Source organism: Pseudoalteromonas sp. Z1A2 (genome assembly GCF_011378755.1).
In the GTDB taxonomy this organism is placed as follows: Bacteria; Pseudomonadota; Gammaproteobacteria; order Enterobacterales; family Alteromonadaceae; genus Pseudoalteromonas; species Pseudoalteromonas distincta.
The window spans coordinates 173,015-230,685 of the sequence record NZ_WTKX01000001.1; the positions used below are offsets into that span (position 1 = coordinate 173,015).

Here is a 57,671-nt window from a genome sequence, read left to right on the forward strand (position 1 = left end):
CTTGGTAATGTGCTTACCGATATATTACTCACACAGCTTTTTGATGGGCATAAATCGATGGGAGTATTTGTTGTATTTAACGGCTTACTTTGGGGATCGTGTATTTACTTTACCAGTATTTTTATTGAAAATAAAAAACGCGCAACAGCCGAAAAACACGCACTTAAACAAGCTCAACTTGCTACATTACGATATCAACTAAACCCTCACTTTATGTTTAATAGCTTAAATACAATTTCGGCCTATATTCATACAAACCCTGATTTAGCCGATGAAGTACTGCATGAACTTGCTGATATTTTAAGGTACTCCCTTGATACCGCCGAGCAACAGCAAATACCTTTACAGCAAGAGCTTACAATAATAGAAAAATACTTAAATATTGAAAAAGCACGCTTTGGCGATAAACTTCAGGTTAATTACCATATTCCCAATAGGCTTAAAGACATATCGCTACCACCGCTACTGATTCAGCCAATTATTGAAAACGCCATTAAACACAACGCCAACCAAACTTCTCTAATACTTAATATAACCCTGAGTGAGCTTCCAAACGGCGTTAAAATACAAATTAGCGATAATGGTAAGGGTTTTTCGAGCGATGTAATAAAGCACGGGCATGGCAATGGTGTAGGGATGAAAAACATACTCAAGCGCGTCAAACAACTTGGTAAAAGTAAGGTACTACTGAGCAATAATAATGGTGCAGTGGTTACGTTGGAGCTAGCACTATGAACAGCAAAAACCAGCAACATACTATTACTAAAATGCGCGTATTATTTGCCGATGACGAGCTTCCCGCTCGCGAAAAATTAAGCCATCAATTAAGTTTAATGGAGCATGTTGAATTGGTGGCTATGGCTACAAATGGCAAAGAGGCTATTACATTAATCAATGAGTTGACCCCTGATGTGGTATTACTTGATATTCAAATGCCTGAAATTAACGGCCTTGAGCTTATTGATTTACTTAACTACCAGCCCATTATTATTTACACAACCGCGTATGACCAATTTGCTATTGAAGCTTTTGAGCACGCCTCAACTGACTACTTACTCAAACCTTTTCCTATTGCTAGGCTAAAAAAAGCTCTCGCCAAAGCGCAGCAGCAACTAGAGCAACAACGTGCACATACCCTAGTCAATCACGAACCCAACGAGCAAACGTTTACATTAACCAAAAACACTATAAATAAGCTCATTAGTAAAAACGGTGAGCGGATATTTTTACTCTCCCCTAGTAATATTAAATTTATTAAATCGGAGCAGGGCAATAGTTTGGCGTGGAATGGCGATACATTTCATCATTTAAGCGATACACTTGATCAGCTTGAGCATGCTTTAGCAGCACATAACTTTGTACGAATCCACCGCAGTTATTTGGTTAATATTGACCACATTAAAGAAATACAGCGCTGGTTTAATGGCAAACTTATGGTGATTGTAAATGACGATATTAAATCTGAACTAAGCACCAGCAGAGCCGGCGCAGATAAGTTAAAGCAATTGCTGCATATTTAACTTATCCAATATGCTACTGGTCGTTACTCGAATACACACTTAAAATAGGGAATTTATAATCGGCAAACGATACAGTTACCGATTGTGTTTCGTTGCCTTTAAAACCGAGTTTAAATTCCATTGGCATAAATCGGCTGCCGTCAGCAAAAAGTGCAAGTAAGTGCTCCTCGCCTAATTCTCGATTGCCCGACGATAAGTTAGTTAGCGTTATAACAGCCCAGCGTTCGCCCTCTTCATTGCTCATTAATACATAATTAACGATTTTAAAATCCCCTTTTTTAGGGGTTATGTTGCTATCGTTTGCAAACGATAAGTGCATGCTATTTGGTACTGCACGGTCAACATTTAGCGCTTTGATAGAGTCGGCTTGGCTTGCCCACGAAAGCACCAATAAAATGATCACTAAGGCTTTCTTCACTGTGAGTTCCTTTTTATTACCTAGTAAAATACCTAGTAAATTACCTAATAAATTACATAACAATAACTGTTTAAATTATATTCGCATTCCATACCTATTATGTAAACAAACAATCATCACAATTTTATCCAGCGCTTTGGCTTCGCCACTACAGACTAAGCGCTCATTCAGTGTGCTTGCGCTACTTTGAGGTAATAACGAGTGATAAGAGTAAATAATTCAAAGCTAACTTAAAGTAAAAAGCGCGATTAAACAGGAGTATAAACGTATGGCAAGCACACATAAAAACTCAACAACGGATTTATCTGATCCCAGTAACAGCATTCAAGTAAGAGGGGCGCGCGTTCACAACTTAAAAAATGTAGACGTTGATTTACCTCGTAACGCATTGGTTGTTTTTACAGGAATATCGGGCTCTGGAAAGTCGTCGCTTGCGTTTGGAACGCTGTTTGCTGAGTCGCAGCACCGTTACCTTGATTCAGTATCGCCGTACGCCCGAAGGTTGATAGATCAAGTTGATGAGCCCGATGTTGATTCTATTGAAGGGCTACCGCCTGCCGTTGCTTTGCAGCAGCAACGCGGCGCACCGTCGGTTCGCTCATCAGTTGGCAGCATAACAACTATTTCTAACGCGCTACGCATGCTTTACTCACGCGCAGGCGAATACCCCAAAGGGCAAGGCATACTTTACGCCGATGCGTTTTCGCCGAATACGCCACAAGGTGCCTGCCCAGAATGCTCAGGAATAGGCCGAGTGTTTGAAGTAACCGAAAAGCTACTTGTGCCAGATGATACAAAAACTATTCGCCAGCGCGCTATAGCCGCGTGGCCACCAGCATGGCAAGGTAAAAACCTAAGCCGTATACTTACCTCGCTTGGTTATGACATAGACACACCTTGGAACAAACTTTCTAAAAAAGCACGCGATTGGATTTTATTTACCGACGAAACACCTACTGTGCCGGTATACCCAGATTACACCTATGAGCAAACACATAATGCGATAAAAAATAATGAAGATCCAAGCTACATGGGAACTTTTTCAAGCGCTAAACGCTTTGTTTTACAGTCTTTTGCTACTACCCAAAGCCCGCGTACAAAAAAGCGCGTATCGCAGTTTATGCAAATATCGCAGTGCCCTACCTGCCAAGGTAAAAAATTAAAACAAGCGTCGCTAAGTGTTAAATTTGCAGGGCTTGATATTGGCGAGCTATCTCAACTTACATTAAACGAACTTGCTAAAAAATTAAGTAATGCCGCCAACACCAAAGTAAATAAAAATACAAAAAATCCAGAGCAAGCCATTGTTACGCAGCGCATTGCCAGCGATATTCTTACCCGTATTGAAGCACTAACCATGCTTGGTTTAGGGTACTTGTCGCTTGAGCGTACAACGCCAACGCTCTCACCCGGAGAGCTACAACGATTGCGACTTGCCACACAAATTCGCTCTAAATTATTTGGGGTAGTTTACGTGTTAGATGAACCTTCAGCGGGTTTACACCCTGCAGACACTCAAGCACTTTTAAAAGCGCTTGATGAGCTAATAGCGGCTGGCAATTCTGTATTTGTTGTTGAACACGATGTTAGCGTTGTTGAACATGCTGATTGGATTGTTGATGTAGGCCCTGATGCCGGTGTGCATGGTGGCAACATTATTTACAGCGGCCCTGTTGAAGGGTTAAGAAAAATAAAAAATTCGCACACCGGTCGTCACCTTTTTGCTAAAAACGCCAGTCAAGAGTCAACTCAAAACAGCGCGCAAAAAAAGGAGCAAAGGCAGCCAAAAGCGTGGTTAAAATTGGCAGATATTGAGCGTAACAATCTTAAAAAACTCAATGCAGAATTTCCACTAGGTGTTATGACAACCGTTACTGGTGTTTCGGGCTCTGGTAAATCAAGTTTAGTAAGCCAAGCGTTAGTAGAACTTGTTTACGAAGCACTTGGGCAAAAAATAATAACGGAAGCGCCAACCGACGAAGCCGACTTACTCGAACAAGAGCTGCAAACACACACCAGCGGAAAAATCATTGAAGGAATAAATAATATAAGCCGCCTGATTACCGTAAATCAAAAAGCGATTGGCCGTACCCCTCGTTCAAACTTAGCTACCTATACGGGTTTATTTGATCATGTGCGTAAACTATTTGCTTCTACCCAAAAAGCGAAAGAGCGCCGTTACGATGCTGGTCGCTTTTCGTTTAATGTTGCTAAAGGTCGCTGTAAAAACTGTGAAGGCGTTGGCTTTGTGAGTATAGAGCTGCTGTTTTTACCTAGCGTTTATTCACCTTGCCAAGTGTGTCATGGCAAACGTTATAACGAGCAAACACTTGAGGTTACATATCGTGATAAAAACATCAGCGATATTCTAAATTTAACGGTTGAATCGGCATATACCTTTTTTGAAAATGAGCCTGCAATACTGCGATCACTCGATGCACTTATGCAAGTAGGTCTTGGGTATTTACGTTTAGGGCAACCTGCCACTGAGCTTTCGGGCGGTGAAGCGCAGCGTATTAAATTAGCAACAGAGCTTCAACGTGCGCAGCGCGGTAACACACTTTATGTTCTTGATGAGCCAACTACAGGCCTGCACCCATCGGATGTATCAATGCTGATGTCGCAGTTAAATAAATTAGTGGATGCTGGCAACACCGTTATTATGGTTGAACACGATATGCAAGTAGCCCGTAATAGTGACTGGGTTATTGATGTAGGACCCGGTGCTGGCGAAGAAGGCGGCTTAATTGTAGCGCAAGGGAAACCTCCAGAGGTAGCCCAATCTAAAATAAGCCGAACAGCACCTTTTTTGAATCGTGCAATTTAAAGAGCAGGTAAACACTAAATAACAAAAAAGAGCCAATGGCTCTTTTTTGTTATTAGCTTTTTAAAAAGCGTTCTATTTTAGGTTTTACCGTAACCGACATTATCAGCATTATAGTTAAACCTATTGGTAATGCGGCTAATAACCCTTCAACCCATCCAGTTACAAATACACGCATATCTGCATAGCCAATATTATTAGTAGCGGTAACAAACGCCATAACCGACTCCATGATCAGCGCCATAAAAACACTAATCACTAAATTACGTTTTAGCTCGCTACTACTAGGCAATAACTTATTAACTAGCTTATGCATTAAGGTCATCATTACAAAACCAACAGGCGCCATAACCAATACTGCACTTATAAATGAGGTAAACCAATCTGCATAAAAATGCTCTGTAACACCCACATTCACATAAGTCATAATGCCAGTTAGAGTACCGCCAATTAAGGTAATAATACTTACCATAACCAGTATTTTATAAATTACAGGTGTTTTTTTAGGCTCAACCATTACTGGGTTTGCTGATACGGGTGTACTCATATTTGGGCATGCCTTAAGCGTTAAATAGATGACAAAGTCAACTATAACAAATTAATTGACAATATCAACCACTTTTTGAGCTAACCAAAAATAAGCCAAATTCCAACTAACCCCATTAAGCTACCAGCAATACGGTTCATCCATTTAATATTATCACCACGGCTTAAAAATAAACGTAAGCTTTTACCGCCTGTTGCGTAAGCTAACATACTTAAAAACTCGGTGGTCATTATAACACCAAGCAATACTAAAAGCTGAGGGGCTACAGCATGCTCAACACTTATAAAGGGTGGCAGTAGTGAAATCATAAACGCCCACCCTTTAGGGTTAGCAATTGCGGTTACAAAACCTTGCGTAAATAACGACTTCCTACTTACGTCACTTGGTTTTGAGGTATCGACCGACATTTTTCCTTTGGCTCGCCACATGTTAACGCCAATATAAATTAAGTACGCACCGCCTACCCACTTTAAAATAGCAAACGCATCTGGGTAATTTAGCATTACGCTTGCAACACCTAATACCGCAGCTATGGCAACACTTGCGACACCTAACAGCTCGCCTATCATCATCCATAATGTGCGGCGCACGCCAATGCTCATACCGAGTGTCATGGCAAGGGTCATACACATACCAGGCGTTATCGACACAAAAAAGAACGTAGGAATAAAAACCGCAAGTGCTGCTACATCAATCATTAATTTACTCTCATATTAAAAGCAAAAACGCGGCTATAAGTAGCCGCGCTGTTGCTTACTCATTTTTATTACTATTGACCAGCACTTACCACGGGGTCAGTAATAACCTCTACTGGCTCTGCTGTATCATTTAACAAATACTTATCTAACCACTGTTCTTGTTCCCACAACACATGTAATAAGCTTTTACGCGCACGGTAACCATGTGCTTCATAAGGGAGCATTACTAAGCGAGCATCTTTACCTAAACCTTTAAGGGCTGCGTACATGCGCTCACTTTGCATTGGGAAGGTTCCTGAATTAGGATCTTCTTGGCCGTGGATCATTAGCATTGGTTCGTTAATTTTTTCAGCATGGAAAAACGGCGACATATTAGCGTACACACTTTGTGCTTGCCAAAAATCACGCTCTTCTCCTTGAAAACCAAACGGCGTTAATGTGCGGTTATACGCGCCACTGCGAGCAATACCTGTTTTAAATAAATCGCTATGAGCCAATAAGTTAGCAACCATAAATGCACCATACGAGTGCCCTGCTATGGCTATTTTGTTTTTATCGGCAATACCTTTTTTAACTAATACATCAACAGCTGCTTGCGCACTTGATACTAACTGCTTTCTAAAGTTATCGTTTGGCTCGCTGCCATCAATACCCACTATTGGCATTTTAGGGTCGTCAAACACGGCAATACCTTTAGCAAGGTAAGGCATTGGGCCCCAATAACCAATGTAGGTAAACGCATAAGGCGATTCGCGTACTTGCGATGCAACCGCTTTATCTTTGTATTCAAGTGGGTAAGCCCACATAAGTACCGGTAACGGGCCTTGTGTTTTATCGTACCCTGGTGGTAAATAAAGCGTGCCCGAAAGCTCAACGCCGTCGTCGCGTTTATAACGTAATTGCTCTTTAGTTACGCCTTTAAATGCAGGGTACGGATGCTCAAATGTCGTTAGTTGCGTTAACGTGTCGTTATCTAAATCACGTATAAAAAAGTTAGGTTGCTCAGTTTTAGATTCGCGAATAGTAATAAAGCGCTCACCTTCGTCATCAAGTAGTGCACGAACACGCTCATAGTATGGCGCTTCTGATTGCCATAAACGCTTGCTGCTATTTGTTTTAACATCGTACCTATCTAAAAACGGCACATTACCTTGCTCTGAAGCACCATTACCGCGCAGGTAAATATAACGCCCGCCTACAATTTTAATTACGTTTGCGCCTAAATCGTTGCGCTCGTAAATGGCATTACCCGGGTCTTTGTACGCATCGTTGTAACTACGCTCTGAAAATAGCACGCGGTTTCTGTCGGCATTTCGTGGTTGCACTATGTAAGTACGTACTTGGCGATCGCTAAAGCGCCAGTCTGTCAGCATTGCTACGTTTTCGTTGCCCCACTCCATTCCCGCATAACGGCGCTCTACTTTGGCAAATAATTTAGGCTCGCGTTTAAATGGTGCACGTAAGCTGTAAACATAATCATGATGCTCAACGTCGGTTTTCATGTCGCCGCCATCTTGCGCCTCGGCCCAAATAACTTCAGCACCTTGATCGGCTCGCCATTCAAAATCACGGCGGCCAGTGCGTACACTGTCGTAACCTTGTGGAATATTATCGGCAAGTGGCTGTTTTGCCAGCTCTGCTAATGCATAGCCGCGCATGCCCCATATTTGCCACGTGCTTGCAAAGCGGCTGTAAGGCACTTGATACGAAAACGGCTCATTAATACCGGCAACTAAAATATTGGTAGAATCAGGTGATACTGAAAACGATTTAAATAAAGAAGGGCTACCTATTGCTTGAGTATTGCCATCAAGCGTTATGTAAGCCAATTGCCCTTGCCCGTAAAACTTAAACTGTGATTCATCAAACGGGCTGGTTAATAAATTTTGGTAAGTACGTGCTGGCGCTTTTTCGCCAGTACTTTGTTGAATAACAGGCACTACATTTTGGCTGTTATTTTCAAGCCTTGGTTTACCAAAATTAACAGCAAGATTTGCAACAATGGCGCTGCTATCTGGCAGCCATTTATATGGCGATGCAGTTAGTACCGAATTTAACGCAGCACTAGTTAACTCTTTTGCTTGTTTGGTTTCAACGCTGTAAAGCCATAAGTTGGCTTGGGTTGGTTGCTCAACAACAAAGGCTAAATATTTACTATTAGATGACCATTTAGGTGAGCGGATAATGCCATTAGGTAAGTTGTTAATGCTAATAACCGACCCGCTTTGAACATGCTTAAGCTCCACGGCACTAAATTTGGCACTCACACGAGAGCGCGAAAAATTAGCGGGGTTTAGCTTAATACCTGCAAGCTTAAGCTCTTCTTTTGCAAGTTCATCAAGGGTTACTACACGTTTGCGCTCAAAAAGCGCTAGCCACTGGCCATCGCTCGATAAGTAACTAGTGGGTGCTAACTTAGCGTCAACCAATGCTGCAAGTTCGGGTGATGGGGTTTGATAGCCCTGCTCGGCGTAACTTGTTGGGACTAATGCCGCACAACAAATAAAGACAACTAACAGCCTAAAAGCGCTCATGTTTTTATCCTTTTGTTATTTTTTACTCTTATAGGCGTATATAAACACGTTTTGCTTTGTTCATAAAGTATTAAGGTAAGTTAAACACCTCTAAAAGATGACTTAATAGTGCTGATTAAGCTAAACTACAGCGCTATTTATTCACCACTGCGGTACTTAAAATACAATGCATAACAAAGCCAAATCAGTCACCATTTTTGATGTTGCAGAGCGTGCTGGTGTATCAAAATCAACCGTATCCTTGGTACTTACCCAAAGCGATAAAGTGGGCAATAAAAGTAAACAAAAAATACTCAAAGCGATAGATGAGCTAGGGTACGTTTATAATCGTGATGCCGCTGCTATGCGCTCAAAACGCTCTAACTTAGTGGCCATAGTAATAAATGATTTAACTAACCCAGCTATGGCACACCTTGCTACCAGCTTACAACTTTTGTTAAACGACAATGGCTTACAAGCCATGATTGTAAGCAGTAATAATAGTCTTGAGCTACAAGCAAACGCAGTTAAAAACTTAAAAGAATACAACGCAGCTGCATTTATTATTTGCCCCGTTGCTAATACTTGCCCCAAATGGCTTGATGCGCTCAGCGCGCAACACAAAGTAATTACCTTAATGAGTGAAGTGCCCTTTAGCGCAGCTCCGTGTGTATTACCCGACTATAAAAAAGCCAGCCACGTAGCCAGTATGCATTTACTCGCACAAGGCGTGACAAACATAGCATTTATAAGCAGTGAACTTACTTTAAGTGATTCACAAGCACTGCAAAGTGGCTTTAATACCGCTTGCGCGCAGCACAGCATTACACCATTAGCACCCATTCACTGCGCAGTAAACGCAGCCCTTAGCGCTAAAAATGCATTTATAGAAGCATATAAACACAACCCAACATTAAACGCTGTGGTGTGTGCAAACGATATTATTGCTCAAGGTGTTATTGCTGCTATTAACTCATTAACACATCACTGTATTAAAGTGGTGAGTTGCCACCATATTCCTAATAGCGCGGTTATAAATGATCACTTAACCACTGTGGCTATAAGTACAACTGATATAGCCAAGCGGTGCCTTTTAATACTGCAAGAGCTACTACAAAATACAGCCCCGCCAGTAAAAACACTGGTAAATGTAAACTTACAAATTAGAGATTCTAGCCAATGAAAAAAGTGCTGGTAATTGGCTACGTATGGCCAGAGCCAAATTCGTCTGCTGCGGGAACGCACATGATGTCGTTATTAAATGCCTTTAGAGCGCAAAACTGGGACGTTGAATTTGCAACGCCCGCGCAGCGCACCGACCACATGGTAAATCTTGACGACTTTGGCATAACCAGCCAAAGCATTGCACTAAACTGCGATAGCTTTGACGAATACGTTAAAGCCTATAATCCAGATATAGTCATGTTTGACCGTTTTATGATGGAAGAACAATTTGGCTGGCGCGTTGATAAACATTGCCCTCATGCAATTAAAATTTTAGACACCGAAGATTTACAATGTCTGCGTAATGCTCGCCACGAAGCGTTTAAAGGTGAGCGTGATTTTACAACCAGCGATTTACACTCAGACATAGCAAAACGCGAAATTGCCGCTATTTTACGCTGCGACCTAAGCTTAATTATTTCAAGTTATGAAATGAGCCTACTAAATAGCGTATTTAAAATAGAGCCAAACTTATTACACCATTTACCGTTTATGGTCGATTTAAGCTCACTGCCTACAAGTACAAAAACGTTTGAGCAGCGCCAGCACTTTATGACCATAGGTAACTTTAGGCACGCACCAAACTGGGATGCTGTACTTTACCTACAAAAAATATGGCCTCTTATTCGCAAGCAGCTACCAAAAGCAGAACTACATATTTATGGCTCTTATCCACCACCAAAAGCCACGGCACTAAATAACCCTAAAACAGGGTTTTTAATAAAAGGCTGGGCCGATAATGCGTTTGATGTAATGCAAAGCGCACGCGTATGTTTAGCACCACTGCGCTTTGGTGCAGGGATTAAAGGTAAATTGCTTAAAGCCATGATTATGCGAACACCCAGCGTTACCACCAATATTGGCGCAGAGGGCATGCATAACGATTTACCATGGCCGGGGAAAATAGCCAACACCGCCGATGACTTTGCCAGTGCTGCCATTGAAATGTACACCAATCAAAGTGACTTTGAGCAAGCGCAGCAAGATGGCAGCACACTACTTAATACGCTGTACAACAAAGCACTATTGAGCGCTGCGTTAATTCAAAAAGTCGATTCAATAAGTAGTGATTTAAACGCTCATCGCGAAAAAAACTTCACAGGCCAAATGCTCAAACATCATACAATGCGCAGCACTCAATACATGTCGCAATGGATAGCCGAAAAAAATAAAAAATTAGATTAAAAATGACTAGACACACACCAATTAGTGTTTAAAATCGCGCCCATCAAACGTGGGCATTTTTAGCTGTATTGTCTATATTTTTAGCTTAGTTATCGCAATATTTGGTCCAAAAAGATTTGAAAACTGCAACCTTTACAGAAAAACGCAAATTTATCGTTAAATTGGGTAAGATGCTTCACAAATATGGTACGCCTGCTTACCGCCTAGAAGCTCACCTCATGGAAGTGGCTACATACTTAGGACTTAAATCGTCGTTTGTTATGTCGCCAACCTCTGTAACGTTTGTTATTTGGACCGATGGCCACGAAGACGAATATACCCATGTTGCACGTGTAGACCCTGGCGATCACGATTTAGGCTCACTTGCCGACACCGACGACCTTGTAAACCAAATGCTTGACGACAAGCTAAGTTTACAAGAAGTTGATGCGCAACTAGACGCTATTTTTGTAATGCCAAACCCATACAATAAACTTGTTACGGGCGTTGCGTTTGCAACTTCTGGTGGTGCGTTTGCAATGTTAATGGGTACTAGCTGGACTGATGTTATTTGGTCATCGCTTCTTACTTTAGTTGTTTATGTGTTTGTGCTTTGGTCTGGGCGCTCAAAACGCGTAGCACATATGCTTGAGCCATTAGTAGCAATAATATCGGCCATACTTGCCTGTGCAGTAAGCGTATACATAACACCTGAAATAAACATACGCTTGGTGGTACTTTCGGCCATTATTGTGTTTATACCCGGTTTAGCACTTGCGCTTGGCTTAGCAGAGCTTGCAGCGCGGCATTTAGTGTCGGGTACAGCAAGAGTCATGGACTCGTTTATGCTGTTATTTAAACTCTATTTTGGCGGTTTTATTGGCATAGGCATTGGCTTTGCACTCTTTGGGCAAGCTGACTTTGTACAACCTGAACCATTACCAAAGTGGACAGCATGGCTCGCCATATTTTTACTTTGTAGCAGCTTAATCGTTATTTTTAGAACCAAACTTAAGCACGCTGTTTGGTCTATTGCATCAGGCTTTATAGCGTATGGCACCAGTATTGGCTCGGCTATGTACCTTGATTACACGTTAGGTACGTTTGTGGGTGCTTTATCGGTAGGTATATTTAGTAACTTGTTTAACCGTGTTGCTAATGCGCCGGCTTCTATTGTGGCCATGCAAGGCTTAATTGTATTAGTACCAGGTAGCAAAACCTATATTGGCTTAAACTCACTCATTGAAGGCCAAGACTTTATATACGCAGAGCATATAGGCCAGCAAACGTTTTTAATATTTATGTCGCTTGTTGCAGGGCTAATATTTGCAAACGTAGCCCTACCGCCTAAAAAGAGTTTGTAACTGATACTGAGCGCTCGCTTTACTTTAATTGAGTAAAGCGAGTAAAACATTAAACTAAAAACAACTACCAAGTAGCAATTGAGGCCAATGCTAAATGTTTTAGCTCATTACATTGCACTTGAGTCAAACTCAAAAACCTCATAGTGATTCCAACGTAAAAACAGTTCAGCGCTTTCTAAATAACCTAAACTCTGGATAATAAATCTATCTCAAGCAGCTATTTTCAGCGCTAACTGCGTTGAATTTACTTGCAATAGGCTAGATATTTGCGTATTCACTGGTGCGTAAACTGCTTTGCTGAGCTTGAATAAGCCATAAAACAGCCAGCGACAGTAAAACCGATTTCCATTTCATTATTGCTCTGTTCCCTCTATGAGTAGAGGTATTTTATGCGTGCTTTTATTAATTTAATGATAAACCATATATGGTTTTCTATTTCGGTTCAATCACTTACAAACAGCAGCCTTAGCTTATTAATAATAAAAGATGATAGTGAGGATTATTACTTGGCACTTCCCTATTGAGCTAAAATACTCAATAGGGAAGTAACTAACTAGCGTGACCAGTTAGTTTTGGCAAGCTCTACAATCTCGTTTCCTTTGCCATTTATCAGCGCTTTCATCATGTAAACGCTAAAGCCTTTTGCTTGCTCTAATTTGATTTGCGGCGGCATTGAAAGCTCTTGTTTTGCTGTATCGACTTCTAAAACAACAGGTCCTGAGTGGTTCATCATCTCGTTCATTGCCGATGGTAATTTTTCAGGGTCATCCACATGAATCCCTTTTAAGCCGCAGGCCTGTGCAATGTTAGCAAAACTTGGGTTTTCTAAATCGGTATCGCTTGATAAAAACCCACTGGCTTTCATTTCCATAGCCACAAAACTAAGTGAGCGATTATTATAAACAACAATCTTTATTGGTAAATTAAGCTGCTTAAGTGAGATTAAATCCCCCATTAACATCGAAAAGCCACCATCACCACACATTGCAATGACTTGGCGGTCTCTATCAACAGATTGAACCCCCATTGCCTGCGACATCGCATTTGCCATAGAGCCATGATTAAACGAGCCAATTAAGCGACGCTTACCATTCATTGATAAATAACGCGCAGCCCACACTGTTGGCGTACCTACATCACAAGTAAAAACAGCATCGTCAGCTGCTTGCTCGTTGAGTAAACGCGTTAGGTATTGCGGGTGAATTAAGTTTTGCGAGGTTTTGCCACTGGCAAGTTCATCAAGATCTTGTCGAGACTCTTTGTAATTTTTAACACATTTTTGTAAGTGCGAACTTGTCCGTTCACCTTTAATATAATCAAGCAGTGTGGCCACTGAGTTTTTAGTATCCCCTAACACGCCACAGTCAATTTGCACGTGTCGCCCGAGTGACGCAGCCTGATTATCAATTTGCAATATGGTGGTATTTTCGGGATAAAAAGCACGATAAGGAAAACTAGTACCAATCATTAATAACGTATCGGCTTCTTGCATTGCATGATAGCCCGATGCAAAGCCAATAAATCCGGTCATACCAACATCGTAAGGATTATCGTATTCAATAAATTCTTTACCGCGCATGGCATGCACTATCGGTGCTTGTAATTTTTCGGCTAGCGCAACAATTTCGTCGTGGGCATCCTTACAACCAGCACCACACAATAAGGTTACTTTTTTACTTTTATTAAGATGAGTCGCCATTGCTTCAATATCAGATAAAGCGGGGGTATAAGTTGCTGGCTTTGGCACGTTCCATTTCGGCTTAATAGCTTTAGGCATATCTTTTAATGCAATATCGCCAGGTAGCACAAGTACACTCACGCCTTTGTTTAGTATTGCTTGTCGCATTGCTGTTTCTAGCAGGTACGGCATTTGCTCAGGGCTCGACACCATTTCACAATACACACTGCATTCTTTAAATAATTCTTGCGGATGGGTTTCTTGAAAATAACTACTGCCAATTTCAGATGAAGGAATATGTGCGGCAATTGCTAATACTGGTACATTATTGCGCTGACAATCAAATAAGCCATTAATTAAATGAAGGTTACCTGGCCCGCAAGAACCCGCACACACCGCAAGCTCGCCTGATAAATGTGCTTCGCCACCAGCTGCAAATGCGGCAACTTCTTCATGTCGCGTACCTAGCCATTCAATTGTTCCCATTTTTCGCAGACTTTCACTAATGCCGTTAAGTGAATCGCCAGTTACTCCCCAAATACGTTTTACGCCTGCTTGTTCGAGGGTTTTAGTGATAAAACTTGCGATATTTTGACTCATAATATAGAACTCCTAAATATTCAGTTATTCTGTAAATTGATTTTTCGTCTCTGATCTATCAGGTAAGTCATCGTTTCGAAATGCGCTCAATTATTGAGAATCGATAAGCTTAAATATTTTGATAATGATAAATATATTACTACTGAGACTTTACTAACAAACGCCTATGCTTGCTGCGACCCCATACTGATACATAAAACATGAATGTCCGCTTTAAAGTGTTTATGAATATGCGGGTGCGAGATTTTTAGTGGCTTAACTATGAATATGTTATTATGCGCTCAATTATTTTACTGAATGCTTTTCTCTTACTTCTATGTCAAATTCTGCTTCTTGCTTTACATTATTTTCTCAAAATATTGATGCTCTCGCGCTTCCTGAAAAGTTTACTTTCCCTTTTTATTACGAGCCGCAACCATTAGCTGTAGCAGCCACTAAACAATTACAGCAACAGCTTGAAACGTTAGCGCATTTAAAAGCAGAAAATGCAGGTAAAATGTTTGGGGTTTTAGTGGTGCAAAATGCTAAGCAACAATTAGGCTTTTTAAGTGCTTATTCGGGACAAATTGAAGGTGATAAAGGTAATATTAGCTTTGTGCCGCCTGTTTCTAGCATGCAACTTCAAGACGATAGCTATTTGGCTCAAAGTAAAATAATTAACGATATTAATGCTCAAATTGAGCAATTAGAAAATAGTGAACAACTGCTTGAAGTTAATAGCAAACTTGATGATGCAACACAGAGCTACCAGCAAGCGCTATTAGCTCAACAGGCAGTAATGCAAGCCGGTCGTCAGCAGCGAAAAATACAACGTACCGAAGGCAAATTAGAACTTAGCGAAAGTGATTTTGAGCAGTTAAAAAATAAGCTTGCAGGGCAAAGCATCGTAGAAAAAAAGCAACTGCTGGCACTTAAATCCTATTGGCAAAATATAATCGAGTCACTGCAGCAAACACACATCAATATTTCTAATGAAATTGCTCATTTAAAAAAGCGCCGTAAAACACTTTCTAAAAGCTTACAAATAAAGCTATTTGCACAGTACCAATTTTTAAATGCAAATGGTGAAACTACAGATTTAAATGCTATTTTTGCAGCATTACCTGAGCACACTCCTCCTTCGGGTGCTGGCGATTGTGCAGCGCCTAAATTATTACAATACGCCTATAAACATGACTTAAAGCCACTTGCTATGGCAGAGTTTTGGTGGGGAGCAGCACCTAAATCAGCAATTAGGCAGCATAAGAATTACTACCCTTCTTGTTACAGTAAATGCCAACCAATACTTGGGCATATGCTAAAGGGTTTAGATGTTGAAGATAACCCGCTACTTATCAACCCAGCTCAGGGTAAAGATTTAAGTATTGTTTATAAAGATGACGACTTACTTGTGGTAAATAAGCCCGCTGAGTTTTTATCAGTGCCTGGCGTTAATATTGATGACTCAGTTTATATGCGCATAAAAACGCAGTTTCCAGAGGCATCAGGGCCACTAATTGTACACAGATTAGATATGTCGACTTCTGGGTTATTGATGATTGCACTTAATAAACGCGTGCACAAAGCACTGCAAAAGCAGTTTATTGAACGCACCATAGATAAACGTTATGTAGCATTAGTTAATGGTAACGTAGCTGAGGATAGCGGAGTAATTGATTTGCCCTTAGTGCTAGACTTTGATGATAAACCGCGCCAAATGGTGTGTTACACACACGGTAAGCAATCACTTACTACCTGGCAGGTTTTAGAGCGTAACAACAATATTACCCGATTACAGTTATACCCTAAAACAGGGCGAACTCATCAATTAAGAGTGCATTGTGCGCACAGCTTAGGTTTAAACATGCCAATTATAGGCGACACACATTACGGGCAAAAAGCCGAACGATTACATTTACATGCAGAATACTTAGCATTTACTCACCCTATTACGCTTAAACGATTAGAGTTTGAAGTAGCCGCAGATTTTTAAGCTAAAGCCCATCTAAGATCATTTGTTTGATGGTCTTTGCTTTTACAAAATGATCTAATTTATGGGTGTGTATCCACCAAGTAGCAGCATCCATAAGTAGCTCTGGATCGTCGTTTTTATTGGCAAAAAATGCATAAAAAGAAAGCCCTACATTTTCTCCTTTAACTGCTATTTTTTTATCGCATACGGTAATTATTTTTGCTCTTAGTTCTTCTTTCATATGTACCTTATTAAACAAACTATGCTCTGGATTATAAATCTATCTCAAGATCTTTATGGGCATATTTACTTTTAGCCACCGTTACAAAAAATTAAAAAAGAACGTACTGATAGTATCAAAGAAAGTATCATTTTTTCATCTTTTTTATTTGCGCGCTATTTTATTAACTACCTTAACTCCTCCAACACATCAGTAAAACTAAAGCCTGAAAATATTGCATGAGCGTGCTTGTAAAACTTACAGGCCGCATACTCCCACGAGCAAACGAACAAATATAAACTAATTTAATTCAACAAGTTAAATCATGGCATTTAGCTTGCTTCAATATTTGTAAGCAATTAAAGAGCAAGTAAAGGACTAGTTATGAATATTTTTGAAGCACTACGTCATGACCATGACAAACAACGAGAATTGGTAGATGCGCTTATTCAAACACACGGCGACACAGAGCAGCGCCACACGCTAATGGATGAGCTAAAAACAGAATTAGAAAATCACGCAAAATTTGAAGAACGTTACTTTTATAACCCACTTATGTTTGATGACTTAACTCACGAAAAAGCGCGCCACAGCGTAGCTGAACATCACGAAATTGATGAATTAATTGAACAACTTGAAGATACCGAAATGAGCTCGTCTGCATGGTTAGTTGCAGCTAAAAAGCTACACCATTTGGTACATCATCATTTAAGTGAAGAAGAACACGAAGTGTTTCAATTAGCGGGTAAAGCACTTACCGAAGGGCAAAAAGAGAGCCTTGCTGAGCAATACAACGACGCAATGCATTAGTTGCATAACATGCAAACCGACTTCCACACACTCCCTGTGTACTTATTGGTTATAAGCCTTATGGCTTATAACCAATTTTTTTGCATGTACTTTATTACTTTACAGTAAATTTCACGTCTTGGTCGCGTAATAAGTAAAGTGCAAAACACGCAGCCCACATTGGCCATGCAGTAAAGAATAATAAGTTATTAAAGCCATCTATGTACTGGTTGTAAGAAGAAAGCGTAGATAAGCCATGCATTACAAAAATGATACCGTACGTTATACGCTTTTTAATACCTGCTAAAAATGCTAAAGCAAGCACTAACTGCACCGCACCAATAATGTAAGCCACTATATCTGTAGAGCCACTAATACCGTAAAAATGTTCAAAAATACGTGCGCTATGCCCAGGATTAACAAACTTATCGAATGTCCACATAACCATTACAATAAACACGCCTAAACGCAAAGATAAAAGTGACCACTGCAAACGGTTTTGCACATCAGAATTCATTGAACCTGTCATAAAATTTCCTTAAATGAATATTAATAAACGTAGAAGTAACCTAGACCGTATAAGTTGTTTTTTATTTCAAAAATTTTTAATTAAATTCATTAGTTAAGCCATGCAGTACTAAAAGTGAAGCTTATTTAAGTAATTTAAAAAATGCTGCATAAAAGTTAACTCTTTTAAAATGTTAGCAGGTTGAAAGTAGTCTATAATTAAAAATTCTATTAAAAGCATATATTTACATTCACTCTAGTACAATCGCTGTATTAATATTTTATCAACTAATAAAACAATACTACTTAATTACCATCTTTATAATGCATCTGTTTTGTTATGTTCTAAAAAACAAAAAGAATCAAAATTTTACTGAAAGTTATTTTTAATCCTTTCGGTCTTTATCGCCAACAACATTTTAACCGTAGAGAGAAAACGTTTGAAACACGCATATTTAGCACTTTCCCTAGCCACCATATTAAATACACCACTTAATGCTTTTGCAGCCGAAGAATCAAAAACAGCAAAAGAAGGCGCAATTGAGCGTATTGAGGTGGCAGGCCAAGTTATTAGATCTCAAGGTCTTTCGGTTAAAAATGCCACTGTAGACGGCCCTTTTGGCGACAACTTAGCTCTACGAGATATAGCCCGATCAGTAACACCAATTTCAAGCGAGTTAATAGAACAACTCAATATTACGACTTTACAAGACGTACTTGCAGTAAGCCCTAATACCTATTCAGCCAGTGGTTTTGGGGCACCAAGTTTACCTACTATTCGTGGGCAACTAGGTGAGCTTTTCCAAGATGGTACACGCCGCCAAGCAGGTAATAATGGCTTTGGCGTGCCGTTATCGTTCAACTCTATAGAACAAATAGATGTAGTAAAAGGCGCGCCACCGGTATTATTTGGTTCAAGCCAACGCAACGGTGGTTTTGTAAACTTACATTCTAAAAAAGCATCAACTGACGACAGTAAAGGCAAAGCAACGGTATCGGCAGGACGATGGGATCAGTACAGCGTTTTAGTTGATTACAGTGCACCTATAGTAAAAGACAAAGTAGGTTTTAGAGTAAGCGCTGAACACATTAATAACGGCAGTTACTACGACTTTTCGGGCACGAAAAGCGACAGCCTATTTGCAGCACTTAGGGTGTTACCTGATGACAAGAGCAGCTGGGATATTAACTTTGAGTTATACCAAGTTGAATTTACCGATAACGCAGGTATTAACCGCCCTACTCAAGCGCTAATAGATAATGGCCTTTATATTACCGGCCAAGGCGTGCAAGTAAATGGCAGTACAGTTCCAGCGGCAGGTTCTATTGTTTCACCTACTGGGCAAGTAAAAATAGACCGTAGTACAGTACTTACCGACCCTGACAATCAAAACGAAGCCACTACTTATTTACTACACAGTATTTATAAGCGTGAACTTTCAAACAACGCATCAATAAAAAACATTACGTATTTTCAGCACTTACAACGCGAAGAAATTGCACAAAATAGCTTTGTTGAAATTATAGATGGTGCCGATACCGCGCAGAACCGTACCGAACTGACTTACCAATGGAGCAACGAACAGCAAACAATTTTTGCTTTTGATGTGCGTTACAACCGCGTGCTAGGCTACAGCCAATTTACAACAGAAGCCGACCTACCTATTGATTTAACTGGCCCAATTTCAAATCGCCGCATTCCTTTAACTGATTCACAACAAGCGCGTTTAATTGAAATTAGTCCAGGTGTATTTGTATCCCCTGGTGGTCAGTACGATATTAATAACGATGGCAGCGGCGACTTTAACTTATCAGACACTACCGATTCACGCTCATGGCAAACGGGTTTTGCTATTCAGCAAGATTCAGATTGGACAGATAAGTTTCATACAAGTGTTGGCTACCGCATTGATTTTTATGACGTACAAGCAAACGACCCAATAGCACCTGTAGGGCAAATTGCCGCCAGCGACAGCATTAACGACACTTTGCATTCAGGGCAAGTCAGTTTTAATTACCGACTAAGCGATGATTACACCACTTATGGCGCAGCAAGTTACAACGAAGCCACATCAAATAGCATGGCTGGCGGCACTACACTTGGCGGCGACAATACCATTAGTGCGCAAAATTTTGCCACCGAAAATACCCTAGTTGAGTTTGGTTTAAAATATGCACCAAACAATAGCGATTGGTACGCCGATGGCGCAATATTTAGCCAACGCCGTAGTTTACGTAACCGCGATGGCAGTAATACCGGTATTCGCACCACAGGTTTTGAAAGCCAAGTATTTTACGATGCCTACCCGTACTGGTTAAGCGCAGGTTATAGCTACATTGACGCCCGCTACGATAATTCTGCAAGTAGTCAAGATTCTGCCCAAGTAGCCGATGCATTTGACAACTCACGCCCTGATATTATTGCAGGCACCAGTGTGGGCGCTCCTAGTTTTACCGCATTTGCGCCTTCAAACCGCCAAGTTCAGGGCATCCCTGAGCAATCTTTTAGCTTTAACGGAAATTATTCAATTAATTCGAAATGGCAAACGGGTTTTTCAGGTCTATATACAAAGAGTTACCCATTAGACTTTTTGGCAACCGTACATATTCGCGATCAGTACACATTAAACGTAAATACTAGCTATGCTTTTACGCCTAGCACCAAGTTACGCTTAGATGTAAACAACGTTACCAATCAAAAAAATTGGCGCCCTGTATTTGAAGGCGGTTATTTTGGTGCAACCTTGGCTTTTCCTGAATTACCAATAAACGCCAAGCTGACGCTTACGCATAATTTTTAAAGGCAAGTTTGAAAGAGAGAGAACATGATTAAAAAAATACTTTTGTTATTGATTGCAGCGGTCGCCATCGGCCTGTTCTTTCATTTTGATTTGCACCAACTACTTACGCTTGAGGGCTTAAAAGGGTCGATGGATCAGTTTAGCCAATATAAAGCGCAATCTCCGCTATTAATCATTGGCGGATTCTTTTTATTGTATGTGGTGGTTACTGCATTGTCTTTACCGGGCGCGGCTATTTTAACACTGGCAGCGGGTGCTTTATTTGGCTTAGTTGAAGGCTTATTGGTTGCATCGTTTGCATCAACCATAGGTGCCACACTGGCCTTTTTAGTATCACGTTACTTATTGCGCGATACCATTAAAAAGCGCTTTCCTGAGCGTTTAGCAGCCATTGATGCAGGCGTTGAAAAAGAAGGCGGCTTTTACTTATTTACGTTGCGTTTAGTGCCGGTGTTTCCGTTCTTTTTAATCAACTTGTTAATGGGCGTAACAGCCATCAAGTCATGGACTTTTTACTGGGTAAGCCAAGTGGGTATGCTAGCCGGTACATTTGTATTTGTTAATGCCGGTACGCAGCTTGCTCAAATAGAGAGTTTATCGGGCATTTTATCGTTGGACTTAATTTTATCATTCGCTTTATTGGGCGTATTCCCATTTATTACTAAAGGGATCTTAAACGTGTTTAAAAAACGTCGTGTATACAAAAACTATACTAAACCTAAAAGTTTCGACCGTAACATGATTGTTATTGGCGCGGGTGCAGGTGGCTTGGTAACAAGCTATATTGCCGCTGCTGTTAAAGCAAAAGTAACCCTTATTGAAGCGGGCGAAATGGGCGGCGACTGTTTAAACTACGGCTGTGTTCCCAGTAAAGCGATAATTAAAAGCGCTAAAATTGCAGAGCAAATTCGCCACGGTGAACACTACGGCCTAGAAAACATGACACCGCAGTTTTCGTTTAAAAAAGTAATGGCCCGTGTTCATAAAGTAATTGCCGATATAGCACCGCACGACAGCATAGAGCGCTACACTAATTTAGGCGTAGACGTAGTAAAAGGCTACGGCAAATTAATCGACCCGTGGACGGTAGAAATTAAACTTAACGATGGCGGCACGCAAACATTAACTGCGCGTACTATTGTTATTGCCACTGGCGCACGCCCATTTGTACCGCCACTACCTGGTATTGAAGAAACAGGCTATGTAACAAGCGATACCTTGTGGGATAAATTTGCAGCGCTTGACGAAGCACCTAAAAAGCTTGTAGTACTTGGCGGTGGTCCAATTGGTAGCGAATTAGCACAAAGCTTTGCACGTTTAGGTTCAAGCGTTACGCAAATTGAAATGGCGGAGCGCATCATGATCAAAGAAGACCTTGAAGTGTCTACTTTTGCTCACGAAGCGTTAACCGAAAGTGGCGTTAATATTTTAACATCGCACCAAGCACTTCGCTGTGAAGCTCGCGATGGCAAAAAATATATCGTTGTTAAACATAACGACAAAGAAATAGATATTGAATACGACGAGCTATTATGTGCCGTTGGTAGAAGTGCGCGCCTTAAAGGTTACGGTCTTGAAGAGCTAGGCATTGAAACAAACCGCACAGTAGTAACTAACGAATACCTAGAAACACTGTACCCTAATATTTTTGCAGCAGGCGATATTGTAGGTCCGTATCAGTTTACGCACGTCGCCGCTCATCAGGGTTGGTACGCAGCGGTAAATGGCTTATTTGGTCACCTTAAAAAGTTTAAAGTAGATTACCGTGTTATTCCGTGGACTACGTTTATTGACCCAGAAGTAGCACGTGTTGGCTTAAACGAGCAAGACGCAAAAGACAAAGGCATAGATTACGAAATCACTCGTTTTGAATTTGAAGAGCTAGACCGTGCAATTACCGACAGCGCTACAAAAGGCTTTATTAAAGTGATTACACCCAAAGGCAAAGACAAAATACTCGGTGTTACTGTAGTATCTGAACACGCTGGCGATTTAATTGCTGAGTTTGTACTGGCAATGAAACACGGTTTAGGCCTTAACAAAATACTCGGTACTATACACAGCTACCCTACTTGGGCTGAAGGTAACAAGTACGCAGCAGGCGAGTGGAAACGCGCTCATGCACCTGAAAAAGTACTTAACATGCTTGAAAAATACCACACATGGCGCAGAGGCTAATATGTTTAAAACACCTCTAAAAGCATTGCTACTTGGTTCGGCTTTAGTTGCAACATCATTTTCGGCCCAAGCCCAAAACATGCACGATAGCTGGAATGCATTATTAAATAAGTATGTTGTCGCTATTAATCATAATCACAGTACTGAGGTTGATTACGCTGCTATAAAACGTGAGCATGCACAGCTAAAAACGTATTTAGATTCGTTAACGGCTGTAACGCAAAGCGAATTTGACGCTTGGGAAAAGCCTAAGCAACTCGCTTTTTTAATCAATGCTTATAATGCGTGGACTGTTGAACTTATATTGACTAAGTACCCTGATATTAAGTCAATTAAAGACTTAGGGAGCTTTTTTAGCTCACCATGGAGTAAAGAGTTTGTGCCATTACTTGGCAAAACTCGCAGCCTTGATGATATAGAGCATGGTTTAATACGTGGCAGCGGTAAATACAACGACCCACGTATTCACTTTGCAGTAAATTGCGCGAGTATTGGTTGCCCAGCGCTTCGAGAAGAAGCCTATACAGCCACTGATTTAGAGAGCCAATTGCAAGAGCAAACAGTGCGCTTTTTATCAGATATGACACGCAATATGGCTCAAGAAAATACGCTAAGCGTGTCTTCAATATTTAAGTGGTACGGCGATGACTTTGAAAAAGGCTTTAGAGGTGCAAACACGCTACAGCAGTTTTTCTTGCAGTATCCTGATGCCCTTAAACTGATACCCGCTCAGCAAAAAGCACTTAAGAATGATGACATGAAAGTTAAATTTTTAGACTACAACTGGGATTTAAATGTTCTCCATTAAGTTTTGGCAAACACTGGCGCGATACAGCTTTTGCTGTGTCGCGTTTTGCGTTTGTGCAATCGCAAATTTAGCTGTTTTTTCGAGCATCGCGTTTGCTAATACCGTTATTAACTCAAATAGTAAAAGTAATTTAGTAATTAACATACAACAGGGATCTCGCTGGCAACAAGTTCAAGCACTTGGTAGCAATCAAGATGTATACTTTTATGCATGGGGCGGCGACGCGCAAATAAATGCTTATATTCAGTGGGCAGCACAGCAAGTTAAAACTAAGTACAACATTAACCTGGTTCATGTAAAATTAAGTGACACCAGCGAAGCAGTAAGCCGTGTACTTGCCGAAAAATCAGCAAACAATAACAACCAAGGCAGCGTAGATTTAATGTGGATCAACGGAGCTAACTTTGCCACCATGAGTGAGCACTCTCTGCTTTTAAAGCAATGGGCAAATAAACTCCCCTACTTTGCATTAACCGATCCGGCTAATAACCCTGCTGTAACCTTTGATTTTGGTTTACCTACCAATGGGATGGAAGCGCCATGGGGGCAAGCGTCACTTACGTTTTATTACGACAGCATTGCAATAAATGGTAAGGCAAACAATAAATTGCCTACGACATTAAACGAATTACTAAACTGGAGCGCACAAAACCCTGGTCGCTTTAGTTACCCAAAGCCGCCTGACTTTTTAGGTATGAGCTTTTTAAAATACGCCTTAGTTGTACTGCATCAGCAAAGCAGCGAAAACATTAAAGCGCAGCTAAACCAACCAGCTACAACTAAAAATACGGCGCAAGTGTTAAACCCACTGTGGGACTTTTTAGATAAACTACACCCAACTCTTTGGCGTGGTGGCACTCATTTTATGCAAAGTGGTGCTCAAATGCGCCGCCTTGTGGACGATACAGAGTTGAGTTTAGCCTTTACTTTTTCTGCACCTGAAGTACCGGCAGCTATAAAACGCTATGATTTACCAAACAGCATTCGCAGTTACGCAATGAGTGATGGCAGTTTAAGTAATACCCATTTTGTGGCAATCCCTTACAATGCAAGCCACCAGCAAAGTGCGCAATTAGTGGCTAATTTTTTACTCAGCCCTGAGGCGCAAGCTCAAAAACAAAAAGCGCATATATGGGGCGATAAAAGCGTACTTATTCAATCAACGTTAACGCCTGATCAGCAAGCCTTATTTAAAACAGCTAAACCGCATCCAAGTGCACTGCCTTTAAACAGTATTAAACGCACATTGAGCGAACCTCACCCAAGCTGGGTAAACGCCATTATGCAAGGTTGGCAAACTCGTTATGGAGTAAGCCAATGAGTGTTATTTCAAAAAGTGTACCGATTAATACCAAAGCAACAACGCAGTGCAGCACCGATATGTTTACGCGCATTGTAAAATTTAGCCCGCGATTTTTACTCGCTTTACTTATACTACCCGTACTTGGTGGCTTAATTAGCGTATTGCTGCCTGCCTTTGGTTATGCGCCCGTACTTGAGCAAACAACGTTTAGCTTGCAAGGTTTTAATGCCCTTTGGCAAACACCCGGCCTTACCCAAATGGTTACCTTAAGCGTTGCAACGGGCTTAATAAGTACTTTGCTTGCATTTATTATTACCTTAATGATTTTAGCTGCGTTTTTTAATAGCCCGTGGCTTAACCGAATTCAGCGTTTATTGAGCCCTATATTAGTGATACCTCATGCCGCAGCTGCTATTGCGGTGGGGTTTTTAATTGCCCCTTCAGGTATGATTTCACGCTTAGCGTCGCCTTGGTTAAGCGGCTGGGAACTTGCGCCAAACGGCATGTTTCCGCATGATTCATTCGGTATTAGTATTATTTTAGGCTTAACACTCAAAGAGCTTCCCTTTTTATTATTAATGGCACTGGGCGTACTTGCTCAACCTGAGCTTGGCAAAAAATTACGCCAACAACATAAGGTTGCGCTTAACTTAGGTTATTGCCCAATGACCGCCTTTTTTAAAGTAATACTGCCAAGTCTTTATCCGCTGCTGCGCTTACCCCTTTTAGCAGTGCTTGCCTATGCAAGCGCAAGTGTAGAAATGCCTCTTATATTAGGCCCAAATACACCACCCACGTTGGCCGTTGCAATAATGCATTGGTTTAACGATGTTGATTTAAACCTGCGTATTAAAGCCTCAGCGGGCGCTTTATTACAACTGGCACTCACGGGTGGGTTACTTGCGCTTTGGCTTAGCGGCGAAAAAGCGATAAAGGTATTATTTAGCGATTCACTCACTAACGGGGTGCGCGAATACGGCGGATTTTATTGGCAAAAGCTAACGGTAATACTCACTGCTTTAGTGATCGGTTTTATTTTACTGTCGCTAATTGCCCTTATTTTGTGGTCGGTTGCGGGCTTTTGGCGCTTTCCCAATGCACTCCCTGAGCAATTTACACTACTGCATTTTAACAGTGCATTAATGCAAATGAGCAACCCGCTTTTTAATACCCTAGCTATTGGTTTAGTAACAACGGTATTTGCCATTACGGTTACTTTATTGTGTTTAGAGTCGGAGCAGTTAAGCGACAAACCCATCTCTCGCTTTACCAGTTTAATTATTTACTTACCGCTATTAGTACCCAGTATTGCCTTTTTGTTTGGCCTAGTATGGATACAACAATGGGTAAATAACCAAGCCGCGTTTTTTAATGTGGTGTTTACACATTTACTGTTTGTTTTGCCTTACGTATTTTTGTCACTCGCGAGCAGTTATAGGCGCTTAGATCCTCGTTTTGCTCATGTTGCAGCAAGCCTAGGCGCAGCACCATGCAAGGTGTTTTTTAAAGTAAAACTACCTCAGTTGTTTGCCCCTATTTTAATTGCAGCCGCACTGGGCTTAGCAATTAGTTTTGGACAATACCTCCCCACGCTTTTAGCTGGCGGCGGGCGCATAGCCACAATAACAACCGAAGCCGTTACGCTTGCCAATGGCGCAAGCAGACGCACCAGTGCCGTGTACGCTATTATGCAAATGGCGTTGCCACTTATTGGATTTATACTGGCATGGGTTTTACCTAAATATTTTTTCAAAAGTGCACGTGCTTAAAAGTGCACATATTTAAAGCATCCATATTTAACACTATCAGGGTTAAGGTTTTTTAATGCAGTCATCGTTACAGATTAAAAATTGTCAGCTTTATCGCCAAAATGAGCTGCTACTTAGCTTAAACGAGCAAGTTAATGGCGGTGAAATTCTGACTATTATGGGCCCATCTGGCAGTGGTAAATCAAGCTTATTAAATTGGCTTACGGGTACTTTACCAAGTAGCTTTAAGGCCAATGGAGAGGTGTGGCTTAATGGTCAAAATATCGATAATACCCCTCCGCACTTGCGCCATATTGGAGTGCTTTATCAAGACGCTTTATTGTTTTCGCATTTAACTGTTGCTGGTAACATTGCCTTTGCAATGCCAAAAGGTAATAAAAAACAACGCCTTGAAAAAATAGCACACGCACTTGAGCAAGTAGGTCTTAAAGATATGGGCAATCGCCACCCCGATAACCTCTCGGGCGGGCAACAAGCCCGTGTTGCATTATTACGTATGCTGCTGAGCGAACCTAAAGCCATTTTACTCGACGAACCCTTTAGCAAACTCGACACCCAACTGCGTGTTGATACACGCGAACTCGTGTTTAGCCAAATACGCGATCATAAGCTACCTGCAATTATGGTAACTCATGACCATAGCGACGCCGACGCTGCAAATGGCAAACTCATTACTTTAAGTAGCGCACTTTAAATACATAGCTTTAAACGCATAAGGCAATAAACATGCTAGACAAATTTATCACCCCTGTCATTAAGCCTCTTTTAACACCTGTGGTTATGCTTATGCATAAACGCGGCATAACCGCCGATCAGCTAACCGTGGTAGGCTTTTTAGTTGGCTTATTAGCCGTGCCATTACTGGCGTTTGAAATGTGGTACGGCGCATTAGTGGCCATTGCTTTAAATCGAATTTTAGATGGACTTGATGGCGCATTAGCACGCTATGCAAACCAAAGTTCAAGCGCAGGTGGCTTTTTAGATATCACACTCGACTTTTTATTTTACGCGGCTATTCCGCTTGGCTTTATTTTGGCAAACCCTGAGCAAAACGCGATAGCGGGATCGTTATTACTTGCTACTTTTATTGGTACGGGCTCAAGCTTTTTAGCTTTTGCGATTGCCGCCGAAAAATTTAAACTCGAAAAACCGCAATTTAAATACAAAAGCTTTTACTACTTAAACGGCTTAACCGAAGGCACTGAAACAATAGCGCTATTTATTGCATTTTGTATTTGGCCGCAGCACTTTGCGGTTATGGCGAGTATTTTTGCTATTGCGTGTGGCATAACTATTTTTACCCGTATACATGGCGGTTATCACACACTTAAGCAACAAGAAGCCGATGCTAACAAAGCAGCTGAAAACGTGCCTAGCAGTTCAAATTCTGAGGTAATAGATGACTAATGAAGTATGGTGGCGCTTAGGCTTCTTTTTTAGCATTTTAGTTATAATGATGTTGCTTGAAGCGCAAAAACCAGCGCGTAAATCACCAATAAAAAGCAGTACACGTTGGTTTGCTAACTTTGGGTTAGTGTTTGCTTCATCAGTTGTTGCGCGCTTAGTGGTTCCCATTGGGCTAACCGCCGTAGCACTTTACAATCAAGAGCACGGCATTGGCTTATTTAATCAAATAGCTCTACCAAGCAGTTTAATTATTATATTGAGCATACTTTTACTCGATATATTAATTTATTGGCAACATAGGTTATTCCATAACGTGCCTATTTTATGGCGCTTACACCGTGTACATCACGCCGATGCACACGTAGATACCAGTACAGGGCTGCGCTTTCACCCTATCGAAATTGTACTGAGCATACTTATAAAACTAATTGCAGTAACTGCTCTTGGCGTACCTGCAATTGCGGTACTTATATTTGAAATAGCACTTAATGGTTTAGCATTATTTAATCATGCAAATATACGCCTACCTAATGCTATTGAAAAACCACTGCGTTTAATATTAATGACGCAAATATTGCATCGAATTCACCATAGCCAAGTGGTTAGCGAAACTAACTCAAACTATGGTTTTAGTGTAATTTGGTGGGATAAATTATTTGGTAGTTACAAAGGTAAAGCTAAAAAAACCGACGCAGATATAAATATTGGCTTAAAAGAATACCCAAGCCAAAACCAAAATGCGTCCCTTTTGAGGTTACTTACAATGCCTTTTAAAAACAAGTAAAAACAAGCATATTTTATCTCTTACAATACCAATCCACTTAAAATTGCTTTTATGTAGATTGGTATAAACAAAATACTCCTTAAATACTATAAATATACCTGTAACTAACCTTTTAATTGTTAAGTCCTTTCCTACTTTTTTGACGTAAAAAATATTCCGCTCACGCTCCCATCAAAAAACACAAACAACATAACTAATTGTATAAATTGCAATTTATATACAATCTAAAATTGGTAAACTGGTCTTACCGTAAACTAATTGTAAATAAAATAAACAAATATGTTGACCATTTGCGTACTCCACAATATCATTTGTAAGCGCTTACAAAACACATATCAAAATGTAAGCGCTTACAGCATGAAAAAACAAAGCTCAAAAAACAATTAATCTGACAATAATCTGTTGAAACCGGGGTTCAGTTATGAACATTGAAACAACGCACATTACACGTTTACTTGCCGCTATCTCTTTAGTTACGTTAGCTGGCTGTGGTGGCGACTCTGCCACTAAATCAAATTTTGAAAATGTAGATGCCTCTGAGCCAGTTTCAGATTGGCAAATGGTTTGGAGCGACGAGTTTGAAGGCTCAGCCATTGATACAAACAAATGGAACTATGAATTAAACTGCGATGGCGGTGGTAACAACGAGAAACAGTGTTACACCGACAGCGAGCAAAATGCATTTATTGCAGACGGTGTGTTAAACATTGTTGCCCTACCCGCTGAGGAAGGTGCAGAAAAACCTTATACTTCAGCACGCTTAAATACGCGTTATAACGCCGACTTTACGTATGGCCGTTTTGAAGTGCGCGCCAAACTTCCATCAGGACAAGGTAGCTGGCCAGCATTTTGGATGCTACCAACTGATGAGGTTTACGGCACTTGGCCTCGTTCTGGCGAAATAGATGTTTTAGAATCAGTAAACCTTAAAACACCGGATGAAGACGGCGGTATAGAGTCTAGTATCCACGGCACCCTTCATTACGGACGCGCATGGCCAGATAACAGCTATACAGGTAAAGAATACAAATTCCCTGAAGATACTAATCCAGCAGATGATTTCCACACGTATGCTGTTGAATGGCAAGAAGGTGAAATTCGCTGGTACGTAGACGGTTACCTTTATGCAACTCAGCGTCAATCTGAGGTTTTATATAATTCAAAAAATGAGCCTGCGGGCTTAAAACATCGTGGTTGGTTTGCAGAATACTTTGAACAAGGTTCTGGCGAACTTACAACGCATTGGGATAGCGCACCATTTGATAAAGACTTTCACTTATTGCTAAACCTAGCAGTAGGCGGTGACTGGCCTGAAAACGTAAATGATTTAGGTGTAGACGCTAGCGCATTTGAAAATGGCCAAACTTTTGCTATTGATTACGTACGTGTTTATCAATGTGCATCGAACCCTAATACTGGTAAAGGTTGTGAAACCATTCGTCCAGGTTACAACAGCTTAGACGATGCCTTACTTGAGGGTGATGCCCCAGTTCCTATAGCAGGAGGAGTTACTCCATTAACCATATTTGGTGATTCTTTTAATATTAATTGGCCTGCGTGGGATTGTTGCGGAGGTTCAACTCCTGCAATAGTTGTTGATGAACAGCAAGGTAATACAGTTGAGTTTAGTGTTGGTGAAAACCCAACAGTAAACGGCTTTATTTCAAGAGCGGAAAACATCACTGATGAGGCGGGTGTAGCCTCCCCTTTTGATGCTACGCCCCTGTTAGCACAAGGGTATTTTCAATTTAAAATGAAAGTAACTAGCGCACCTGCTGATGCAAACTCTACATGGGTCGTTAAGCTTGAAAGTGCAGGAGATGCACCAACTGCGGCCGAATTACCTATTACTCAAAGCGTTGAAGGTATTGCTCCTGTTGTAGGACAATGGCAAACATATACATTTAAATTAACCGATCTTGTTGCAGCAAACTTAGATATTAGCGCTATTGATGTAGTGATGATTTTTCCTACATGGGGCACTGGTAATGGCGCTGTATATAGAATAGACGATGTGAAAATCACGCAAGATTTTCCAGAGCTTAATGTGTTCACAGATACTCAAAATCTTGATTGGCCAATGTGGGACTGCTGTAGCGGCTCTACGCCAGTGGAAGTAATGGATGATGAAGAGCATGGTATAACAGCGGAATTTACAATAAATGATACGCCTACAGTAATGGGTTTTAACAGCCGTACATCTGTTGGCGGAAGCGGTGAGGCATTTGATGCAAGCGCTATCATAACGGTTGGTCAAATTACGTTTGATATGAAAGTTACGAGTATGCCAAGCACACCCGACGCGCCATGGTTTTTCAAAGTTGAGTCAAACGAAGGTGACTCTGCCGTAGAGCTTGCACTTACTGAAAGTGTTGAAGGCATTGCCCCTGTTTTAAACGAATGGCAAACATATACTTATACACTTTCTGACTTATCGGCTGCCGGTTTAGATGTAAGTGCGATAGATGTATTAATGATTTTTCCTAATTGGGGCCAAGGTGCTGGCGCAGTATATCGTGTTGATAATGTAAAAATTTCAAACCCATAATTTAGATTTCACTGACAAAATTCTAGGTGTTTATACCAATTGCATTAAACAAGAGATCTATTATAGCGCTAAGAAAATAGCACAATAACAAGGCGAAAATTGTGACATATAGTTGTTCTATATAAATAATTTTTAACACAGTTAGTGAGTTGTTTAATGCGATAGAATGATCATATTTTTAGTAAAATTGGTATTACACAGCACCTTCACTCTTGAACAACATTTTATAAAGCAGAGCTATTATGAACACATTCAATTTTAAAAAGAGCCAACTTGCGGCTTCTGTGTCTCTCATCATTGCTGCGAGCACATTAAACACAGCTATTGCGGCAGAAGCAGAAACAAGCGTTTCATCTGATGTAGAAGTTATTGAAGTAAAAGGTATTCGTGGTTCACTTATTCGTTCTATGGATATGAAACGCGACTCTTCTGGCATTGTAGATGCCATTTCATCTGAAGAAATGGGTAAATTCCCAGATACCAACTTAGCAGAATCATTACAACGTATTACCGGTGTATCGGTTAGTCGCGCAAACGGTGAAGGTAGCCAAATTACAGTACGTGGTTTTGGCCCTGAGTTTAACTTAATAACCTTAAATGGCCGCCAAATGCCGGGCACAGGTTATACACGTTCGTACAACCTTGAAAACATCGCCTCTGAAGGTGTAAGTGCGCTTGAAGTATTTAAAACAGCACGTGCAGACGTGCCAAGCGGTGGCTTAGGTGCAACAGTTAATATTTCTACTGCGCGCCCTTTTCAAAAGCCGGGTCAAAACTTTTCAGCAACCGTTAAAGCAAATCACGACTCGTCAAACGAAGCTGGTGATGACGTAACACCAGAGTTTTCTACTGTTTACAGCAATACTTTTGTAGATGACACTTTTGGCTTTGGTTTTTCGTTTTCGCACCAAGAGCGTGACTTTCAAAAACAAAGTGCCAATATTCAAGGCTGGCAGGCAAACGTAGACTTACCTGAATTAGATAGCAGCAACGTCGTTGATAACCGCACAGACCCTGCAGGTAACTACTACTTCCCTAAAGACATGAATTACTCTATTGAAGATGTAGAACGTGAACGTACAAACGGACAAGTTACCTTTCAATACGCACCGGTAGATGGCTTTGTAGCAACACTTGATTACACTGCAAGTAAAGCAGTTACAGGTTCTCAAAGTATTGGTTGGGGTATTTGGAACGACTTTGGTAGCAATATTAATGGCTACGAGCTTGATGAAAATGGTACGGCTGTTTATGCTGATATTAGCGGTAACGATGCCTCGTTTACAGCCAACAAAGGCACTACAGAAGTAAAAGCGCGCTCACTTGGTTTAAACCTAGATTGGGAAATTAGCGACACGTGGCACGTAGAGCTTGATTACCACGACTCTAAAAACGAAACTGATAACGGCGCCGACAATGGGCTGGGAAGTGCCGGCCAAGTAATTTTAGGTTCTGATCAGCTAGCTAATAAAATTTATGATTACCGCACGGGCGAAGTACCCAGTGCACAAGTTAATTGGTTAAATGGCACAAGTGAATTAACGCCTGGCGAAATTGATTCAAACTTTAGTCAGTTTACTCACTCACCGGGTGAGTCAAACATTGAACAATTACAGCTACATACAACATGGTATAACGAAAGTTATGACATTGGTTTAGTTAAAGTTAAATTTGGCGCATCACGTACAGAACAAAACACCGGTGGTTACACCGCGTGGAGTGGTTTAGTAGGTGGTCCAGGCTTTAACCCATCATATACAGAAATATTCCCAGACGGCATGTTTACCCGTCACGATACATCGGGCCTTTTAGATCAATTTGAAGGGGGCGGCAGTGACTTACAACCTGGTTACTACTATACCTACGATTTTGACGAAGCTGTTGCGCGCCAAATTGCTTACTTAACAGCTGATGTGACAGGCGGCGATGCATACGCCGCAAATGCATATATGGATGGTATTGACAGCGAAAGCTACGTAGAAGAAATCACTAATAGCTTTTATGTTCAATCAAGCTGGGAATTTGACGTAAGTAACTACTACGTAAAAGTAAATGCAGGCCTACGCTATGAGCAAACAGATGTAACCAGTACTGTGCGCCAACGCGTTGAAGATCAAGTTAATTGGATCAGCGCTTCTGAGTGGATCATGCAATACGCTGCTGGCGGCGATGATAACTTCTTAGAGCAACAAGGTGATTACGATGTTTTACTGCCTTCAATCGACGTAAGTGTTGATTTAACTGAAGACGTAGTAGCCCGCGTATCTTGGGGTAAAACAATGTCGCGTGCACCACTGGGTAATTTAGCCGGTGGCCGCAGCTTAACAGGCAGCCCAAAACCAGGTTCTCGCACAGGTAGCCAAGGTAATACAAACTTATTACCGTTTGAATCAACAAACCTTGATTTATCACTTGAGTATTACTACGCAGAAGGCAGCTACGCATCTGTTGGTTACTTTAAAAAAGACGTTGATAACTTTATTCAAACCACTATTACGCAAACCACTATTGATGGCTTGCACGATATTTTAAACGGCCCTCGTTACTTACAAGCCGTAAGCGATATTGAATCACGTGGTGAGCAAGCAACAACCGACGCTATTTTTGCACAAATGATTGCCAGCGGTTACGGCAATGCAAATGGCGTTATTGAACCAAACAGCGACGATCCGCTAATTACATGGAATATTAGCCAACCACAAAACACCGACAGTAAATCGGTAGATGGTTTTGAAGTAGCTGTTCAGCACTTAATTGGTGAAACCGGTTTTGGTGTTGGTGTTAACGCAACGTTTGTAGATGGCGACGTTGAATTTGATAGCGAAAGCCTTGATCAACAAGCACCGCTTACAGGCTTAAGTGACTCAGCTAACTTCCAAGGCTTTTACGAAAAAGACGGCCTATCAGTTAAAATTACTTATGCATGGCGCGACTCATACCTAATTGGTGTTGGCCAAGCGCAAGGTTCAGCTGATGCGCCTCCGCAATATGCTAAAGCGTATGGCCAATGGGATATGAGCGTTAACTACGATGTAAACGAAAACGTAACGGTATTTTTTGATGGCATAAACTTAAATAATGCCACCGAAGAAGGTTACGGACGTTACGAAGAGCAGTTCTTATTTGCTAATCAATACGGTCCTCGTTACTCAATTGGTGCTCGTTACACGTTTTAAACTATTCCCTAGTTAGAATAGTTAAGCCGCTTGTTTCAACAAGCGGCTTTTTTTATAACGTTTTTATTTGCTCAAGCAATACATCAGTTGTCCAATCAATGCCGTTATATGCCACATCGGGTTGGTAAAAGTCTCCTGCCCCATGTAGCGCATAATACAGTGATTGTATTTTGTTTTAACCAAGCCTAATTGCAATTACCACAAAACAACTAGTCTATTTTTTAGGCAAAAATCTAATGCATATTTTACTAAACTGCAAAGTTAAGATGGGTGCTTCGTTTATTTTTACCTAAATGCCAGCTCTAGAGATTGCTTAATGCTTGAGTAGACGAATCCATTCATCGGGGTTTGCTAAAATAAAGTCATAAGTATCTTCATTATCTAAAGTGATTGTTATGGCATCGCTTGTTAGTGGTAAAATGCCTGCGCCTGTCCCTGCTGACTTTTCAATTTTTACGATTGCGCTTCGTGTAAAAGTATAAGGCCCTAAACCAGCACTTTCATTGTATGGCTCAAAACGTACTTCACCTTGCGTTACATAAAATTTACCATCGGCTTTTGCAACACCACTTTGATACGTAGCGGTAGATGATTTGAGTATTTTATTGTTCATTCGGCGTTCCTGCTAATTAATGTACGTCAATAAAATGTATTCACTTTAGTAAGTTATATAGCTTTATGCTTTAAGGCAATTAGTTTGTACCTAAAAAGCAAATTATGATGACACCTACTTTATTTAACCCATTAGAATCTGGGCATCAAAAAACGCAAAGTTTGGATGGGTTTATTGTTAATTCTTCTACATCTTGTTAATTCTTCTACAGCCTCAACGCCAAGCTCACCGGTAAATTGGGAGCGTAGCGAGTAATTTATCCGCGTGCAGCTTTTTGTTAGGCATAGTCGGGGCAAGCTCCCTATTTTAAGCAGCACTTCTTGTGTTTTTTCCCACTACCACATGGGCACTTTTCATTACGCCCAATCTTCTTAGATTTTCTAGTTACTGTGTTAAAATTAACCTTACTTTTTCCTTTCAATGACTGAGGCTTAGGAAGACCCTTAGTCGCCTTGTCCATTTCATCAGACTGTTCCCATTTAAACTCTTTACTAACACCAAATCTCAACCTTTGGGAACTGGTGCCAATGCATACACCGAACCATTGGTCAGCCTTCTGCTCATATTTCCTGACCTCACAATGACGATCTAACCGCTTCGCAGCCTCGGAATCTGAGTCATTGTTGCAGTGAATAGTAAGCCCCGTACTTCCTTCACTTATGCCAAGTGTTAAATCATGATGTTTACCATCTTTTTTCCCCAATTCAACTAGCTTCGATATTCCGTCATTAATCATTTCGATTGTGTCGCCACTAAGTGTCAACAGCATAAAACCGAAATCTACAGTGCCTGAATGTTCACGCAATTCAATGTCTTTAACCAATCTGTCGAAGTGCGTTCCTTCGTACTTTGTTAATATCCCATCTGGAGTCTCACTGCCAGGAATGCCATCTCGTCTCGTCATCATTGCAAGATCTAAGTCAGCGCAAATGTCATCTCCTAGCTGCATCATTGTGTATTCACCATCCATCCAGAGATTTTGTTTTAGATGGTATGACAAGATCGTTAGCTCGTGAGTGGATAATATTTTATCGCCATACAGCGTTCTTCTGTTGACGTAGCTTAGGAAGTGCAAAGGAGACCTTAGCATCTCTGTTGCAACATCCAAGAAGAAAACATCCATCACAAATGCTGGTTTAATCAAATCGGTAGGATTTTGCTTGAGGAACTGCCTAGCTTGAAATGACAAAGCGGGATAATGATCAGATACCACGCAGAAGGGGTAGATTTCTTTAAATTCTCTTCTGATGGTTATTTCATTACCCTTTTCGTCTAAGAGCTTATAGTTATTGTCAGATAAATAATTTGAACATGAAAAGGCTTGGTCATATGCATCTTGAACGGCTTTTTTAAAGTCATCTTTTAGAGATAAGTCGTTCCCTTTGCGGGCAGCTATAGTCAGTTTCTTTGACTTTGCCTGCAATACTATTGCTCTATTTGCAAACACTACAAGAACGTCTATTTCACCAACTTTATTGCGCTTCGCATCAACAATATCAACATTCTGAAAAACTCGTTTTTCTCCGAAAACTCGCACAAGCCTTCTGCTTGAAAATTCTTCTGTAAATTCGCCGCGATGTCCCATCGCAATACTTCTGTACGCCGCATCCGAATTGAACCAAAAAAACGGCGTTTCGTATAACGCTTCTACCAAACTGTAATTTTGAAACAGTAAGTATTTATCTTCTTCAAGCTTTATTATTGGATAGGCATTTATTGGATTAAAGTCATCTAAGGATATGAAGTCGTTTTGTTCAATTGGCGAAACAAAAGATTCAATAACACAGCTACAAGCCTCAACATCCAATCCGGACTTAGCGGCTATTTCTCTCAAGGAAAAGGTATAAGCTTCAAAGAAAGTCCATTCGTTTGGATGTTTATTTGCTAAACCAACAAGAGCATCATTAATCTTGTCGTTCTGCAACACCTGAATTGCTGATACAACAGACATGACTTGCTCAAGTGAATAGCCTTTGTTTTCAATTAGCCATGCGTTATCTTTTCTGTACTTATCTTCAGCTAGATCTCTATACTGAAAGTGGTATGCTGATTCACCCCCATAAAAAATTGACTCTCTTAATACAGCGCCAGAATTGAAAGGGTTAAAGTCAGCATCACCAATTTTATTTGGGTCAAATATCTCTTGCATTGGTGGCATCATGGAATGATGCAACTCCTGAAGTAAAGCATCTGTTCCGCTAATATATTCTTGCATCACTTCTGGCGAAGGTATTGTTGCATCTATATTCTTTTTACTTGCCAGTCCAATTAGTGTAGATATTTCTGTTCTTACCAAACGCTCCATTGAGAATTGTTGCAATACATCTTCAGGCTTCACTTCATCAGCGTATCTGATGGTGTTATCTCGAAAACAGAAATATGCGATTGCGTGGATGTAACCGGTAGATTGGCAAAGAACTTCTAGTTCTTTAAATATTTCGCTTTCCTTTCTGGCTATTTTATTTTCCGGCATCCAGTGCTCTCCAGATTGTATTGCCTAACACCCACATAAGGGGCAGTAACGCATGGGCTAGAATCCGAGCGAAGCGACAGAGCCCATGCGTTACTGTCCCAGCGAGCCTGCGAGCGGCTTAAAGTGATTGTTATATTTTTTTACCAAGCTTCTCTGAGCGGCTTTTTTTAACCTGTTTTTTTGAGTCCGTCTTTCCTTTGATAAATTCTTCAATACGCTCTATTTCATTTTTTTGAGCGATATCTTGCTGCTTTATCGAGTAAGATTTAGCTTCATCCTTGGTGCTAAACGATTTCATAACTTTTCCATCTACATCGATAACATCATAGATGATTTTATTTCCATCTTTTCTAGACTCAATCGGATAGAGAAGCTCACTGTTTTCAGAATTCAAATTTGTTTCCTTAAAATATAACAACTTTGTCTACGACATTTGTCGTTTTATAAACCGACAAATGTCCCTATATTACAATGCATTTATCTTAGCCAGCAAATAACCACCTGTAAACAATTAGTTAACTACAAAGAAATCTCCGTTAATGCTGTAACACACCAAAATGGGGGAGAGCAGTAATATCCGACAATGCATAAATCACTGCACATTTTTAGAGCAACTTTTATAAAAAGTTAATATCGTAAAATCGTTTTTAACGCAGGTAATGAGTTATTAAAACGCTTAGGTTTTAACGTTTTGAACCCGGCTGGTATTGTACTTATATATTACAGCACGCTTAAAGTAGCGTTGTGAGCAATGTGAATAAAAGCGCTGCAAATATGCAGCGCCCTCATTACTTAATGGTTGTTGTGTTTAAGTTTGAATTGCTTTATTAGAAAAAGCCGAGCGGGTCTTCGCTATAGCTCACTAATAAATTTTTAGTTTGTTGGTAGTGATCGAGTGCTAGTTTGTGTGTTTCACGCCCTATTCCTGATTTTTTATAACCACCAAATGCAGCATGTGCTGGGTACATGTGGTAACAGTTGGTCCACACTCGGCCAGCTTCAATTTTACGCCCCATGGTATAAGCACGGTTCATGTTTCTGCTCCACACCCCTGCGCCTAAGCCAAATTCTGAGCTGTTGGCAAGTTCGAGTGCTTCGGCTTCATCTTTAAAGGTCGACATAGAAATAACAGGGCCAAAAATCTCTTCTTGGAATACACGCATGTCGTTTGTACCTTTAAGCAGTGTAGGTTGTATGTAATAACCACCATTTAAATCGTCATTTAGCTGCTCTACGTTTCCGCCGGTGAGTACTTCGGCGCCTTCTTTTTTACCTATGTCTATGTAACTAAGTATTTTATCAAACTGTGCTTTTGAAGCTTGAGCGCCCACCATGGTTTCGCTGTCGAGTGGATTGCCACGTTTAATTTGTTGGGTACGTTCGAGTATGCGCTCAATAAATTGCTCGTATATATCTTCTTGAATAAACAATCTTGATGGACAGGTACATACTTCGCCCTGGTTAAAGTAAGCAAGTACGGCGCCTTCTATGGCTTTTGATAAAAACGCGTCGTCTTTTTCCATTACATCATTAAAAAATATATTGGGCGATTTACCGCCAAGCTCTACCGTTGAGGGAATAATGTTTTCAGCAGCACATTTTAAAATATGTGAGCCGACAGGTGTAGAGCCTGTAAATGCAATTTTAGCAATGCGTTTACTTGTGGCCAGTGCTTCGCCTGCTTCTTTACCAAACCCATTTACAATATTGAGCACGCCTGCAGGCAGTAAATCACCAATAATTTCCATTAAAACTAAAATAGATGCTGGAGTTTGTTCGGCTGGTTTTAGTACCACACAGTTACCTGCAGCAAGAGCTGGGGCAAGTTTCCATGCGGCCATTAAAATAGGGAAGTTCCACGGGATAATTTGCCCAACCACACCTAACGGTTCGTGAAAATGATATGCCACCGTGGTTTCGTCAATTTCACCAATACTGCCATCTTGCGAGCGCAGGCACCCTGCAAAGTAGCGAAAATGATCTGCCGCGAGCGGAATATCAGCAGCGAGTGTTTCACGAATTGCTTTACCGTTATCCCATGTTTCGGCAACAGCTAGTAACTCTAGGTTTTGCTCAATTCGGTCGGCTATTTTTAGCAGTATGTTACTTCGGTCGGTCACCGACGTTGTGCCCCATTGCTCTCGCACTGCATGCGCTTTATCGAGAGCCAGCTCTATGTCGTCTTTATCTGAGCGCGGTATTTGGCAAAACACCTTACCGTTTACTGGGCTTATATTATCAAAGTATTGGCCATTTACTGGCTTCACCCACTCTCCGCCAATGTAGTTCCCGTATTGTTGTTTAAAGTTTACGAGTGCGCCATCGCTACCTGGATTTGCATATATCATGTGTGTGCTCTCTTTATTGTTGTTAGCTAAAGGTCGAACATTTATATAAAACAAAATGCTTTATATTTAATCAATGTTGATTGACATTAAACTAACAAGTACCTAAAAACTTGATTAGCTGTCCACAAAAGTTGTCTGTGAGTCCAAACTAATAAAACCTAAAGGATTGATATGCACACATCTCAGTTAAACAAAAAACGCCAACAACTTGATGTATTAATAGAAAATAAAGTCACATTCGCTGCAGATAGCAGTGAGTTGAGTATCTACGACACGTATCAAAGCGCGCAAAAGGTAGCACTGCACTCAAACGAGCTGCTGTTTTGTGCCATGCTAAGCGGCAAAAAGGTAATGCACGTAGAAAGGAGCCAATACCATAAAGTATTTTTACCACACGAGTCGTTTGTATTAGCGCCAGAGCAAGGTGTTTTAATTGATTTTCCACAAGCATCAATGCACGCCCCAACCACCTGTTTAGCCATTGAAATTAGCACAGATAAAATAACGAGCGTGGCGAATGCACTAAACATGCAGCAAAATTTTGCACACGATGGCTTATTTGAATATGTACCTCAGTTAGTGCATACCCAACATAATATTCAAACGCAGCAATTATTAGAGCGCATGGTGCATTTATTTAGTGAGCAAGGCGCACAGCGACATTACTTGATTGATTTGTCGTTGAACGAATTGATCACCCGTTTATTACAACAACAAAGCCGCGAGCTATTGCTAGCTAGCTGCGATAAGCCACGCCTTAAAACAAAAGTGAGCGATGCCCTGCTTTATATTGAAGAACACTTAAGTGAAACGCTCGACATAAATACCTTATGCAAAATAGCATGTATGAGCCGAAGTAAGTTTTATCATCAATTTAAACTCGCATTTGGCACTACCCCAGCCCTTTGGCAGCAACAGTTAAGACTAAAAAAAGCGCGTACTCAATTACTACAAGGCCATGCAATTAGCCAAGTGTGCTTTGATGTTGGATTTAATAGCGCGAGCCACTTTAGTCGCCTATTTAAACAAACCTTTGGCATTGCGCCTAAAGAATGCCGACATTAGCCCTAAAATCTTATTTTTTTACTTTGCTAACGCCCTGAATATGTTAGTTTATTAACATGTGTATTGAGTAAAGAATTGGTATGAGTAAGCAAACCCGCTGGACCCTAAAAAGTATTGCTAAAGAGTTAGGTGTGTCTAACGCGACAGTATCTAATGCGTTTAATCGCCCTGATCAGCTATCGGCTAAACGCCGAGACGATATTCTTGCAGCGTGTAAAACTTTGGGCTATTACGGGCCCAATAAGGCCGCGCAATCGTTGCGTAATGGCACATTTAATATTGTCGCTTTAGTGCTGCCCGATAGTGTGGAATACATGGTGTCGGACCCTGTAGCTAGTAGCTTTATGCGCGGTGTTACCTCAGTGCTTGAAAAAAACGGCATTAATGTTTTATTGTTTTCAGGTAATAGCGATACCCTTAATAACATAGTCGACTTTGTCGATGGCTTTATTTGTTATGGCCGCCCTCGTAATAACGCGTTAGTTGAGCAGTTAAAAACAGTGTCTAAACATGTAGTGACAATTGATTTTGATATTGCTCGCAATGCCTCTGTAAATATTAATAACGAGCAAGCAAGTTACGAAATTGCTAAACACGTACTGCATAATCAAAGCGATAAAGTGGCTATATTAGGGCTTAGATTACTTGATGAAAACGTATTATGCCGCGTGTATGAACACCACGAATTTGAAACCGGACAATCTATTTCGCATCAACGTTTACGTGGTTATCAACGCGCTTTAAGCGAGGCAAATATTACGGTAGCTGACGATCGTATTTGGAACATTCCTGAAAGTAGCGAGCGTTTTGCTAATATTGCTGCTAAAGAGGTTTTAAGTGCCTCCCCTCGTCCTAACGTTATTATTTGTATGAGTGATTTAATTGCGCTTGCCACAATGCGAGAAGCAATAAAACAAGGCATAAAAATAGGTGAAGAACTGCGTATTGTGGGCTTTGATGGTATTGATGAAGCAGCCCGGTTTGTGCCTCGCCTCACCACCATTCATCAAAACAGCCAAGAAAAAGGCGTTATAGCCGCTGAATTATTTATTTCTAAAGAAGAAAAAACTCAGGAAGTCAGTTACGAATTAGAGATTGGTGCGAGTAGTTAGCTTACAAACCTTGTAATAGTTTTATGTGTTAAAAAGCCAAGCTACTTAAGCTTGGCTTTTGCTTTACATGGCGTTTGTAAATTACTTTTATAACATTAAGCTAAAAATGAATTTAAGTTAATCGTTGTTTCTTCATCACCATTTACCTGCGTAATAAGTGCATGGCGTAATTTAAAATCAACAGTAAGTGAAATAGTTTGCTCATCTAGTTGCCACGATAAACAACACATACTGCCTTCACCTTGGGCGCTAAATTCACCTGCAAATGCAGGGTGTGAATTGCGAATTTTAATTAATTCAATTAAACCTTTTACTACAGGCTTATTTAAGGCTTTGTCGATTATATTTGCATCTAAATATGGGCGGTTAATATCACGGCCTACATTTGTATTTGTCAGTAATTCCATGTCGTTTTCGCAAGCAAATAGGCCGCCGTAATAAACTTGTGGTACACCTGGAGCAAAAAATTGAATTGCACGCGACAGTAAGTAATCAAAGTCTTTAGCGCCTAATGCGTTGTAGTACGTACAGTTAACTTGATATAAGTCGACATTACTCGCCGCAGCGCCCGTAGCTTGGCGGCTTTGGTTGTTGCTGTTGGCGTGCATTGTTTCTACTAGGTTATCAATCTGCTGTGCATTTAATAGCCCTGGTTTGTCGCCCATTGGACCTGCGTCAATAATGCCAATACCGTCATGTGTATCAAGTACAGTTAAGCAATTACGTGGCGAAATTTGTAACCATTTGAGCAGTGCATCTACATCGTTGTTAAATAAGCTGTGTAAAATAAGCGGTGGTAACGCAAAGTCGTAAACCATATTTACGCGTTTTGCCACTTCTACCTGAGTTTGATAATGGCTATGAATTTCTGCAATGGTTTCCATGCCTAAATCGTTTGCTTGCTTAGATAAGTTATCTAGGTAGCCAAACGTTTCATCAAGCATAAAGCAGTTAGTGCCAGCTTGCTTAATAGCGTAACCCGCCGCATCTAAACGAATAATATTTACATTGTTAGCCGAAAATTTAGTGAGTACGTTATTTAAATACGCAACACCGGCTTCTATTTTTACGTTTATATCAATTTGGTTATCGGTAAAAGTGGTCCAGAAGTCATACGTTTTACCATCACCACATTTCATTGGGGTAAAGCAACTACCAGGACGTGGGCGGTAAATTGCTTTTTGCTCAGCTTCGCTCATACCATTTGGAAATACATCATCTTTGGTTAAAAACAAATCCCAAAATTCTGATTGCTTACCTTTAGCTAATACATCTTGAAACTGAAAAGACTGCGCCGATACATGGTTAACAATTAGGTCAGCCATTAAGTCGAGATCTTTACCTAATACTTGTATGTCTTCCCAAGTGCCTATTCTAGAATCAACTTCACTATGGTCAATAGGGTCAAAGCCAGCATCGCTGCCATCAATAGGATTGTAAAATGGCAATAAGTGCACACCACCAAATACGCCTTTTAAAGGGCCGTTTAAAAGTGTGGTTAGCGCGCCTATATTTTGGCCAGTGATTCGATCAGCATATGTGATCAATTGAACTTTATTCTTCATCATTGTGTGATTACCATGTTGAATCTTAATCGATTAAGATATATCTTTAACTAGCGAGTAAGAATTTACAAGTAATTTTTAATAATTTTACATACAAATTTCGTGTCTCACGTAATACTACAGTAAGCAACTGACTGACTTACGAAGTATTAATAGAGAATTTAACGAGGAATAAACACATGACAAAATCACACACTCACGTAAGCAGCGACCCACTGCAACAAATACGCTGGCTTACATACATGATGTTTTTTATGTTTGCCATGACCTCTGACGCAGTCGGCATGATAATCCCCGAACTTATAAAAGATTTCGGTTTGAGCATGACTCAAGCTAGTGCATTTCATTACGCTCCTATGGCACTCATTGCCTTTAGTGGATTATTTTTAGGCTTTTTAGCTGACAGCCTTGGCCGTAAAAAAACCATTATGCTAGGTCTATTAATATTTTCCGCGAGTTGTTTTTTATTTGCATTTAGCACCAGTTTTACTTTCTTTTTAGTATTGCTTTGCTGCATAGGCCTGGCCATTGGTTTATTTAAAACCGGCGCACTGGCATTGCTTGGCGATATTTCACATAGTAACGACGACCATACTAAAACTATGAACAAGGTTGAGGGCTTTTTTGGCATTGGCGCTATTGTAGGCCCTGCCCTAGTTGGTGTTTTATTAGTGCAAAACGTTAGTTGGACATACCTGTACATTACTGCGGGCGTAATGTGTTTAATCCTTGCTTTATTAGCATGGCGCGCAGACTACCCTGACGTAGTTAAAACAACTGAAAAGCCAGCCTCTTTGGCCACGACCATGAAAATGGTAAAAAACCCTTATGCACTTGGCTTTTCTTTAGCTATTGCACTTTATGTAGCGACTGAAGTGGCTATTTATGTATGGATGCCAACGCTATTAAAGGACTACACAGGCTCTTGGCCACTCCTTGCCACTTATGCACTTACTATATTTTTTATACTACGTGCTGCAGGTCGTTTTATTGCTGTATGGTTACTAAATCGTTATAGCTGGCAAGGTGTTATGGCTTATTTAAGCTTAGGTATTGCGCTTTGTTATGTGGGTACACTTATTGGTGGCGTTGACTGGGCTGTAGGGTTACTACCTCTTTCAGGTTTATTTATGTCTATGGTTTATCCAACTTTAAACTCTAAAGGTATATCGTGTTTTCCTGCTGAGCGCCATGGAGCCGTAGCCGGCGTTATATTATTTTTTACCGCATTATCGGCTGCTTTAGCTCCTTTATTTATGGGTATGATCAGCGATTACTTTGGCCATGTGCGCTATGGCTTTTACTTAGCAACAGGGTTTGCCGTGATTTTATTTGTAGCTATGTTGTTCAATTATTTACGCGACCCATCAATGAGTGCTTTACAAGAAAATAACCCAACAGCTTAATAAATTTGTATCTCAATACAATAAAAAATACTTTTAAAATCAACATATGAATAATAAAAGAGCAAATTAAACACAAAATAATTTGCTTATTGTAAAATATTTGTTATTTTTACTTAATCGATTAAGTGAAAATAACAAATCCTACTGGGTTCAACACAACGAGGCGTTCACATGACAACACACAATACACCTTTATATTTAATCAGCGCTTTAGCACTTGCCGTAAGTCAAGGCGTTAACGCACAAGAAACAGACCAAGCAACACCTGAAGCATCACAAAACAAAGGTCTTGAAACAATTGTTGTAACCGGCGTACCACGTCGAACAACAATCATGGCTTCAAGCGTTTCAGTTAGTAGCGTATCACTTGAACAAGTTCAGGTGTCTACTCCTCGCTCAACAGCCGAGGCTTTTAGAATCATTCCTGGTATCCGTGCAGAATCGACAGGTGGCGAAGGTAATGCAAATATTGCTGTTCGTGGCCTGCCAGTTGCTTCAGGCGGTGCAAAATTTTTACAATTACAAGAAGATGGTTTACCTGTACTGCAATACGGTGATATCGCTTTTGGTAATTCAGATATTTTTATGCGATTAGATAACACTGTGCAAACTATCGAATCGATTCGTGGTGGCTCAGCATCTACTGCCGCAAGTAATGCACCTGGTGGCATTATTAACTTTATCTCTAAAAATGGCGAAAACGAATCTGGCAGTGTATCTACAACACTTGGCTTAGATTACGACAGCGTTCGTACAGACTTTGAATACGGCACTTACTTAACCGATAGCGTGCGTTTTCATGTTGGTGGTTTTGTTCGACAAGGCGAAGGCCCGCGCGAAACAGGTTACACGTCTAATAAAGGTGGCCAAATAAAAGCTAATCTTACTAAAGATTTCGACAACGGTTACGTTCGCCTTTATTACAAACACTTAGACGATAAGAGTGTTGGCTACCTTCCTATGCCAATGTACTCAAATGGTGACTCTATTGCTGGCTTTGATGCGCAATCAGACACACCTCACTCAGCGTTATTTACTAAAACAGTACGTTTAAATGGTGAAAACCAAATCAGTAGCGGCGATATTCGCGATGGTATGAATCCAAAGGTTGACTCTGTTGGTTTTGAAGCTGTATTTGATTTAGATAACGATTGGCGTATCGAAAACCGTTTTCGTAAATCATCAATAAGCGGCAACTTTAACTCGCTTATTCCTGCAGAGGTTGGCAGCGCATCATCTATTGCACAGAGCATTGGTGGTGTAGGCGCAACACTCAGTAACGCAAACACGGGCGCTGCATTTAACGACGACCTTGCTATGCGAATTCATACGTTTGACGTAACAATGAACGACTTCGATTCATTAGTTAACGACTTTAAACTAACTAAATCGTTTGATGATGACACCAGCATTACCTTTGGTTATTACGCGTCAACACAAAACATTGCTATGTCGTGGTTATGGAATTCATACCTTATGGAGCTTAAAGGCGACAATGCTGCATTATTAAATGTTACTGCAGCTGACGGTACTGAATTTTCAGAAAATGGTTTATATGCATATGGCACACCTTACTGGGGAAACTGTTGCCAACGTGATTACGACACAGAGTACGACACCCGTGCACCATACGTTGCATTCTCTACTAAATTAGGCGACGTAAGCATTGATGCAAGTGCCCGTTACGACAGTGGCGAAGCTCGCGGTAACTATGCAGGTGCCGTAACATCAACTGTAGATATGAACCGCGACGGTGAAATATCAATCCCTGAGCAAAACGTTGCAGGTATTGATACAGCAAACGCAAGTCCAGTAAACTATGACTGGAACTATTCTTCTTATTCAATTGGTGCTAATTATCAAATTGACCCAAGCCTTGCTACGTTTGCACGTATTAGTAAAGGTGGGCGTGCAAATGCTGACCGTCTTTTATTTGGTAAAGTACGCGCCGACGGCTCTGTTGCAAAGGAAGACGCTGTTGATGAAGTAAACCAGTTTGAGTTTGGTGTTAAAAAGCGCTTTGATTCATTATCAGTGTTTGCTACTGCGTTTTTTGCCGAAACTGAAGAGCAAAATTTTGAAGCAACATCACAAACGTTTTTTGACCGTGAATACGAAGCAAAAGGGATTGAAATAGAATCTACTTACTTTATTGATGCATGGGATTTTCGCGGTAATTTAACTTGGACCGATGCAGAAATAGCAAAAGATGCGCTTAACCCAGATGTTGTAGGTAATACACCACGTCGTCAAGCCGATTTAATTTACTCATTAATGGCACGTTACAACTATGAAAAAGGCGCTGCAGGGGTAAGTTTCATTGGTACTACCGATGCATACGCTCAAGATAATAACGATCTACAATTTGACGGCTACACACAGGTAAATGGCTTTGTAAGCTATGACTTATCTGAAAACCTTAATATTGCGCTTAATGTGAATAACCTCTTCGATACAGTAGGTATTACAGAAGCAGAAGAAGGTTCAGTACCTGAAAATAACATTATTCGTGCCCGTACTATTAACGGCCGCACAACGTCGGTAACTTTAAAATACGCTTTTAACTAAATGTGTGTATTGCGCTGCGGTGAGTAGTCACTGTAGCGCCTTTTAAAGTATGAATAAATAACACCCTTCACGTTTTTTAGCCTAGCCTTGCTAGGCTTTTTAGGATATTCCAAATGACTAAACTCCTGTGCTTAGGCGAGCTATTAATTGATATGCTGCCACAAGATGCTAATAACTCAGCCTATTTACCTATACCAGGTGGCGCGCCTGCCAATGTAGCTGTTGGCTACGCAAAACTCGGCGCAGAGGCTGCATTTTGTGGTGGTAAAGGGGACGATCATTTTGCCAATCAATTAAGTAATGCATTAGCGCAATACAATGTAAATACAGACTATTTATTTACCATTGCAGGCTCACAAACCGCCATGGTTATAGTAAGCCTTGATGAAACCGGCGAGCGTAGTTTTGGCTTTTATCGCCATAACACAGCCGATGTACTATTAACGCAGGCGCATTTAGCGCATATAAATTGGCAAGAAATAAGCACACTACACTTTTGTTCAAACACATTAACCGAATCAGCAATTGCCAACACAACGGTTAAAGCGCTAGAACTTGCAAAAGCGAATAATAAGCTCGTCAGTTTTGATGTGAATTTACGCTACAGCTTGTGGGAAAACACAAACGATATAGCAAGCAATGTAAAAGCCTGTTACACCTATTGTGACATAGTAAAACTCTCGCGTGACGAACTTAATTTTTTAGCTCAGCATAGCGATACAACGAGCGATGATTACATTCAAATGCTATTAAATACCGGAGTAAAACTGGTGTTTTTAACCGATGGACCAGAGCCTGCCACGGTTTACCACAGCGCATTTACACTTAACGAATCGGCACCAAAAATAAACGCCGTAGATACAACAAGCGCAGGTGATGCATTTATAGCGGGGGTTTTATACTACTTAAATAACTTAGGAAGTGATTTACCACTAGCAGATAAACTAAATGATAAAGCGAGCATAAAAGGCGCCCTGCACTTCGCTCTTAAATGTGGCTCTAAAGCGTGTTTAGCTAAAGGGGCATTTCCGGCATTACCTGTGCTGGCTGATGTACTTTAATAGACCTAATGTTTTTTAAGTTCAAATATATGCAGTAACGCGTAGTTACTGCATAGCATCAAACACCATTTTACTATCCACTATTTGTTCAAAGTGCGTTATTTTTTGATTTTTAAGCTGCCAAATATGCGCGACCCTAGCTTGCATTTTTTTACCCGTTTTAATATAAGTACCAGAGTACGTGCCATACACTACAACAGTATCATCTTGGGATAAGTAGTTTTGTGGCGTAAACGTGTAGTTATACCACTCGCTTGCAAGCTTTTGAAAAACATGTTCAGTAATGTCATTCATACCATGGTATGTATCAGCATAAGCAAAACCGTCAGCCTCTTTCCAAGTAATAGTATCACTTGCATGAGCAACTAAATTTTGCCCATTCTCTTGTGATGTTTTGCCTTCATACGTACTTTTAATTATGTCTATGTTGTTCATTTTTGCACACCCTTGCACTATAAAAAGGAAGCTCAATAAAGCTGTAATATAAACAGCTTTATTATTTAGAAATTTCATCACACTATACTAGCGCAACTGATTGCTGTAAGTAGGTAACCCACTGCTCAGTTTTTCCATAATAATGGGCTATATCGGCTTTTTGCCACTTACCTGTGTTAAATTCAAATGCTGCACTAGGAAAGCCTTGCCCATGAATATCGTGCAATAAGCCTCGGCTTTGTGCTATATGTTGATCTGTTGCACCGCCTTCTAGCGCATTAAAGTGGGTTTCAAATAAGGCCTTGTTTAAACCCAGCTCCAATGCAATATCAGTCAGTACATGCAGCTGCATAATGTTTTTACCCTGAGCATAATAAGCATGTTGAATACTATTAAGCATTTCCCCACCTGATATACCAAGCGCTTGCGCTGCCAATATAGCGGTAATAGCCGGAGCCGAGTTGAGTATAATATCGTTGGTTTTTAAAAGCCCATCAGTATAGTTACTACCAAATACCTGACCGGTTTTCTTCGCTATGACACTGTCGTTTTTAAGTGCAAATTCACGCCATGCAGGAGTCACAGGTTTGACATTATCACCTGTTAGCATACCTCCACTGTGTACTTTTACAATTAAACCATCAATATTTTCAGCAGCGGTGATCAAGGGCACGCTGCCGTAAGTCCAACCACATAAAGGGTCAACAATTATATGTAACGTTACGTTTTTCATTAATATTTCCTATCTAAATAATTGCTTAACGCAAGGGCACTTAGTGCCATTGCATCTCACCCATAACCACTTTTGAGCCCAACTCTAAAATGCTTCTTGCACCTAAATCAGGGTAAGCTTGAGTCATTATCTCTACAAATTCAGTTGAGTTTTTTGCATTTTTTGCAGCGCTATCCGCTTTATTTAAGTATCCTTTCATGAATGACACACCAGAAAGGTCTTGTTTACTGCCCTGTAAAAAATGACCTGGAATAACAGTCTGTGGTTTTAAATTCTCGATGTTATCTAATGTTGACTGCCAAGTTTGACGCTCTGCAGCAGTGCTCGAATCGGCCAACCACACATGCATTTGATCAAATACTACAACCCCACCCAGCACTGTTTTTATAGAAGGGATCCAAAGGTAAGTATGCTTTGGATCATGCTGTAAATTTTTAATAATAATTTCTTTCCCATCTATAGTTAGGCTATTAGATAGCATTACTTCTGGCAAAATAAGTTCTTTAGGTGCATTGCTCTTTAAAATAGGCCCCCAATAATTTAACTTTCCTTGCATTGAGCGCTTAATATTCTCTACTGTTGATTTAGTCGCTAATAACTTTGCTTTTGGAAAAGCAGCTTTAATTACATCTAAACCAAAGTAAAAATCAGGGTCGCTGTGACTAATATAAACAGCTGTTAATGTTTTACCGCTCGCTTTTATTTTTTCAACCAATGCTTGTGCATCATTACGCTGAAATTGGGCATCCACTAATAACACTTCGTTATCACCACTTATAATGCTTGATGAAACAGCAAAAATACTTTTGTCTTGTGGGTTATATACATCAACAACTAATTCACTTTGCGCTAATACCGGTTGCATTAATGTGCTTGCTAATAAAGCTGTTGCTGCTAATACGTGTTTAACTTTTTTCATTCTCAGTAGCCTGTTTGTTATTTCGTTAAGATGAGGCTATTGTATGTTGCAATTTAAGAATGAAAAACTAGGCAGAATGCAACTATCTGTTGCATAAATCGAACATATAGGCAAAGTGAATGGATAGAATTATTGCAGCTGATGTATTTATAAAAATTGTAGAGCAGAAAAGTCTAGCCGGTGCTGCCCGTGCTTTAGATATGTCTAGATCTATGGTTACACGGTATTTGAATCAAATGGAAAAGTGGGCAAATACCCAACTACTCCATCGGTCAACAAGAAAAATAACACTCACGTCAGAGGGTGAAAAAGTACTTAATCATAGCCGAGAGCTCATTGCCATCGCCCAAAACATCAGTGCGCCAATAGAAAGTAATAACAGATTAAACGGGCAAATTAGGTTGTCGTGCTCGCCTTTTTTAGCACATGATGTACTACCAGATATGTTGCAACAATTCTTGCACGCTCATCCCGAAGTCAGTATTGATGTACAAATTAGTAATCACGTTACAAATTTGGTAGAAGAGCGAATAGATTTAGCAATTAGAATTACCAATGACTTAGATCCTAATATAATTGCTCGCCCACTTGGGAAATGCCATTCAGTATTATGTGCAAGCCCAGAATATTTAGAAAAAAACTCTAAGCCTATAACTACGGATGATTTGAGTCGCCATAACTGTTTGAACTATTCACGGTTTGAAAAAAGTATGTGGCATTTTTCACACCCTGAAAAACCCGTATCTGTAGCGATTGCTGGTAACTTCAGTGCTAATGATTCGAGCTTACTGTTAAAAGCTGCTCTTAATAATCAAGGAATAACTCTACAACCTAAGTTTGCTGCGCAGAAATATATAAATAATGGAACGTTAATACATTTACTACCACACCTTAAACCACAAACTTTGAACATATACGGTATTTACCGCTCTAGGAAACATCAGTCACTTGCACTTCGTTCATTTATTGATAGCTTAGTAACGTATTTTGATAAAATTGATACTTAACAATAAGCGAAAACTATTAAACGTTCGCTATAAGTCCTTTATTTAAGAGTTGAAATAGCGCTTTGTAAGCGCTATTTTTTGAAAGAAGGGATTTATTATTCGTCTAGCCAATCTATGGCTGCGGTAGCATTTTCAAAGTATTGAACCTCACCCGATATAAACCAGTTACCTATTTTGGCCATTCGAGCTTGCCACTCTTTATTACCGTAAATAGCTACTTTTTTAAATTCTTTAGAGTGCTTAACACCTAACTTGAGGTCGTCCCACGCTGCGCGTAATTCCCAACCTTCAAGCTCGCTACCATCTATTAAGGCGTTTACAACTGGGTGCTTAACTTCGCCAAGAGCTGAATTTATCATTGGGGTAATTATTTTGTAGTCGTCGTGAGTAAGCGTACCAACGGCTTTAAGTTTTAAAAAAAACTCTCTTCCTGCACGTTCAAGACCAATCGATAAACCATGTGTTGTGTGTACCATTACTGCTCTCCTTAAATAGGCTGAGTGGTAAAAGTACACCTTCTAAAATTAATTAGTCCTGAACTAAATCAATAAATAGTCCTGAACTAAATCAATAAATAGTTCTGAGCTAGATCATTAAATAGTCTCAAATAAACGACTCAATTACGCATTTTGTACGCGAGATATCTGGTTTTCTACATCAGTTAAATGGCCCGTTTTAAGCCATACTTTTGCACCATTACTTCCCGCTTTAACGTTAACAGAGCTATTAATAGGCACTCTTAACCAACTGTTTTTTACAAGGGTATCGGCTTGCTCATCAAATGAGCCTTCAAGTACTAGCAGCTCAGCTCCGCCTTTTGCGCTTATAACCATGCAGGCGTTGGGCTTAAAGTCCAACAAGCTTACGTCTTCAAAATCGTCTTTGTATAAAGGGGTTACGGCTACATTTTTAAAACTAGGGTGCGCCGTACTTTGCATCAAGTCCGTTTGTAAACGCACGTGGGTTCGATCATCTGGCTGAAACTGCCATAACTTTACAAATATAACGCAGCCATTTTCAGACCCCGGTTTGTGCTTTGATTGCGGTGGGTTACGGATATAAGAACCTGCCGCAAAGTCACCATGTTCATCTTGAAATACCCCTTCAAGCACAACAAACTCTTCACCGCCTGTATGTACATGCGGCGAAAATTCACTCCCAGGTGCATAACGAACAATGGTCGTTGCGCGAGCAACTTCGTCGCCCACTCTATCGAGCGCTCGCCTATCAACGCCCGCCATTGGCGATGCAACCCACGGAAGTGATTCGCTATGTACCACAACTCGTTTACTAAAATCGGCAGCAATTTTCATATTTGGCTCCTAACCGTAACTCCACTTAAATTTTAAACTAATAACCTAATTAAGCTGCAACACTTGGGCGTTTTGCTACTTTTTCTTGCCATGCAACTAAATGGGTTAACTCATTCGGGATTGCTATTTGTGCAAATCCAGCAAATACCATCCCAGCATACAATGTAATATCAGCAATACTAAACTGCTCACCAGCAACAAACGCCGATTGCGCTAGTACATCATTAAAATAGCTAAACCCTTGGCGTGCTTTTTCGCCTTGTTTTTCACCCCAAGCCACATTTTGATACGTTTCAAGCTCTGGACCTAAGCCATCAGTTGCATGATGAAAGTAAGTTGCCACAGCGTCAAGCACCATAGATTCTGCGCGTTTTTGCATCATGTTAATTACTGCACGCTCTTTTGCGGTTTCACCCATTAAAGATGGGCCTTCAAATGCGGTATCAATATACTCAGTAATAGCGGTACTTTCTGATATAAACGTGCCGTCATCTAGCTCTAATACGGGCACACCTGCTAATGGATTTTTAGCTAAGAAGGCTTCTGTTCTGTGCTCACCATTTAATAAATCAACAGGTACAAACTCAACATTTGCAGTGGCATTTTTTTCAGCTAAAGCGATACGAACACGAAGTGGGTTTGGAAAGTTTTCTACATCATAAATTTTCATAGCAATCTCTATCTTTATTGTTTAAAAGTGAGCCAATGGCGGAACCTACCTATCGATAGGTAATTTATAATATTAAACTAAATTTAAGTCAACGTTTAAATTTTTCTGATTTATGGGATTTAACTTAATTCATAATAAAATTATGGAGTTGCTTAAAAGTAAAAACACTTGTAAATAACTACCTACTGGTCGATAATTTTGCTGTACCAATTGCATTAAATAAGTGATCTATTATTGCGCTAGGAAAATAGCGCAATAACGAGGCGAAAATCATGACATCTAGTTATTCTGTATGAATAATTTTTAACGCAGTTAGTGTGTTATTTAATGCGATACAATGATCATGTTTTTAATAAAACTGGTGTTACTGCAGATAGGAAATATTAAAAATGAGTAAAAAAGAAGCTTTATTAAAAGCAGCTGAAAACAAGGTACGCCTTGGCGGATACAGTAATTTTAGTTTTAGAGAGCTCGCAAGCGAAGTTGGAATTAAAAGCGCCAGTGTGCACTATCACTTTGCGACTAAGGCCGATTTAGGTGCTGAGCTTGCTCATCAATATACTAATTCTTTTTTAGCTGCGTTAGGCGAGCCAAGCGAGCTTAAAGCAAGCGGTAAAAATCCTATTGATGTGTACACTCAGCTTTTTAGACGTGCATTAGTAACCGATAAAAAAATGTGTTTATGTGGGTTACTAGGAGCCGAAAGCGATAGCCTTCCAGATAAAGTACGCCTTGAAGTAAAACGCTTTTTTAATCAAAATCTAACATGGCTTAGCGCTGCACACTTAACTAATGGTGAGCCTAACCCCGCTCAAGCAGCTATTCAAACAGTGAGCCTGCTTGAGGGCGCTATGATGATAAGCAAAACGCTCGACGATAATAGTTACTTTGAACTTGCAACTCAGTAATACCTAAATTTAGTACACAAAAAAAGCGAGCTATTGATTATCAATAGCTCGCTTTTTTAATGCTTGAAATAACTTATGTGATTATTAAACCGCTGTTGGTTTAACTTTATGCTTAGAGTGCACAATTGCTAAAACAATTAAGCCAATCACTGTTACTACAGCGCCAATAGGTTTACCTAAATCGCTTGATAAGTTAAGACCAATTGCTGCAGTGCCAATATAAGAAACCGTTACCGCTGTTGCTATAACAGCAGGAACACTGGCAATCCAATGGAATGTACCACGGTCAAACAAGTACTTAGTGGCAAGCCATAATACGCTTGTAGAAAGCAGCATGTTTGAAAATGCAAAGTAGCGCCAAATTAATGAGAAATCGAGCTTCGTCATAAAGTACGCTATAGCAAGTATAGGCACCGCCACTAGTAAGCGATTACGTAAGCTTTGTGGAATATTAAACGCATCAACAACAGTTAAACGTAATGAGCGGAACGCTGTATCACCAGAAGTAATTGGGAATACGGCTACTGCAATAATTGCCATTATACCGCCAAATACGCCTAAGTAACTGTTAGCTACATGGTTAACAACTAAGCCTGGACCACCTTGGTCAAGCAATGCTTTTAAGCCTGCGTAACCATCTGGGAACGCTGCAATACCAGCAAGTGCCCATACACAACCTACAATACCTTCACACATCATAGCGCCGTAATAAACTGGACGTACGTATTTTTCGTTAGTTAAACAGCGCGCAATAATAGGCGCTTGAGTAGAGTGAAAACCACTAATAGCACCACAGGTAATTGTTATAAATAACAATGGCCATGTTGGTAATCCATCTGGGTTTGGCTCTAAAAAGTCATGTGCGTGATCAGCTTCAAAGTAAGCTAAAAAGTCACTTGGTACCGGTAAGTGCGGCGCATTAATAAGTAATGAAATAGCAATTGCCACTGTCATTACAATCATTAGCGCACCAAAAATTGGGTAAAACTTAGTGATAATTTTATCAATTGGTAGCAAGGTAGCTAAAAAGTAATACGCTAAAATAGCAAGTACCCAAAAGGTGTTGTTTGCCAGTATTGTACCTTCAAAAAAATCAAGGTTACTTAGCAAACCTGCAGGGCTCATAATAAATACTACACCTACAAAAAACAGTAGCATGGCAGTAAATACAAGCATAAAGCCTTTAAATACGACGTTGTAATAATGGCCTGCGATTTCTGGTAGGCTTTTACCGTCTTCTTTTATACTCATTACACCTGAGAAGAAGTCGTGTACAGCTCCACCTAAAACATTACCAAGTACAATCCATACTAGTGCAACTGGTCCGTATAAAGCACCTAAAATTGGGCCAAATATTGGACCTACGCCAGCAATGTTTAAAAACTGAATTAAAAATGCTCGTACAGGGTGAACAGCTACGTAATCAACACCTTCGCTAAAGCGTTTTTGTGGTGTGTCAGCAGTTGAATCCAAACCGGCTTGTTTTTCAACAAATGGGCTGTAAAACTTATAGCCCAGTATTAAAATAGTGAGGCAGATAAAAAAGATGATCATAAAGCACGTTTCTCTTTTTGTATTTTAGTTATAGAGCGCATTGTGTGTCGCCCCGCCTTTTCAATCCGTGAATAATCGACGAACGATAACAAAGCTTTAACCCTCAAACAATAAGACGTTTAGCTAATACAATAATCGATATAAGCCACTATTTACGCAACCTGCGCACTTAACACTCACTTATCGCCTATGTCTTATTTTAGGCACAAAAAAAGCGGTTAAACTTTTACGTATAACCGCTTTCACACACAATGTTTTTTTAAAGTGGGTTCATAAACTCACTAATTTGTTGATGCGTTAAAGTAGGTGTTGCACCAGAACTTTCGGCGACCATTGCTCCAACGGCACATGCAAAGTCAACGGCATATTGCGCGTCGTCGTTGCTACAAAGCTGATAAATTAACGAACCTAAAAACGAATCCCCTGCGCCAACAGTGTCAATTACGCTAATTAAATAACCTGAATTATAAAAATTTTCGCCTTTGATTGTTAATAAAGCACCGTGGCTACCTTTGGTTACACATAAGTAATCGGTATTTGTTTGCTGTGCTATAAACGCTAAATTTTGTTCAAGCGAATGAAACTTACAACCCATCGCTTTTGCAATTTCGTATAGCTCTTCATCGTTTAACTTAATAAAGTCTGCTTTATTCATTAAATTTACAAGTATTTCTAGCTTGTAATGCGGTGCACGTAGATTTACGTCAAATACTTTAAAGTTTGCTACATCAACTAGTTGATTTAATGTTGCTAAAGACGCTTCGCTTCGCCCAATTAGGCTGCCAAATACAAATACATCGCTACTTTTAACTTTACTAAGTAACTCATCGGTAAGCGCTAGATTATCCCACGCAGAGTCTGCCACTATTTCATAACTTGCAGAGCCACCACTGTCGAGCGTTACCTCAACCGTGCTAGTTTTTTTGTCACTATTAATAGCAATGTATTCGCAGCTTACGCCTTTGCTAGTAATTTCGCCTAGTAGCTCAGCGCCTAACTCGTCGTTACCAACAGCGCTGATCATGTCGGCTTTAATGCCAAGTGAGTTAATACGCACACACATGTTAAGTGGCGCGCCACCTAAGCGTTTACCTGAATCAAAACAATCCCACAGTACTTCGCCAAAACAG

The 57,671-nt window shown here is 40.4% G+C and carries 45 protein-coding genes (2 of these 45 running past the window's edge); 25 read left to right on the plus strand and 20 right to left on the minus strand.

The genetic code is table 11. From position 1 onward, the window contains the following. Together GQR47_RS00725 and GQR47_RS00730 are read left to right on the plus strand one after the other, a co-directional pair. Positions 1 to 735 carry the 3' portion of a histidine kinase gene (locus tag GQR47_RS00725; protein WP_024597344.1) on the plus strand. The gene continues 306 nt to the left of window position 1, outside the view, so the window shows 735 of its 1,041 coding nt (coding positions 307-1,041); the start codon falls outside the window, past its left edge; the stop codon is at positions 733 to 735. After that, positions 732 to 1,520 (plus strand): LytTR family DNA-binding domain-containing protein, encoded by a 789-nt coding sequence (locus GQR47_RS00730; protein WP_024597345.1) that lies wholly within the window; start codon positions 732 to 734, stop codon positions 1,518 to 1,520. Before GQR47_RS00725 ends, GQR47_RS00730 begins: the two co-directional genes overlap by 4 nt. Before the next feature lie 13 nt (positions 1,521 to 1,533). Here the strand turns inward: GQR47_RS00730 and GQR47_RS00735 are convergent, their stop codons facing one another. Then, positions 1,534 to 1,938 (minus strand): hypothetical protein, encoded by a 405-nt coding sequence (locus GQR47_RS00735; RefSeq protein WP_024597346.1) that lies wholly within the window; start codon positions 1,936 to 1,938, stop codon positions 1,534 to 1,536. Between the two features lie 268 nt (positions 1,939 to 2,206). Here GQR47_RS00735 and uvrA point away from each other — a divergent pair, with 268 nt between their 5' ends. Beyond that, a complete protein-coding gene (uvrA, locus tag GQR47_RS00740; protein ID WP_206015919.1) occupies positions 2,207 to 4,765 on the plus strand; it encodes an excinuclease ABC subunit UvrA in 2,559 nt (852 codons plus the stop codon). A 52-nt stretch (positions 4,766 to 4,817) separates the two neighbouring features. Here uvrA and GQR47_RS00745 read toward each other — a convergent pair whose 3' ends face one another. From GQR47_RS00745 to GQR47_RS00755, 3 genes are all read right to left on the minus strand, one after another. After that, positions 4,818 to 5,309, minus strand: coding sequence for a DUF2798 domain-containing protein (locus GQR47_RS00745; RefSeq protein WP_024595058.1), 492 nt, complete (start codon positions 5,307 to 5,309; stop codon positions 4,818 to 4,820). Positions 5,310 to 5,389: 80 nt separating this feature from the next. Continuing rightward, positions 5,390 to 6,007 (minus strand): LysE family translocator, encoded by a 618-nt coding sequence (locus tag GQR47_RS00750; protein WP_024595057.1) that lies wholly within the window; start codon positions 6,005 to 6,007, stop codon positions 5,390 to 5,392. Between the two features lie 71 nt (positions 6,008 to 6,078). Then, the gene (locus GQR47_RS00755) at positions 6,079 to 8,541 is read right to left on the minus strand and encodes a prolyl oligopeptidase family serine peptidase (RefSeq protein WP_154902959.1); all 2,463 of its coding nucleotides are present in this window, start codon (positions 8,539 to 8,541) and stop codon (positions 6,079 to 6,081) included. 166 nt (positions 8,542 to 8,707) lie between these two features. On the opposite strand from GQR47_RS00755, the gene GQR47_RS00760 reads away from it, so the two are divergent. From GQR47_RS00760 to GQR47_RS00770, 3 genes are all read left to right on the plus strand, one after another. After that, positions 8,708 to 9,703 (plus strand): LacI family DNA-binding transcriptional regulator, encoded by a 996-nt coding sequence (locus tag GQR47_RS00760; RefSeq protein WP_154902960.1) that lies wholly within the window; start codon positions 8,708 to 8,710, stop codon positions 9,701 to 9,703. Next, a complete protein-coding gene (locus tag GQR47_RS00765) occupies positions 9,700 to 10,929 on the plus strand; it encodes a glycosyltransferase family 4 protein (protein ID WP_024603585.1) in 1,230 nt (409 codons plus the stop codon). The genes GQR47_RS00760 and GQR47_RS00765 overlap by 4 nt, the downstream gene beginning before the upstream one ends. A 116-nt stretch (positions 10,930 to 11,045) precedes the next feature. Next, positions 11,046 to 12,272, plus strand: coding sequence for a threonine/serine exporter family protein (locus tag GQR47_RS00770; RefSeq protein ID WP_024597230.1), 1,227 nt, complete (start codon positions 11,046 to 11,048; stop codon positions 12,270 to 12,272). A 553-nt stretch (positions 12,273 to 12,825) separates the two neighbouring features. Here the strand turns inward: GQR47_RS00770 and poxB are convergent. After that, positions 12,826 to 14,550, minus strand: a complete 1,725-nt coding sequence (gene poxB, locus GQR47_RS00775) for a ubiquinone-dependent pyruvate dehydrogenase (RefSeq protein ID WP_024597229.1) — start codon at positions 14,548 to 14,550, stop codon at positions 12,826 to 12,828. Between the two features lie 316 nt (positions 14,551 to 14,866). Between poxB and GQR47_RS00780 the strand changes: the two genes are divergently transcribed. Next, positions 14,867 to 16,522, plus strand: coding sequence for an RluA family pseudouridine synthase (locus GQR47_RS00780; protein ID WP_024597228.1), 1,656 nt, complete (start codon positions 14,867 to 14,869; stop codon positions 16,520 to 16,522). A gap of 1 nt (position 16,523) precedes the next feature. Here the strand turns inward: GQR47_RS00780 and GQR47_RS00785 are convergent, their stop codons facing one another. After that, complete coding sequence (locus GQR47_RS00785; protein WP_024597227.1) at positions 16,524 to 16,742, minus strand: DUF6500 family protein; 219 nt, start codon at positions 16,740 to 16,742, stop codon at positions 16,524 to 16,526. A 363-nt stretch (positions 16,743 to 17,105) separates the two neighbouring features. Here GQR47_RS00785 and GQR47_RS00790 point away from each other — a divergent pair, with 363 nt between their 5' ends. Then, positions 17,106 to 17,531 carry a hemerythrin domain-containing protein gene (locus GQR47_RS00790; RefSeq protein WP_008134499.1) on the plus strand — a complete coding sequence of 142 codons (426 nt, stop codon included), beginning with the start codon at positions 17,106 to 17,108 and terminating at the stop codon, positions 17,529 to 17,531. A gap of 94 nt (positions 17,532 to 17,625) precedes the next feature. Here GQR47_RS00790 and GQR47_RS00795 read toward each other — a convergent pair whose 3' ends face one another. Beyond that, entirely contained in the window at positions 17,626 to 18,039 is a 414-nt protein-coding gene (locus GQR47_RS00795; RefSeq protein ID WP_024597226.1) for a hypothetical protein, read from the minus strand. A 418-nt stretch (positions 18,040 to 18,457) separates the two neighbouring features. Between GQR47_RS00795 and GQR47_RS00800 the strand changes: the two genes are divergently transcribed. The 10 genes from GQR47_RS00800 (at position 18,458) to GQR47_RS00845 (ending at position 34,791) form a co-directional block, all read left to right on the plus strand. Continuing rightward, positions 18,458 to 20,818 carry a TonB-dependent receptor gene (locus tag GQR47_RS00800; protein WP_154902961.1) on the plus strand — a complete coding sequence of 787 codons (2,361 nt, stop codon included), beginning with the start codon at positions 18,458 to 18,460 and terminating at the stop codon, positions 20,816 to 20,818. A 24-nt stretch (positions 20,819 to 20,842) separates the two neighbouring features. After that, positions 20,843 to 22,996 carry a bifunctional TVP38/TMEM64 family protein/FAD-dependent oxidoreductase gene (locus tag GQR47_RS00805; protein ID WP_024597225.1) on the plus strand — a complete coding sequence of 718 codons (2,154 nt, stop codon included), beginning with the start codon at positions 20,843 to 20,845 and terminating at the stop codon, positions 22,994 to 22,996. Position 22,997: 1 nt separating this feature from the next. Beyond that, on the plus strand, positions 22,998 to 23,804 hold the full coding sequence (locus GQR47_RS00810) for a DUF547 domain-containing protein (RefSeq protein ID WP_024597224.1): 807 nt from the start codon (positions 22,998 to 23,000) through the stop codon (positions 23,802 to 23,804). After that, positions 23,791 to 25,125, plus strand: a complete 1,335-nt coding sequence (locus tag GQR47_RS00815) for an ABC transporter substrate-binding protein (protein WP_024597223.1) — start codon at positions 23,791 to 23,793, stop codon at positions 25,123 to 25,125. The genes GQR47_RS00810 and GQR47_RS00815 overlap by 14 nt, the downstream gene beginning before the upstream one ends. Next, positions 25,122 to 26,876, plus strand: a complete 1,755-nt coding sequence (locus GQR47_RS00820; RefSeq protein ID WP_154902962.1) for an ABC transporter permease subunit — start codon at positions 25,122 to 25,124, stop codon at positions 26,874 to 26,876. Before GQR47_RS00815 ends, GQR47_RS00820 begins: the two co-directional genes overlap by 4 nt. Before the next feature lie 55 nt (positions 26,877 to 26,931). Beyond that, positions 26,932 to 27,570: an ATP-binding cassette domain-containing protein gene (locus tag GQR47_RS00825; RefSeq protein WP_024595098.1), complete on the plus strand. Its 639-nt coding sequence runs from the start codon at positions 26,932 to 26,934 to the stop codon at positions 27,568 to 27,570. Between the two features lie 32 nt (positions 27,571 to 27,602). Beyond that, on the plus strand, positions 27,603 to 28,283 hold the full coding sequence (locus GQR47_RS00830) for a CDP-alcohol phosphatidyltransferase family protein (RefSeq protein WP_076924246.1): 681 nt from the start codon (positions 27,603 to 27,605) through the stop codon (positions 28,281 to 28,283). Next, positions 28,276 to 29,067, plus strand: a complete 792-nt coding sequence (locus GQR47_RS00835) for a sterol desaturase family protein (RefSeq protein WP_024596975.1) — start codon at positions 28,276 to 28,278, stop codon at positions 29,065 to 29,067. Before GQR47_RS00830 ends, GQR47_RS00835 begins: the two co-directional genes overlap by 8 nt. Before the next feature lie 421 nt (positions 29,068 to 29,488). Next, on the plus strand, positions 29,489 to 31,615 hold the full coding sequence (locus GQR47_RS00840) for a glycoside hydrolase family 16 protein (protein ID WP_024596976.1): 2,127 nt from the start codon (positions 29,489 to 29,491) through the stop codon (positions 31,613 to 31,615). Between the two features lie 242 nt (positions 31,616 to 31,857). Next, positions 31,858 to 34,791, plus strand: coding sequence for a TonB-dependent receptor (locus GQR47_RS00845; RefSeq protein WP_024596977.1), 2,934 nt, complete (start codon positions 31,858 to 31,860; stop codon positions 34,789 to 34,791). Between the two features lie 313 nt (positions 34,792 to 35,104). Here GQR47_RS00845 and GQR47_RS00850 read toward each other — a convergent pair whose 3' ends face one another. The 4 genes from GQR47_RS00850 to GQR47_RS00865 all read right to left on the minus strand — a co-directional run bounded on the left by GQR47_RS00850 (position 35,105) and on the right by GQR47_RS00865 (position 40,225). Next, positions 35,105 to 35,404: a hypothetical protein gene (locus GQR47_RS00850; RefSeq protein WP_024596978.1), complete on the minus strand. Its 300-nt coding sequence runs from the start codon at positions 35,402 to 35,404 to the stop codon at positions 35,105 to 35,107. A gap of 301 nt (positions 35,405 to 35,705) precedes the next feature. Continuing rightward, complete coding sequence (locus GQR47_RS00855; RefSeq protein ID WP_024596979.1) at positions 35,706 to 37,877, minus strand: SEC-C metal-binding domain-containing protein; 2,172 nt, start codon at positions 37,875 to 37,877, stop codon at positions 35,706 to 35,708. A 130-nt stretch (positions 37,878 to 38,007) separates the two neighbouring features. Next, positions 38,008 to 38,271 carry a hypothetical protein gene (locus tag GQR47_RS00860; RefSeq protein WP_024596980.1) on the minus strand — a complete coding sequence of 88 codons (264 nt, stop codon included), beginning with the start codon at positions 38,269 to 38,271 and terminating at the stop codon, positions 38,008 to 38,010. 433 nt (positions 38,272 to 38,704) lie between these two features. Further along, entirely contained in the window at positions 38,705 to 40,225 is a 1,521-nt protein-coding gene (locus GQR47_RS00865; RefSeq protein ID WP_024603552.1) for an aldehyde dehydrogenase family protein, read from the minus strand. A gap of 171 nt (positions 40,226 to 40,396) precedes the next feature. Here GQR47_RS00865 and GQR47_RS00870 point away from each other — a divergent pair, with 171 nt between their 5' ends. Together GQR47_RS00870 and GQR47_RS00875 are read left to right on the plus strand one after the other, a co-directional pair. After that, a complete protein-coding gene (locus GQR47_RS00870) occupies positions 40,397 to 41,290 on the plus strand; it encodes an AraC family transcriptional regulator (RefSeq protein WP_024596981.1) in 894 nt (297 codons plus the stop codon). Between the two features lie 80 nt (positions 41,291 to 41,370). Continuing rightward, complete coding sequence (locus GQR47_RS00875) at positions 41,371 to 42,402, plus strand: LacI family DNA-binding transcriptional regulator (RefSeq protein ID WP_165723382.1); 1,032 nt, start codon at positions 41,371 to 41,373, stop codon at positions 42,400 to 42,402. 95 nt (positions 42,403 to 42,497) lie between these two features. Here the strand turns inward: GQR47_RS00875 and gtfA are convergent, their stop codons facing one another. Beyond that, positions 42,498 to 43,970 carry a sucrose phosphorylase gene (gtfA, locus tag GQR47_RS00880; protein WP_165723383.1) on the minus strand — a complete coding sequence of 491 codons (1,473 nt, stop codon included), beginning with the start codon at positions 43,968 to 43,970 and terminating at the stop codon, positions 42,498 to 42,500. A gap of 176 nt (positions 43,971 to 44,146) precedes the next feature. Here gtfA and GQR47_RS00885 point away from each other — a divergent pair, with 176 nt between their 5' ends. The 3 genes from GQR47_RS00885 to GQR47_RS00895 all read left to right on the plus strand — a co-directional run bounded on the left by GQR47_RS00885 (position 44,147) and on the right by GQR47_RS00895 (position 49,002). After that, on the plus strand, positions 44,147 to 45,373 hold the full coding sequence (locus GQR47_RS00885) for an MFS transporter (RefSeq protein WP_039488390.1): 1,227 nt from the start codon (positions 44,147 to 44,149) through the stop codon (positions 45,371 to 45,373). 171 nt (positions 45,374 to 45,544) lie between these two features. Continuing rightward, positions 45,545 to 47,941 carry a TonB-dependent receptor gene (locus tag GQR47_RS00890; RefSeq protein WP_024596984.1) on the plus strand — a complete coding sequence of 799 codons (2,397 nt, stop codon included), beginning with the start codon at positions 45,545 to 45,547 and terminating at the stop codon, positions 47,939 to 47,941. A gap of 113 nt (positions 47,942 to 48,054) precedes the next feature. Next, positions 48,055 to 49,002 (plus strand): carbohydrate kinase, encoded by a 948-nt coding sequence (locus tag GQR47_RS00895; protein WP_154902963.1) that lies wholly within the window; start codon positions 48,055 to 48,057, stop codon positions 49,000 to 49,002. Positions 49,003 to 49,047: 45 nt separating this feature from the next. Here GQR47_RS00895 and GQR47_RS00900 read toward each other — a convergent pair whose 3' ends face one another. From GQR47_RS00900 to GQR47_RS00910, 3 genes are all read right to left on the minus strand, one after another. Further along, a complete protein-coding gene (locus GQR47_RS00900) occupies positions 49,048 to 49,437 on the minus strand; it encodes a nuclear transport factor 2 family protein (RefSeq protein ID WP_024595726.1) in 390 nt (129 codons plus the stop codon). 82 nt (positions 49,438 to 49,519) lie between these two features. After that, entirely contained in the window at positions 49,520 to 50,170 is a 651-nt protein-coding gene (locus tag GQR47_RS00905; RefSeq protein ID WP_024595727.1) for a DsbA family protein, read from the minus strand. 40 nt (positions 50,171 to 50,210) lie between these two features. After that, entirely contained in the window at positions 50,211 to 51,089 is an 879-nt protein-coding gene (locus tag GQR47_RS00910; RefSeq protein WP_024595728.1) for an MBL fold metallo-hydrolase, read from the minus strand. 119 nt (positions 51,090 to 51,208) lie between these two features. On the opposite strand from GQR47_RS00910, the gene GQR47_RS00915 reads away from it, so the two are divergent. Continuing rightward, a complete protein-coding gene (locus GQR47_RS00915; protein WP_024595729.1) occupies positions 51,209 to 52,096 on the plus strand; it encodes a LysR family transcriptional regulator in 888 nt (295 codons plus the stop codon). Positions 52,097 to 52,191: 95 nt separating this feature from the next. Here GQR47_RS00915 and GQR47_RS00920 read toward each other — a convergent pair whose 3' ends face one another. The 3 genes from GQR47_RS00920 to GQR47_RS00930 form a co-directional block, all read right to left on the minus strand. Continuing rightward, on the minus strand, positions 52,192 to 52,572 hold the full coding sequence (locus GQR47_RS00920) for an STAS/SEC14 domain-containing protein (RefSeq protein ID WP_002960091.1): 381 nt from the start codon (positions 52,570 to 52,572) through the stop codon (positions 52,192 to 52,194). A 144-nt stretch (positions 52,573 to 52,716) separates the two neighbouring features. Then, positions 52,717 to 53,409, minus strand: a complete 693-nt coding sequence (locus tag GQR47_RS00925) for a cupin domain-containing protein (protein ID WP_024595730.1) — start codon at positions 53,407 to 53,409, stop codon at positions 52,717 to 52,719. Positions 53,410 to 53,458: 49 nt separating this feature from the next. Beyond that, positions 53,459 to 54,079 carry a glutathione S-transferase gene (locus tag GQR47_RS00930; protein ID WP_024595731.1) on the minus strand — a complete coding sequence of 207 codons (621 nt, stop codon included), beginning with the start codon at positions 54,077 to 54,079 and terminating at the stop codon, positions 53,459 to 53,461. A gap of 389 nt (positions 54,080 to 54,468) precedes the next feature. Here GQR47_RS00930 and GQR47_RS00935 point away from each other — a divergent pair, with 389 nt between their 5' ends. After that, complete coding sequence (locus GQR47_RS00935) at positions 54,469 to 54,987, plus strand: helix-turn-helix domain-containing protein (RefSeq protein ID WP_024595732.1); 519 nt, start codon at positions 54,469 to 54,471, stop codon at positions 54,985 to 54,987. Between the two features lie 84 nt (positions 54,988 to 55,071). Here GQR47_RS00935 and GQR47_RS00940 read toward each other — a convergent pair whose 3' ends face one another. Then, on the minus strand, positions 55,072 to 56,541 hold the full coding sequence (locus GQR47_RS00940; RefSeq protein ID WP_165723384.1) for a carbon starvation protein A: 1,470 nt from the start codon (positions 56,539 to 56,541) through the stop codon (positions 55,072 to 55,074). A gap of 259 nt (positions 56,542 to 56,800) precedes the next feature. Further along, positions 56,801 to 57,671: the 3' portion of a carbohydrate kinase gene (locus tag GQR47_RS00945; RefSeq protein ID WP_165723385.1), read on the minus strand. The gene runs 47 nt beyond the window's last position; the window shows 871 of its 918 coding nt (coding positions 48-918); the start codon falls outside the window, past its right edge; it ends in the stop codon at positions 56,801 to 56,803.

Coding starts and splice junctions, on each gene's coding strand:
- GQR47_RS00730 (WP_024597345.1), top strand. CDS start 732: ATGAACAGCAAAAACCAGCAACATACTATTACTAAAATGCGCGTATTA.
- uvrA (WP_206015919.1), top strand. CDS start 2,207: ATGGCAAGCACACATAAAAACTCAACAACGGATTTATCTGATCCCAGT.
- GQR47_RS00745 (WP_024595058.1), bottom strand. CDS start 5,309: ATGAGTACACCCGTATCAGCAAACCCAGTAATGGTTGAGCCTAAAAAA.
- GQR47_RS00750 (WP_024595057.1), bottom strand. CDS start 6,007: ATGATTGATGTAGCAGCACTTGCGGTTTTTATTCCTACGTTCTTTTTT.
- GQR47_RS00755 (WP_154902959.1), bottom strand. CDS start 8,541: ATGAGCGCTTTTAGGCTGTTAGTTGTCTTTATTTGTTGTGCGGCATTA.
- GQR47_RS00760 (WP_154902960.1), top strand. CDS start 8,708: ATGCATAACAAAGCCAAATCAGTCACCATTTTTGATGTTGCAGAGCGT.
- GQR47_RS00765 (WP_024603585.1), top strand. CDS start 9,700: ATGAAAAAAGTGCTGGTAATTGGCTACGTATGGCCAGAGCCAAATTCG.
- poxB (WP_024597229.1), bottom strand. CDS start 14,550: ATGAGTCAAAATATCGCAAGTTTTATCACTAAAACCCTCGAACAAGCA.
- GQR47_RS00780 (WP_024597228.1), top strand. CDS start 14,867: ATGTCAAATTCTGCTTCTTGCTTTACATTATTTTCTCAAAATATTGAT.
- GQR47_RS00785 (WP_024597227.1), bottom strand. CDS start 16,742: ATGAAAGAAGAACTAAGAGCAAAAATAATTACCGTATGCGATAAAAAA.
- GQR47_RS00790 (WP_008134499.1), top strand. CDS start 17,106: ATGAATATTTTTGAAGCACTACGTCATGACCATGACAAACAACGAGAA.
- GQR47_RS00795 (WP_024597226.1), bottom strand. CDS start 18,039: ATGACAGGTTCAATGAATTCTGATGTGCAAAACCGTTTGCAGTGGTCA.
- GQR47_RS00805 (WP_024597225.1), top strand. CDS start 20,843: ATGATTAAAAAAATACTTTTGTTATTGATTGCAGCGGTCGCCATCGGC.
- GQR47_RS00810 (WP_024597224.1), top strand. CDS start 22,998: ATGTTTAAAACACCTCTAAAAGCATTGCTACTTGGTTCGGCTTTAGTT.
- GQR47_RS00815 (WP_024597223.1), top strand. CDS start 23,791: ATGTTCTCCATTAAGTTTTGGCAAACACTGGCGCGATACAGCTTTTGC.
- GQR47_RS00820 (WP_154902962.1), top strand. CDS start 25,122: ATGAGTGTTATTTCAAAAAGTGTACCGATTAATACCAAAGCAACAACG.
- GQR47_RS00825 (WP_024595098.1), top strand. CDS start 26,932: ATGCAGTCATCGTTACAGATTAAAAATTGTCAGCTTTATCGCCAAAAT.
- GQR47_RS00830 (WP_076924246.1), top strand. CDS start 27,603: ATGCTAGACAAATTTATCACCCCTGTCATTAAGCCTCTTTTAACACCT.
- GQR47_RS00835 (WP_024596975.1), top strand. CDS start 28,276: ATGACTAATGAAGTATGGTGGCGCTTAGGCTTCTTTTTTAGCATTTTA.
- GQR47_RS00840 (WP_024596976.1), top strand. CDS start 29,489: ATGAACATTGAAACAACGCACATTACACGTTTACTTGCCGCTATCTCT.
- GQR47_RS00845 (WP_024596977.1), top strand. CDS start 31,858: ATGAACACATTCAATTTTAAAAAGAGCCAACTTGCGGCTTCTGTGTCT.
- GQR47_RS00850 (WP_024596978.1), bottom strand. CDS start 35,404: ATGAACAATAAAATACTCAAATCATCTACCGCTACGTATCAAAGTGGT.
- GQR47_RS00855 (WP_024596979.1), bottom strand. CDS start 37,877: ATGCCGGAAAATAAAATAGCCAGAAAGGAAAGCGAAATATTTAAAGAA.
- GQR47_RS00865 (WP_024603552.1), bottom strand. CDS start 40,225: ATGATATATGCAAATCCAGGTAGCGATGGCGCACTCGTAAACTTTAAA.
- GQR47_RS00870 (WP_024596981.1), top strand. CDS start 40,397: ATGCACACATCTCAGTTAAACAAAAAACGCCAACAACTTGATGTATTA.
- GQR47_RS00875 (WP_165723382.1), top strand. CDS start 41,371: ATGAGTAAGCAAACCCGCTGGACCCTAAAAAGTATTGCTAAAGAGTTA.
- gtfA (WP_165723383.1), bottom strand. CDS start 43,970: ATGATGAAGAATAAAGTTCAATTGATCACATATGCTGATCGAATCACT.
- GQR47_RS00885 (WP_039488390.1), top strand. CDS start 44,147: ATGACAAAATCACACACTCACGTAAGCAGCGACCCACTGCAACAAATA.
- GQR47_RS00890 (WP_024596984.1), top strand. CDS start 45,545: ATGACAACACACAATACACCTTTATATTTAATCAGCGCTTTAGCACTT.
- GQR47_RS00895 (WP_154902963.1), top strand. CDS start 48,055: ATGACTAAACTCCTGTGCTTAGGCGAGCTATTAATTGATATGCTGCCA.
- GQR47_RS00900 (WP_024595726.1), bottom strand. CDS start 49,437: ATGAACAACATAGACATAATTAAAAGTACGTATGAAGGCAAAACATCA.
- GQR47_RS00905 (WP_024595727.1), bottom strand. CDS start 50,170: ATGAAAAACGTAACGTTACATATAATTGTTGACCCTTTATGTGGTTGG.
- GQR47_RS00910 (WP_024595728.1), bottom strand. CDS start 51,089: ATGAAAAAAGTTAAACACGTATTAGCAGCAACAGCTTTATTAGCAAGC.
- GQR47_RS00915 (WP_024595729.1), top strand. CDS start 51,209: ATGGATAGAATTATTGCAGCTGATGTATTTATAAAAATTGTAGAGCAG.
- GQR47_RS00920 (WP_002960091.1), bottom strand. CDS start 52,572: ATGGTACACACAACACATGGTTTATCGATTGGTCTTGAACGTGCAGGA.
- GQR47_RS00925 (WP_024595730.1), bottom strand. CDS start 53,409: ATGAAAATTGCTGCCGATTTTAGTAAACGAGTTGTGGTACATAGCGAA.
- GQR47_RS00930 (WP_024595731.1), bottom strand. CDS start 54,079: ATGAAAATTTATGATGTAGAAAACTTTCCAAACCCACTTCGTGTTCGT.
- GQR47_RS00935 (WP_024595732.1), top strand. CDS start 54,469: ATGAGTAAAAAAGAAGCTTTATTAAAAGCAGCTGAAAACAAGGTACGC.
- GQR47_RS00940 (WP_165723384.1), bottom strand. CDS start 56,541: ATGATCATCTTTTTTATCTGCCTCACTATTTTAATACTGGGCTATAAG.